The sequence below is a fragment of the Klebsiella sp. 28 genome (assembly GCF_018223905.1).
Classification (GTDB): Bacteria; Pseudomonadota; Gammaproteobacteria; order Enterobacterales; family Enterobacteriaceae; genus Klebsiella; species Klebsiella pneumoniae.
Window position 1 is genome coordinate 1 of record NZ_JAGRQY010000091.1, and the last position, 56,010, is coordinate 56,010.

The 56,010-nt window shown below is 59.0% G+C and carries 53 protein-coding genes and 1 pseudogene (1 of these 54 only partly in view); 28 read left to right on the top strand and 26 right to left on the bottom strand.

Features of this window, described 5'->3' with window-relative positions:
- Positions 1–210 precede the first annotated feature (210 nt).
- The 3 genes from cysJ to cysH all read left to right on the top strand — a co-directional run bounded on the left by cysJ (position 211) and on the right by cysH (position 4,555).
- Complete coding sequence (gene cysJ, locus KHQ28_RS16260) at positions 211–2,010, top strand: NADPH-dependent assimilatory sulfite reductase flavoprotein subunit (RefSeq protein WP_023284186.1); 1,800 nt, start codon at positions 211–213, stop codon at positions 2,008–2,010.
- Entirely contained in the window at positions 2,010–3,722 is a 1,713-nt protein-coding gene (gene cysI, locus KHQ28_RS16265; RefSeq protein WP_023280477.1) for an assimilatory sulfite reductase (NADPH) hemoprotein subunit, read from the top strand. The genes cysJ and cysI overlap by 1 nt, the downstream gene beginning before the upstream one ends.
- 98 nt (positions 3,723–3,820) lie before the next feature.
- Positions 3,821–4,555, top strand: a complete 735-nt coding sequence (gene cysH, locus KHQ28_RS16270) for a phosphoadenosine phosphosulfate reductase (RefSeq protein ID WP_002915177.1) — start codon at positions 3,821–3,823, stop codon at positions 4,553–4,555.
- A gap of 72 nt (positions 4,556–4,627) precedes the next feature.
- Here cysH and KHQ28_RS16275 read toward each other — a convergent pair whose 3' ends face one another.
- Positions 4,628–5,674 carry an aminopeptidase gene (locus KHQ28_RS16275; protein ID WP_004174643.1) on the bottom strand — a complete coding sequence of 349 codons (1,047 nt, stop codon included), beginning with the start codon at positions 5,672–5,674 and terminating at the stop codon, positions 4,628–4,630.
- Positions 5,675–5,920: 246 nt separating this feature from the next.
- On the opposite strand from KHQ28_RS16275, the gene cysG reads away from it, so the two are divergent.
- The 13 genes from cysG (at position 5,921) to rpoS (ending at position 17,151) form a co-directional block, all read left to right on the top strand.
- Positions 5,921–7,327, top strand: a complete 1,407-nt coding sequence (gene cysG, locus KHQ28_RS16280; RefSeq protein ID WP_004217556.1) for a siroheme synthase CysG — start codon at positions 5,921–5,923, stop codon at positions 7,325–7,327.
- A gap of 9 nt (positions 7,328–7,336) precedes the next feature.
- Positions 7,337–8,245, top strand: coding sequence for a sulfate adenylyltransferase subunit CysD (gene cysD / locus KHQ28_RS16285; protein WP_002915160.1), 909 nt, complete (start codon positions 7,337–7,339; stop codon positions 8,243–8,245).
- Positions 8,246–8,254: 9 nt separating this feature from the next.
- A complete protein-coding gene (gene cysN, locus KHQ28_RS16290; protein ID WP_004181094.1) occupies positions 8,255–9,682 on the top strand; it encodes a sulfate adenylyltransferase subunit CysN in 1,428 nt (475 codons plus the stop codon).
- Positions 9,682–10,287: an adenylyl-sulfate kinase gene (cysC, locus tag KHQ28_RS16295; RefSeq protein WP_002915158.1), complete on the top strand. Its 606-nt coding sequence runs from the start codon at positions 9,682–9,684 to the stop codon at positions 10,285–10,287. Before cysN ends, cysC begins: the two co-directional genes overlap by 1 nt.
- 50 nt (positions 10,288–10,337) lie before the next feature.
- A complete protein-coding gene (locus KHQ28_RS16300) occupies positions 10,338–10,664 on the top strand; it encodes a DUF3561 family protein (RefSeq protein WP_002915157.1) in 327 nt (108 codons plus the stop codon).
- A 140-nt stretch (positions 10,665–10,804) separates the two neighbouring features.
- Complete coding sequence (gene ftsB, locus KHQ28_RS16305) at positions 10,805–11,122, top strand: cell division protein FtsB (protein WP_002915156.1); 318 nt, start codon at positions 10,805–10,807, stop codon at positions 11,120–11,122.
- 19 nt (positions 11,123–11,141) lie between these two features.
- Positions 11,142–11,852, top strand: coding sequence for a 2-C-methyl-D-erythritol 4-phosphate cytidylyltransferase (gene ispD, locus KHQ28_RS16310; protein ID WP_032418400.1), 711 nt, complete (start codon positions 11,142–11,144; stop codon positions 11,850–11,852).
- A complete protein-coding gene (ispF, locus tag KHQ28_RS16315; protein ID WP_004181093.1) occupies positions 11,852–12,331 on the top strand; it encodes a 2-C-methyl-D-erythritol 2,4-cyclodiphosphate synthase in 480 nt (159 codons plus the stop codon). Before ispD ends, ispF begins: the two co-directional genes overlap by 1 nt.
- Positions 12,328–13,377: a tRNA pseudouridine(13) synthase TruD gene (gene truD / locus KHQ28_RS16320; protein WP_004174647.1), complete on the top strand. Its 1,050-nt coding sequence runs from the start codon at positions 12,328–12,330 to the stop codon at positions 13,375–13,377. Before ispF ends, truD begins: the two co-directional genes overlap by 4 nt.
- A complete protein-coding gene (surE, locus tag KHQ28_RS16325) occupies positions 13,358–14,119 on the top strand; it encodes a 5'/3'-nucleotidase SurE (RefSeq protein ID WP_004174648.1) in 762 nt (253 codons plus the stop codon). The genes truD and surE overlap by 20 nt, the downstream gene beginning before the upstream one ends.
- Positions 14,113–14,739 (top strand): protein-L-isoaspartate(D-aspartate) O-methyltransferase, encoded by a 627-nt coding sequence (locus tag KHQ28_RS16330; protein ID WP_002915108.1) that lies wholly within the window; start codon positions 14,113–14,115, stop codon positions 14,737–14,739. The genes surE and KHQ28_RS16330 overlap by 7 nt, the downstream gene beginning before the upstream one ends.
- A 125-nt stretch (positions 14,740–14,864) precedes the next feature.
- A complete protein-coding gene (nlpD, locus tag KHQ28_RS16335; protein ID WP_004149542.1) occupies positions 14,865–16,001 on the top strand; it encodes a murein hydrolase activator NlpD in 1,137 nt (378 codons plus the stop codon).
- A gap of 157 nt (positions 16,002–16,158) precedes the next feature.
- Entirely contained in the window at positions 16,159–17,151 is a 993-nt protein-coding gene (gene rpoS / locus KHQ28_RS16340; protein WP_002915106.1) for an RNA polymerase sigma factor RpoS, read from the top strand.
- Between the two features lie 52 nt (positions 17,152–17,203).
- Here the strand turns inward: rpoS and KHQ28_RS16345 are convergent, their stop codons facing one another.
- A complete protein-coding gene (locus tag KHQ28_RS16345; RefSeq protein WP_023284184.1) occupies positions 17,204–17,581 on the bottom strand; it encodes a hypothetical protein in 378 nt (125 codons plus the stop codon).
- Positions 17,578–18,780, bottom strand: a pseudogene (locus KHQ28_RS16350) (MFS transporter). The gene KHQ28_RS16345 and the pseudogene KHQ28_RS16350 overlap by 4 nt, the downstream one beginning before the upstream one ends.
- 108 nt (positions 18,781–18,888) lie before the next feature.
- Between KHQ28_RS16350 and KHQ28_RS16355 the strand changes: the two are divergent.
- Positions 18,889–19,776: a LysR family transcriptional regulator gene (locus tag KHQ28_RS16355; RefSeq protein WP_025367922.1), complete on the top strand. Its 888-nt coding sequence runs from the start codon at positions 18,889–18,891 to the stop codon at positions 19,774–19,776.
- An 8-nt stretch (positions 19,777–19,784) separates the two neighbouring features.
- Here the strand turns inward: KHQ28_RS16355 and KHQ28_RS16360 are convergent, their stop codons facing one another.
- A complete protein-coding gene (locus KHQ28_RS16360) occupies positions 19,785–20,192 on the bottom strand; it encodes a MarR family winged helix-turn-helix transcriptional regulator (protein WP_002915102.1) in 408 nt (135 codons plus the stop codon).
- A 172-nt stretch (positions 20,193–20,364) separates the two neighbouring features.
- On the opposite strand from KHQ28_RS16360, the gene KHQ28_RS16365 reads away from it, so the two are divergent.
- The 4 genes from KHQ28_RS16365 to KHQ28_RS16380 all read left to right on the top strand — a co-directional run bounded on the left by KHQ28_RS16365 (position 20,365) and on the right by KHQ28_RS16380 (position 23,123).
- Positions 20,365–20,958: a non-oxidative hydroxyarylic acid decarboxylases subunit B gene (locus KHQ28_RS16365; protein WP_032418401.1), complete on the top strand. Its 594-nt coding sequence runs from the start codon at positions 20,365–20,367 to the stop codon at positions 20,956–20,958.
- Positions 20,958–22,385, top strand: coding sequence for a non-oxidative hydroxyarylic acid decarboxylases subunit C (locus KHQ28_RS16370; RefSeq protein ID WP_004151060.1), 1,428 nt, complete (start codon positions 20,958–20,960; stop codon positions 22,383–22,385). Before KHQ28_RS16365 ends, KHQ28_RS16370 begins: the two co-directional genes overlap by 1 nt.
- Positions 22,386–22,395: 10 nt before the next feature.
- Positions 22,396–22,632, top strand: coding sequence for a non-oxidative hydroxyarylic acid decarboxylases subunit D (locus tag KHQ28_RS16375; protein WP_002915098.1), 237 nt, complete (start codon positions 22,396–22,398; stop codon positions 22,630–22,632).
- Between the two features lie 338 nt (positions 22,633–22,970).
- Complete coding sequence (locus tag KHQ28_RS16380) at positions 22,971–23,123, top strand: Hok/Gef family protein (RefSeq protein ID WP_002915097.1); 153 nt, start codon at positions 22,971–22,973, stop codon at positions 23,121–23,123.
- Positions 23,124–23,242: 119 nt separating this feature from the next.
- Here KHQ28_RS16380 and mutS read toward each other — a convergent pair whose 3' ends face one another.
- The 9 genes from mutS to KHQ28_RS16425 form a co-directional block, all read right to left on the bottom strand.
- Positions 23,243–25,804, bottom strand: a complete 2,562-nt coding sequence (gene mutS, locus KHQ28_RS16385; protein WP_023158729.1) for a DNA mismatch repair protein MutS — start codon at positions 25,802–25,804, stop codon at positions 23,243–23,245.
- Between the two features lie 268 nt (positions 25,805–26,072).
- Positions 26,073–26,420, bottom strand: coding sequence for a DUF1493 family protein (locus KHQ28_RS16390; protein ID WP_008806210.1), 348 nt, complete (start codon positions 26,418–26,420; stop codon positions 26,073–26,075).
- Positions 26,405–26,854, bottom strand: a complete 450-nt coding sequence (locus KHQ28_RS16395; RefSeq protein ID WP_004188736.1) for an STM2901 family protein — start codon at positions 26,852–26,854, stop codon at positions 26,405–26,407. Before KHQ28_RS16395 ends, KHQ28_RS16390 begins: the two co-directional genes overlap by 16 nt.
- An 11-nt stretch (positions 26,855–26,865) precedes the next feature.
- Positions 26,866–27,348 (bottom strand): Hcp family type VI secretion system effector, encoded by a 483-nt coding sequence (locus KHQ28_RS16400; protein ID WP_002915094.1) that lies wholly within the window; start codon positions 27,346–27,348, stop codon positions 26,866–26,868.
- A gap of 278 nt (positions 27,349–27,626) precedes the next feature.
- The gene (locus tag KHQ28_RS16405) at positions 27,627–28,406 is read right to left on the bottom strand and encodes a heme ABC transporter ATP-binding protein (RefSeq protein WP_004149516.1); all 780 of its coding nucleotides are present in this window, start codon (positions 28,404–28,406) and stop codon (positions 27,627–27,629) included.
- On the bottom strand, positions 28,399–29,394 hold the full coding sequence (locus tag KHQ28_RS16410; RefSeq protein ID WP_004174663.1) for an iron ABC transporter permease: 996 nt from the start codon (positions 29,392–29,394) through the stop codon (positions 28,399–28,401). Before KHQ28_RS16410 ends, KHQ28_RS16405 begins: the two co-directional genes overlap by 8 nt.
- Positions 29,394–30,212, bottom strand: a complete 819-nt coding sequence (locus KHQ28_RS16415; RefSeq protein WP_004181072.1) for a hemin ABC transporter substrate-binding protein — start codon at positions 30,210–30,212, stop codon at positions 29,394–29,396. The genes KHQ28_RS16410 and KHQ28_RS16415 overlap by 1 nt, the downstream gene beginning before the upstream one ends.
- Positions 30,209–31,240, bottom strand: coding sequence for a hemin-degrading factor (locus tag KHQ28_RS16420; protein WP_032418402.1), 1,032 nt, complete (start codon positions 31,238–31,240; stop codon positions 30,209–30,211). Before KHQ28_RS16420 ends, KHQ28_RS16415 begins: the two co-directional genes overlap by 4 nt.
- 71 nt (positions 31,241–31,311) lie before the next feature.
- Positions 31,312–33,675 carry a TonB-dependent receptor gene (locus KHQ28_RS16425; protein WP_032418403.1) on the bottom strand — a complete coding sequence of 788 codons (2,364 nt, stop codon included), beginning with the start codon at positions 33,673–33,675 and terminating at the stop codon, positions 31,312–31,314.
- 215 nt (positions 33,676–33,890) lie between these two features.
- On the opposite strand from KHQ28_RS16425, the gene KHQ28_RS16430 reads away from it, so the two are divergent.
- A complete protein-coding gene (locus KHQ28_RS16430; RefSeq protein ID WP_032418404.1) occupies positions 33,891–34,184 on the top strand; it encodes a SelT/SelW/SelH family protein in 294 nt (97 codons plus the stop codon).
- A gap of 39 nt (positions 34,185–34,223) precedes the next feature.
- Here the strand turns inward: KHQ28_RS16430 and KHQ28_RS16435 are convergent, their stop codons facing one another.
- On the bottom strand, positions 34,224–35,933 hold the full coding sequence (locus tag KHQ28_RS16435; protein ID WP_032418405.1) for a thiamine pyrophosphate-requiring protein: 1,710 nt from the start codon (positions 35,931–35,933) through the stop codon (positions 34,224–34,226).
- A gap of 35 nt (positions 35,934–35,968) precedes the next feature.
- Entirely contained in the window at positions 35,969–36,910 is a 942-nt protein-coding gene (locus KHQ28_RS16440) for an AEC family transporter (RefSeq protein ID WP_002915041.1), read from the bottom strand.
- A gap of 184 nt (positions 36,911–37,094) precedes the next feature.
- On the opposite strand from KHQ28_RS16440, the gene KHQ28_RS16445 reads away from it, so the two are divergent.
- Entirely contained in the window at positions 37,095–37,982 is an 888-nt protein-coding gene (locus KHQ28_RS16445) for a LysR family transcriptional regulator (RefSeq protein WP_004151056.1), read from the top strand.
- A gap of 67 nt (positions 37,983–38,049) precedes the next feature.
- Complete coding sequence (locus tag KHQ28_RS16450; RefSeq protein ID WP_032412958.1) at positions 38,050–38,391, top strand: nitrous oxide-stimulated promoter family protein; 342 nt, start codon at positions 38,050–38,052, stop codon at positions 38,389–38,391.
- A gap of 66 nt (positions 38,392–38,457) precedes the next feature.
- Here the strand turns inward: KHQ28_RS16450 and KHQ28_RS16455 are convergent, their stop codons facing one another.
- From KHQ28_RS16455 to KHQ28_RS16495, 9 genes are all read right to left on the bottom strand, one after another.
- The gene (locus KHQ28_RS16455) at positions 38,458–39,312 is read right to left on the bottom strand and encodes a metal ABC transporter permease (protein WP_004181059.1); all 855 of its coding nucleotides are present in this window, start codon (positions 39,310–39,312) and stop codon (positions 38,458–38,460) included.
- Positions 39,306–40,154, bottom strand: a complete 849-nt coding sequence (gene sitC, locus KHQ28_RS16460) for an iron/manganese ABC transporter permease subunit SitC (RefSeq protein ID WP_004145794.1) — start codon at positions 40,152–40,154, stop codon at positions 39,306–39,308. The genes KHQ28_RS16455 and sitC overlap by 7 nt, the downstream gene beginning before the upstream one ends.
- Positions 40,151–40,972, bottom strand: a complete 822-nt coding sequence (locus tag KHQ28_RS16465; RefSeq protein ID WP_016532613.1) for a manganese/iron ABC transporter ATP-binding protein — start codon at positions 40,970–40,972, stop codon at positions 40,151–40,153. Before KHQ28_RS16465 ends, sitC begins: the two co-directional genes overlap by 4 nt.
- Positions 40,969–41,886, bottom strand: coding sequence for a metal ABC transporter substrate-binding protein (locus tag KHQ28_RS16470; protein ID WP_032418406.1), 918 nt, complete (start codon positions 41,884–41,886; stop codon positions 40,969–40,971). The genes KHQ28_RS16465 and KHQ28_RS16470 overlap by 4 nt, the downstream gene beginning before the upstream one ends.
- A 178-nt stretch (positions 41,887–42,064) precedes the next feature.
- Positions 42,065–43,027 (bottom strand): LacI family DNA-binding transcriptional regulator, encoded by a 963-nt coding sequence (locus tag KHQ28_RS16475; RefSeq protein WP_004181055.1) that lies wholly within the window; start codon positions 43,025–43,027, stop codon positions 42,065–42,067.
- Positions 43,028–43,083: 56 nt separating this feature from the next.
- Positions 43,084–43,998, bottom strand: a complete 915-nt coding sequence (locus tag KHQ28_RS16480; protein ID WP_004149504.1) for an ROK family protein — start codon at positions 43,996–43,998, stop codon at positions 43,084–43,086.
- A gap of 50 nt (positions 43,999–44,048) precedes the next feature.
- Positions 44,049–44,363: a PTS lactose/cellobiose transporter subunit IIA gene (locus KHQ28_RS16485; RefSeq protein WP_002914983.1), complete on the bottom strand. Its 315-nt coding sequence runs from the start codon at positions 44,361–44,363 to the stop codon at positions 44,049–44,051.
- Positions 44,364–44,386: 23 nt separating this feature from the next.
- Positions 44,387–45,709, bottom strand: a complete 1,323-nt coding sequence (locus KHQ28_RS16490; RefSeq protein WP_002914981.1) for a PTS cellobiose transporter subunit IIC — start codon at positions 45,707–45,709, stop codon at positions 44,387–44,389.
- 9 nt (positions 45,710–45,718) lie between these two features.
- Positions 45,719–46,033 carry a PTS sugar transporter subunit IIB gene (locus tag KHQ28_RS16495; RefSeq protein WP_002914979.1) on the bottom strand — a complete coding sequence of 105 codons (315 nt, stop codon included), beginning with the start codon at positions 46,031–46,033 and terminating at the stop codon, positions 45,719–45,721.
- Between the two features lie 177 nt (positions 46,034–46,210).
- Between KHQ28_RS16495 and KHQ28_RS16500 the strand changes: the two genes are divergently transcribed.
- From KHQ28_RS16500 to KHQ28_RS16515, 4 genes are all read left to right on the top strand, one after another.
- Positions 46,211–47,482, top strand: a complete 1,272-nt coding sequence (locus KHQ28_RS16500) for a PTS sugar transporter subunit IIC (protein ID WP_004151052.1) — start codon at positions 46,211–46,213, stop codon at positions 47,480–47,482.
- Between the two features lie 261 nt (positions 47,483–47,743).
- Complete coding sequence (locus KHQ28_RS16505) at positions 47,744–49,081, top strand: carbohydrate porin (protein WP_002914972.1); 1,338 nt, start codon at positions 47,744–47,746, stop codon at positions 49,079–49,081.
- Positions 49,082–49,093: 12 nt separating this feature from the next.
- On the top strand, positions 49,094–51,286 hold the full coding sequence (locus KHQ28_RS16510) for a CBM35 domain-containing protein (RefSeq protein WP_032418407.1): 2,193 nt from the start codon (positions 49,094–49,096) through the stop codon (positions 51,284–51,286).
- A 50-nt stretch (positions 51,287–51,336) separates the two neighbouring features.
- Entirely contained in the window at positions 51,337–52,737 is a 1,401-nt protein-coding gene (locus KHQ28_RS16515) for a glycoside hydrolase family 1 protein (RefSeq protein WP_004181046.1), read from the top strand.
- A 53-nt stretch (positions 52,738–52,790) separates the two neighbouring features.
- On the opposite strand, the gene flhA is transcribed toward KHQ28_RS16515, so the two are convergent.
- Both flhA and hypE read right to left on the bottom strand, forming a co-directional pair.
- Positions 52,791–54,863 carry a formate hydrogenlyase transcriptional activator FlhA gene (gene flhA / locus KHQ28_RS16520; protein ID WP_032418408.1) on the bottom strand — a complete coding sequence of 691 codons (2,073 nt, stop codon included), beginning with the start codon at positions 54,861–54,863 and terminating at the stop codon, positions 52,791–52,793.
- A gap of 236 nt (positions 54,864–55,099) precedes the next feature.
- Positions 55,100–56,010: the 3' portion of a hydrogenase expression/formation protein HypE gene (hypE, locus tag KHQ28_RS16525; protein ID WP_032418409.1), read on the bottom strand. 100 nt of this gene lie beyond the right edge of the window; only the last 911 of its 1,011 coding nucleotides appear in the window; its start codon lies beyond the right edge, outside the window; it ends in the stop codon at positions 55,100–55,102.

The following is a 56,010-nucleotide window of genomic DNA, read 5'->3' on the forward strand; positions in this document are numbered from 1 at the left end:
ATTTGAGTTAATCTCTTATATTTCAATTGCTTATTTAATCGATTTTGTTGTTAATAACTACAACTAAAACAGGTTAGTCCATTTGGTTATTTATTATTTCCATCCCTTCTTTAATTGTTACTATGCCCGCCGTTAACCTTCTATTCTCTTCTGTTTTTGTCGCGCTGACAGGGTGCGAATAACAGCTTTGCTTACTGGAACAAACGACGCATGACGACACAGGCCCCACCTTCCAACTTGCTACCGCTCAACCCGGAGCAACTGGCGCGCCTTCAGGCGGCCACCACTGACTTCACGCCCACTCAGCTCGCCTGGGTATCTGGCTATTTCTGGGGCGTGCTGAATCAGCAGTCCGGCGCGGCGGTAGCCGAACCCGCCCCGGCCGCCGAGGTACCGACGATCACGCTGATTTCCGCCTCGCAAACCGGCAACGCCCGCCGCGTCGCCGAAGCGCTGCGTGACGATCTGCTGGCGGCGAAGCTGAACGTGAAGCTGGTGAATGCAGGCGATTATAAATTCAAACAAATTGCTGCGGAAAAACTGCTGGTGGTAGTGACGTCCACCCAGGGGGAAGGAGAGCCGCCGGAAGAAGCGGTCGCATTGCATAAGTTCCTGTTCTCTAAGAAAGCGCCGAAGCTGGACGGGACCGCGTTCGCCGTCTTTGGTCTCGGCGATACCTCTTATGAATTTTTCTGTCAGTCCGGCAAAGATTTCGACAACAAGCTGGCCGAGCTCGGCGCGGAACGTCTGCTCGATCGCGTTGATGCCGACGTTGAATATCAGGCCGCGGCCGCTGAATGGCGCGCGCGCGTGGTTGAGGCGCTGAAGGCCCGTGCGCCGGTCGCTGCGCCCGCTCAGCTGGCCACCAGCGGCGCGGTGAACGATATTCACACCAGCCCATATACCAAAGAAGCGCCCCTGACGGCGACCCTGTCGGTCAATCAGAAAATCACCGGCCGCAATTCAGAAAAAGATGTGCGCCATATCGAAATAGACCTCGGTGATTCCGGTCTGCGCTATCAGCCGGGCGACGCCCTGGGCGTCTGGTACCAGAACGATCCTCAGCTGGTGAAAGAGCTGGTGGAGCTGCTGTGGCTGAAAGGCGACGAGCCGGTGACCGTTGAGGGCAAAACTCTGCCGCTGTCGGAAGCCCTGCAGTGGCATTTTGAGCTGACGGTTAACACCGCGACTATCGTTGAAAACTACGCCACCCTGACGCGCAGCGAATCGCTGCTGCCGCTGGTGGGCGATAAAGCTCAGTTGCAGCAGTATGCCGCCGCGACGCCGATCGTCGATATGGTCCGTTTCTCTCCGGCGCAGCTGGACGCTGAGGCGTTAATCGGTCTGCTGCGTCCGCTGACGCCGCGCCTGTACTCCATTGCTTCCTCACAGGCGGAAGTGGAGAGCGAGGTGCATGTCACCGTGGGCGTGGTGCGCTATGAAATTGAAGGCCGCGCCCGGGCTGGCGGCGCCTCCAGTTTCCTCGCCGACCGCGTGGAAGAGGATGGCGAAGTCCGTGTCTTTATCGAACACAACGACAACTTCCGTCTGCCAGCCAACCCGGAGACCCCGGTGATCATGATTGGCCCGGGCACCGGTATTGCGCCGTTCCGCGCCTTTATGCAGCAGCGCGCTGCGGACGGAGCGCAAGGCAAGAACTGGTTGTTCTTCGGCAACCCGCACTTCACCGAAGATTTCCTCTATCAGGTGGAGTGGCAGAGCTATGTGAAGGAAGGTCTGCTGACCCGTATCGATCTGGCCTGGTCCCGCGATCAACAACAAAAAATCTATGTTCAGGACAAACTGCGCGAGCAGGGGGCCGAGCTGTGGCGCTGGATCAATGACGGCGCCCACATTTATGTCTGCGGCGACGCCAATCGCATGGCGAAGGACGTGGAAAACACCTTACTGGAAGTGATTGCCGAATACGGCGCGATGGACGCCGAAGCGGCGGACGAATTTTTAAGTGAGCTGCGCGTTGAGCGCCGTTATCAGCGAGATGTCTACTAATGAGCGAAAAACATCCGGGGCCTTTAGTGGTCGAAGGTAAACTGAGCGATGCCGAGCGCATGAAGCTTGAGAGCAACTACCTGCGCGGCACCATTGCGGAAGATTTAAACGACGGTCTGACCGGCGGTTTTAAAGGCGATAACTTCCTGCTGATCCGTTTCCACGGCATGTACCAGCAGGACGATCGCGATATCCGCGCGGAGCGCGCCGCCCAGAAGCTGGAGCCGCGTCATGCGATGCTGCTCCGCTGCCGTCTGCCGGGCGGGGTGATCACCACCACCCAGTGGAAGGCGATCGATAAGTTTGCCGCTGAGAACACCATTTACGGCAGTATTCGCCTGACCAACCGGCAGACCTTTCAGTTCCACGGCATTCTGAAAAAGAACGTCAAGCCGGTGCATCAGATGCTGCACTCGGTGGGGCTGGACGCGCTGGCCACCGCCAACGATATGAACCGTAACGTGCTGTGCACCTCCAACCCCTACGAGTCGCAGCTGCACGCTGAGGCCTACGAGTGGGCGAAAAAGATCTCCGAGCATCTGCTGCCGCGTACCCGCGCTTATGCCGAGATCTGGCTGGATCAGAAAAAGGTCGCCACTACCGACGAAGAGCCGATCCTCGGCCAGACCTATCTGCCGCGTAAGTTTAAAACCACGGTGGTGATCCCGCCGCAGAACGATATCGATCTGCACGCCAACGACATGAACTTCGTGGCGATCGCCGAAAACGGCAAGCTGGTGGGCTTTAACCTGCTGGTGGGCGGCGGTCTCTCTATCGAACATGGTAACAAAAAAACCTACGCCCGCACGGCGAGCGAATTCGGTTATCTGCCGCTGGAGCATACGCTGGCGGTGGCGGAAGCGGTTGTGACCACCCAGCGCGACTGGGGCAACCGTACCGACCGTAAGAATGCGAAAACCAAGTACACCCTTGAGCGCGTCGGTGTCGAAACCTTCAAAGCGGAAGTGGAGCGCCGGGCAGGCATTAAGTTTGAGCCGATCCGCCCGTACGAATTTACCGGCCGCGGCGATCGCATCGGCTGGGTGAAGGGGATTGATGATAAGTGGCACCTGACGCTGTTTATTGAAAACGGCCGCATTCTCGATTATCCGGGTCGTCCGCTGAAGACTGGCCTGCTGGAGATTGCTAAGGTCCATCAAGGCGAATTCCGCATCACCGCTAACCAAAACCTGATTGTCGCCAGCGTACCGGAAGATCAGAAGGCGCGGATCGAGAAGCTGGCGCGGGATCATGGCCTGATGAATGCCGTCACCCCGCAGCGCGAAAACTCGATGGCCTGCGTCTCCTTCCCGACCTGCCCGCTGGCGATGGCGGAAGCCGAGCGTTTCCTGCCGTCGTTTATCGACAAGGTGGAAGGGCTGATGAGCAAGCACGGCGTGAGCGATGAGCATATCGTCACCCGCGTCACCGGCTGCCCGAACGGCTGCGGCCGCGCGATGCTGGCGGAAGTGGGACTGGTGGGCAAAGCGCCGGGCCGCTATAACCTGCACATCGGCGGTAACCGCAACGGCACCCGCATCCCGCGGATGTACCGTGAGAATATTACCGAGTCGGAAATTCTCGACTCGCTAGACGAACTGGTAGGGCGCTGGGCGAAAGAGCGCGAAGCGGGTGAAGGCTTCGGCGATTTTACGGTGCGTGCGGGCATCATTCGCCCGGTGCTCGACCCAGCCCGCGATTTCTGGGAATAACATCCTGGTGCCCGGTGGCGCGTAGCGATCCGGGCCAGCGAAACCCGTAGGCCGGACGAACGCAGTGTCGTCCGGCAAAACAGGCAAACGAGGTTCATATGTCCGTACTCGATCTAAACGCGCTTAATGCATTGCCGAAAGTGGAACGCATTCTGGCACTCGCGGAAACCAACGCCCAACTGGAAAAGCTTGACGCCGAAGGGCGTGTGGCGTGGGCGCTGGAAAATCTGCCGGGAAACTATGTGCTGTCGTCGAGCTTTGGCATTCAGGCGGCGGTCAGTTTGCATCTGGTGAATCAGATCCGCCCGGATATTCCGGTGATCCTCACCGATACCGGCTACCTGTTCCCGGAAACCTATCAGTTTATTGACGAGCTGACGGACAAGCTCAAGCTGAACCTGAAGGTCTACCGCGCGGCTGAAAGCGCGGCCTGGCAGGAGGCGCGCTACGGCAAGCTGTGGGAGCAGGGCGTTGAGGGCATTGAGAAATACAATGAGATCAACAAGGTTGAGCCGATGAACCGGGCGCTGAAAGAGCTCAACGCGCAGACGTGGTTTGCCGGTCTGCGCCGCGAGCAGTCGGGCAGCCGGGCTACGCTTCCGGTGCTGGCGGTCCAGCGCGGGGTGTTCAAGGTGCTACCGATTATCGACTGGGATAACCGCACGGTGTATCAGTACCTGCAAAAGCACGGGCTGAAGTACCACCCGCTGTGGGATCAGGGCTATCTCTCGGTAGGCGATACCCACACCACCCGCAAATGGGAGCCGGGCATGGCAGAAGAAGAGACCCGGTTCTTCGGGCTTAAACGCGAGTGCGGATTGCACGAGGGTTAAGCTGTTAGCTCTTCCTCTGAGTGATAATTCAAAAAGAACACGCGGGCGATAACGCGCGTTCTTTTGTGCGTATTAGCTTTTCTTCTCCACCTTCGCCAGCTCTTTCACCAGCGGCAGCATGACTTTCACTACCTCGCGTCCGCGGTGTTCGATGCGCCCCGGCAGCGCGTGGTCGATATACTGCTGATTATCCAGCTGGACGTCATGCCAACTGGTTCCCTGCGGGAAACTGGCCGATTTGCTCCGCTGCTGATAGCCATCTTTTTTGCCGAGTGACCAGTTAGTCGCCTCGACCGACAGCACCGGGATCCCGGCGTTGTCGAAGACGCTGGCGTCATTGCAGCAGCTGGTGCCTTTCGGATAAGCCGGATTAAGTCCCGGGTTGGTGTAGGCGGCGATGCCCTTGCTGCGAGCGATAGCCAGCGCGCGGTCGCGGGTCAGCTTGCGCACCGAGGCCGGCGTGCTGCGGCCGCTGTTGAAGTAAAGCTTATCGCCCACCACCAGATTATCGAGATTGATCACCAGCAGGGTATTTTTCTTTTCCGCTTCGCTCATCCGCTGCAGCAGGTTTTGCGCGCCGAGACGGCCTTCCTCTTCACCGCTGGTGGCGATAAAGCGGATGCCATAGCGGGTAGGGACGTTCTTTAAATGCTCCGCCAGCTCCAGCAATACGCCAAGTCCCATCGCGTTGTCGTCGATGCCCTGCAGCGTCAGGCCGCCGAGGTTGTTCTCCACGTCTTTATCGCTCTGCGGCGCATAGGTGTCGAGGTGTGCCATGATAATAATCTGCTGGCGCACTTTACCTTCATGGGCGGCGATCACCGTACTGCCGGTGGCGTTATGCCAGTTCTTGCGCTGATTGCTGTCGGTATAGATATAGCGGGTATTGAAGCTTCGCACGTCGCTCTGATACCCCATCAGGGCGAACTGCTGGCGCAGATAGTCAGCTGAGAGCATTTCCGGCGGCGTTCCGGTCATTCGTCCCGGGAAGACGGTGGCGATATGGCGGGCCTGGCTACTGGCGGTGTCGCCCAGCGCGCTGAATGCGGGGGCGGCGGCAAAAACAAAACCGGTGCCGAGCGCCAGCGGAAGCAGACGGCGGCACAACGCGGAAAACATAAGGGGTCCTTACACGAACAAGACAATTTGACGCGTACAGTATGAAACTGTGACCGCGGTTAAACAATTTCAATTGCTCTTAAATAGCGGAAAAATAGCGCGTTAAGCACTTTTTGATATTTGTATTTCCGCCGCGTTATTCCTTTGTGTCACAACTCATTCCATTTCGTAATTTCATTTGCTCTAAGGCGCACCCTATAGTCGCAGTATCGCTGAATGTAAGAGAGTTGTTGCACCGTGGATTACTTGCCCCTTTTTGCCGAACTGAAACAAAGGCCCGTGCTGGTGATCGGCGGCGGCGAGATTGCTGAACGTAAGATCAAGTTCCTGCTGCGCGCCCAGGCGCAGGTGCAGGTGGTCGCTGAAACGCTGTCACCGGCGTTGGCCGATCTGGCTGCGCGCCAGGCACTCAGCTGGCGGGCGACGGAATTCAGCGACTCGCTGGTGGATGATGTCTTTCTGGTGATTGCGGCCACCGAGGATGAGGCGCTTAACCAGCGGGTATTTGCGGCAGCTAACGCGCGCTACCGGTTGGTCAACGTGGTGGATAACCAGGCGCTGTGCTCGTTTGTTTTCCCTTCTATCGTCGACCGTTCGCCGCTGCTGGTGGCGATCTCCTCCAGCGGTAAAGCGCCGGTGCTGTCGCGCATTCTGCGTGAAAAAATCGAAGCGCTGCTGCCGACGAATCTCGGTCGGCTGGCGGAATCAGCAAGTTACTGGCGCAACCATCTGAAAACCCGCCTGACGACTACCGAAGCGCGTCGCCGCTTCTGGGAGCGCGTCTTTACCGGCCGCTTCGCCAGCCTGATGGTGGCGGGCAACTCTGCGGAGGCGGAAAAAGCGCTGCAGGATGAGCTGGATAAGCCCGAACGCGAGACGGGAGAAATTATTCTGGTCGGAGCCGGACCGGGCGATGCCGGGCTGCTGACCCTTCGCGGTCTGCAGGCGATCCAGCAGGCGGACGTGGTTTTCCACGACCATCTGGTGACTCAGCCGGTTCTCGAGCTGGTGCGCCGCGATGCCGAACTTATTTGCGTCGGCAAACGCGCCGGCGAGCACTCGGTGCCGCAGCATGAAACCAATCAGCTGCTGGTGGAGGCGGCGAAGGCGGGGAAAACCGTCGTGCGCCTGAAGGGCGGCGATCCGTTTATTTTTGGCCGCGGCGCAGAAGAGCTGCAGGCTGCCGCCGAGGCGGGGATCCCGTTCCAGGTGGTGCCGGGCGTCACCGCTGCCGCCGGGGCGACAGCCTACGCCGGTATTCCGCTGACCCATCGCGATTATGCGCAAAGCGCCGTCTTTGTTACCGGCCACTATAAGCCGGACAGCGCCCCCTTCGACTGGTCGCTGCTGGCGAAGAGCCAACAAACGCTGGCGATCTACATGGGCACCATGAAGGCAGCGGAAATCAGCGCCCAGCTGATCGCCCACGGTCGCGACAGCGACACGCCGGTGGCGGTGATTTCCCGCGGCACCCGTGACGATCAGCAGACGATAACCGGCACATTGCAACAACTCGAACACCTGGCGAAAGACGCCCCGATGCCCGCCCTGCTGGTGGTAGGCGAAGTGGTGCAGCTGCATCAGCAGCTCGCCTGGTTTCAACATACATCATCCGCCGAGGGGTTTAACGCTTCGGTGGTCAATCTGGCTTAAGGAACGGTTATGGACCAAAAACGACTCACTCACCTGCGGCAACTGGAGGCGGAAAGCATCCATATTATTCGTGAGGTGGCCGCCGAATTTTCTAACCCGGTAATGATGTACTCCATCGGGAAAGATTCCAGCGTAATGCTGCATCTGGCGCGCAAAGCGTTTTATCCGGGAACCCTGCCGTTCCCGCTGCTGCACGTCGATACCGGCTGGAAATTCCGTGAGATGTATGAGTTCCGCGACCGGACCGCTAAAGCCTACGGCTGTGAACTGCTGGTGCATAAAAACCCGGAAGGGGTGGCGATGGGCATCAACCCGTTTGTCCACGGCAGCGCCAAGCATACCGATATCATGAAAACCGAAGGGCTGAAGCAGGCGCTGAACAAATACGGCTTTGACGCCGCGTTCGGCGGCGCGCGTCGCGACGAAGAGAAATCCCGCGCGAAAGAGCGCATCTACTCCTTCCGCGACCGCTTCCACCGCTGGGACCCGAAAAATCAGCGTCCGGAGCTGTGGCACAACTACAACGGCCAGATTAACAAAGGCGAAAGCATCCGCGTCTTCCCGCTCTCCAACTGGACCGAGCTGGATATCTGGCAGTACATCTATCTGGAAAATATTGAAATCGTGCCGCTGTATCTGGCCGCTGAGCGTCCGGTGCTGGAGCGCGACGGTATGCTGATGATGATCGATGACGACCGTATCGATCTGCAGCCGGGCGAGGTGATTGAAAAACGGATGGTGCGTTTCCGTACCCTCGGCTGCTGGCCGCTGACCGGCGCGGTGGAGTCTGAAGCGCAGACGCTACCCGAAATTATTGAAGAGATGCTGGTATCGACCACCAGCGAACGTCAGGGGCGCGTCATTGACCGCGACCAGGCCGGCTCGATGGAGCTGAAGAAACGTCAGGGGTATTTCTAAGGAGCCGCCATGAACACGACCATTGCCCAACAAATTGCCAACGAAGGCGGCGTAGAAGCTTACCTGCACGCGCAACAGCACAAGAGCCTGCTGCGTTTTTTGACCTGCGGCAGCGTCGATGACGGCAAAAGCACCTTAATTGGCCGCCTGCTGCACGATACGCGCCAGATCTATGAAGACCAGCTCTCTTCGCTGCACAACGACAGCAAGCGTCACGGCACCCAGGGCGAAAAACTGGACCTGGCGCTGCTGGTGGACGGCCTGCAGGCTGAGCGCGAGCAGGGCATCACCATCGACGTGGCCTATCGCTACTTCTCGACCGAAAAGCGCAAATTTATCATCGCCGACACCCCGGGGCACGAGCAGTACACGCGCAATATGGCCACCGGGGCGTCCACCTGCGACCTGGCGATCCTGCTGATCGATGCGCGCAAGGGGGTGCTCGACCAGACCCGCCGTCACAGCTTCATCTCGACGCTGCTGGGCATTAAACACCTGGTAGTGGCGGTCAACAAAATGGATCTCGTCGAGTTTAGCGAAGCGCGCTTCAACGAGATCCGGGAAGATTATCTGACCTTTGCCGAGCAGCTGCCGGGCAACCTTGATATCCGCTTTGTGCCGTTGTCGGCGCTGGAAGGCGATAATGTCGCCAGCCAGAGCGCGAATATGCCGTGGTACAGTGGCCCGACGCTGCTGGAAGTCCTCGAAACCGTAGAGATCCAGCGGGTGGTCGAGAGCCAGCCGCTGCGCTTCCCGGTGCAGTATGTTAACCGTCCGAACCTCGATTTCCGCGGCTTCTCCGGCACGGTCGCCTCCGGTACCGTGCAGGTTGGCCAGCGTCTGAAGGTGCTGCCGTCGGGCGTCGAATCGAGCGTGGCGCGTATCGTCACCTTCGACGGCGACCTGCAGGAAGCCGCCGCCGGCGAAGCCATTACCCTTGTGCTGAAAGATGAAATCGACATCAGTCGCGGCGACCTGCTGGTTGACGCGCAAGCCTCGCTGCCGGCGGTACAAAGCGCCAGCATCGACGTGGTGTGGATGGCCGAACAGCCGCTGACCCCGGGCCAGAGCTACGACATCAAAATCGCCGGCAAGAAGACCCGCGCTCGCGTCGACGCTATCCGCTACCAGGTCGATATTAACAACCTGACCCAGCGTGAAGTCGAGTCTCTGCCGCTGAACGGCATCGGCCTGGTGGAGCTGACCTTTGACGAACCTTTAGTGCTGGATCCGTATCAGCAAAACCCGGTGACCGGCGGGCTTATCTTTATCGATCGCCTGACCAACGTCACCGTCGGCGCCGGGATGGTCAACGAGCCGCACCTGCAGGCATCGACTTCGGCATCACAGTACAGCGCCTTCGAGCTGGAGCTGAACCAGCTGATCCGTAAACATTTCCCGCACTGGGACGCCCGCGACCTGCTGGGAGGCAAATAATGGCCCAGCATGACGAAAACGTCGTCTGGCATGCCCACCCTGTGACCCAACAGCAGCGGGAACAGCATCACGGCCATCGCGGCGTGGTGCTGTGGTTTACCGGCCTTTCGGGGTCGGGTAAATCCACCGTCGCCGGGGCGCTGGAGGAGGCCCTGCATGAGCGCGGCGTCAGCACCTATCTGCTGGACGGCGATAACGTGCGCCATGGCCTGTGCAGCGACCTGGGATTCAGCGATGAGGATCGCAAAGAGAACATTCGCCGCGTCGGCGAAGTGGCCAGGCTGATGGTCGATGCCGGGCTGGTGGTATTGACGGCATTTATATCTCCGCACCGTGCGGAACGGCAGATGGTGCGCGAGCGCCTCGGGGAAGGACGCTTTATCGAAGTGTTCGTCGATACCCCGCTGGCCATCTGCGAGGCGCGGGATCCGAAAGGATTGTATAAGAAAGCGCGGGCAGGGGAATTACGCAATTTCACCGGTATAGACTCGGTCTATGAGGCACCGGAAAAGGCGGAAATTCATCTGGATGGTGAACAATTGGTAACAAATTTGGTGCACCAACTATTAGACCTGCTGCAACAGAGCGATATTATCAGATCCTGAAACGGCAGCGGCATCGAGGGGTGCCGGTTGCCCGGTCTACAGGATTCGATATGCGCAATACCCAGAACCTCAGTATTATTCGTTCAGAACCGCCTCCGGCGATCGGCGACGAGACCACCTGGTCTTTGTCGGGCGCTGCCGTGGGCTTTATTTCGTGGCTGCTGGCGCTGGGTATTCCCTTCCTTCTCTATGGCAGTAATACACTCTTCTTTCTCCTCTACACCTGGCCATTCTTCCTTGCGTTGATGCCGGTGGCGGTGGTGGTCGGTATTGCGCTGCACTCTCTGCTCAATGGCAAACTGCTCTATAGCGTCAGCGCGACCATCCTGACCGTTGGGCTGATGTTTGCGCTACTCTTCCTCTGGCTGTTGGGATAACCCGTTGCTGGTATGAATCAAGCATGGGTATCGACAGCAAAAATATGGTACAGTCCCCGCGTTACGCGGCATCGTCCGCGCGCCCCGGTAGCGTACCCGGGCGAGTTTTGGGATGATGATGCCGTTTTTCAGGGGGCAGGATGGGTAAACTAACGCTGCTATTATTAGCTTTGCTGGTCTGGCTACAGTATTCGCTGTGGTTCGGTAAAAACGGCCTGCATGACTACACGCGGGTTAACGACGACGTCACCGCCCAGCAGGCGACTAACGCCAAATTAAAAGCACGCAACGATCAGCTCTTTGCCGAAATTGACGACCTCAACGGCGGGCAGGAAGCGATTGAGGAGCGTGCGCGCAATGAACTCAGCATGACCCGCCCGGGCGAAACCTTCTATCGTCTGGTACCGGATGCGTCTAAACGCAATCAGGCATCGGGGCAACAGCAGAACAATCGATAACCAGGCCCAGGATTACAACATGGCAGCCACTTTTCCGGGCGTTTGCGCCGTGGTGCCGGCAGCCGGTTTCGGCCGCCGCATGCAAACGGAATGCCCGAAACAATATCTCTCAATCGGTAACAAAACGATTCTCGAACACGCGGTCGCCGCGCTGCTGGCGGATGCGCGCGTCCAGCGGGTGGTGATTGCCGTCAGCCCCGGCGATCGCCGCTTCAGCCAGCTGCCGCTGGCGCAGCATCCGCAGATTACCGTGGTGGATGGCGGCGCTGAGCGCGCCGATTCGGTACTCGCCGGCCTGCAGGCGTTGCCGGAGGCGCAGTGGGTGCTGGTGCATGACGCCGCGCGCCCCTGCCTGCATCAGGACGACCTCAGCCGCCTGCTGTCGCTGTGCGAAACCAGCCGCGTCGGCGGGCTCCTTGCGGCGCCAGTGCGCGACACCATGAAGCGCGCCGAGCCGGGCAAAACCGCTATCGCCCATACCGTCGACCGCAATGACCTGTGGCATGCGCTCACCCCGCAATTTTTCCCTCGCGAGCTGCTGGTGGATTGCCTCACTCGCGCGCTAAACGAGGGAGCCACTATCACCGATGAAGCCTCGGCGCTGGAGTACTGCGGCTTCCATCCGCAGCTGGTCGCCGGACGCGCGGATAATATTAAAGTGACGCGCCCGGAAGACCTGGCGCTGGCTGAATTTTACCTCACCCGTTCCCGACACCAGGAGAAAGCTTAATGCGAATTGGACATGGTTTTGACGTACACGCTTTTGGCGGTGAAGGCCCAATCATCATTGGCGGGGTACGCATTCCTTATGAAAAAGGGCTGCTGGCCCACTCCGACGGCGACGTCGCGCTGCATGCGCTGACCGACGCGCTGCTTGGCGCCGCGGCGCTGGGCGATATCGGCAAGCTGTTCCCCGATACCGATCCGGCGTTTAAAGGCGCCGATAGCCGCGAACTGCTGCGCGAAGCATGGCGCCGCATTCAGGCCAAGGGCTATACGCTCGGCAACGTCGACGTCACGATTATTGCCCAGGCGCCGAAAATGCTGCCGCATATTCCGCAGATGCGCGTCTTTATCGCTGAGGATCTCGGCTGCCATATGGACGACGTCAACGTGAAAGCGACCACCACCGAGAAGCTCGGCTTCACCGGCCGCGGGGAAGGGATCGCCTGCGAAGCGGTTGCGCTGCTGCGTAAGGCCGACAAATGATCGCCTTTGACCAACTGACCTGGCTGCACGGTAAGCCGCAGAGCAGTGGGCTACTGAAAGCCAATCCGGAAGATTTTCTGGTGGTGGAAGATCTGGGATTTGCCCCGGACGGCGAAGGCGAACACGTGCTGGTGCGGATCCTGAAAAACGGCTGCAATACGCGCTTTGTCGCCGACGCGCTGGCAAAATTCCTTAAGATCCACGCCCGTGAAGTGAGCTTCGCCGGGCAAAAGGATAAGCACGCGGTCACCGAGCAGTGGCTGTGCGCCCGGGTGCCCGGCAAAGAGATGCCGGACCTGAGCAAATTTCAGCTCGAGGGCTGCCAGGTACTGGAATATGCTCGCCATAAGCGTAAGCTGCGTTTAGGCGCGCTGAAAGGCAACCAGTTTACCGTGATCCTGCGCGAGATTAGCGATCGCCAGGACGTGGAGACGCGTCTGCAGGCCATCGCTGAACGGGGAGTGCCGAACTATTTCGGCGCGCAGCGCTTTGGCATTGGCGGCAGTAACCTGCAGGGCGCCCTGCGCTGGGCGGAGAGCGGCGCGCCAGTGCGCGATCGCAATAAGCGCAGTTTTTGGTTGTCGGCAGCCCGCAGCGCGTTGTTTAATCAGCAAGTGAGTATTAGATTAAAAAAAACGGAATTTAATCAGGTCGTTGATGGCGATGCGCTACAATTAGCGGGGCGCGGGAGCTGGTTTGTCGTTACACCGGAAGAACTCGAGGTTTCGCAGGCGCGGGTGCATAACCGCGAACTGATGATTACGGCCACGCTGCCGGGCAGCGGCGACTGGGGAAGCCAGCGCGACGCCCTGGCTTTCGAGCAGGCCGCGATCGCCGAGGAAACCGCGTTGCAGGCGCTGCTGGTACGGGAGAAAGTCGAGGCGGCGCGCCGGGCGATGCTTCTCTATCCACAGCGGCTCAGCTGGAACTGGTGGGATGACGTAACCGTTGAACTGCGTTTCTGGCTGCCGGCGGGCAGCTTCGCCACCAGCGTGGTCAGGGAGCTTATCAATACAACGGGTGACTATGCGAATATTGCTGAGTAACGATGACGGGATCCATGCGCCGGGGATACAGACCCTGGCGAAGGCCTTAAGGGAGTTTGCCGAGGTCCAGGTGGTTGCACCCGATCGTAACCGCAGCGGGGCCTCAAATTCGCTGACGCTGGAATCGTCCCTGCGTACGTTTACCTTTGAAAATGGCGACATCGCCGTCCAGATGGGCACCCCGACCGACTGTGTCTATCTCGGCGTGAACGCGCTGATGCGCCCGCGTCCGGACATCGTGGTTTCCGGTATTAATGCCGGCCCCAACCTGGGCGACGACGTCATCTATTCCGGCACTGTGGCCGCGGCGATGGAAGGCCGTCATCTGGGGTTCCCCGCGCTGGCCGTGTCGCTGAACGGCTATCAGCATTACGATACCGCCGCGGCGGTAACCTGCACCATTCTGCGCGCCCTAAGCCGCGAGCCGCTGCGTACCGGGCGGATCCTTAACATCAACGTGCCGGATCTCCCGCTTGATCAAATCAAGGGCATTCGCGTGACCCGCTGCGGCAACCGCCATCCGGCCGACCAGGTGATCCCGCAACAAGATCCGCGCGGCAACACCCTGTACTGGATTGGCCCGCCGGGCGATAAGCGCGATGCCGGGCCGGGCACCGATTTTGCGGCAGTGGATGAAGGCTATGTTTCCGTGACGCCATTGCACGTCGATTTAACCGCCCATCAGGCGCATGAGGTGGTCACCGATTGGCTGGAACGTGTCGGGGTTGACAGGCAATGGTAAGTAAACGTGTTGAAAGTTTGTTGAATCAACTGCGCACGCAGGGCATCGTCGATGAACGTGTCCTCGAGGCGATCGCGCTGGTCCCGCGCGAAAAGTTTGTTGATGAAGCCTTTGAACATAAAGCGTGGGAAAACACCGCGCTGCCGATTGGCCAGGGGCAGACCATCTCCCAGCCGTATATGGTGGCGCGGATGACCGAGCTGCTGACGCTGACGCCGGAGTCGCGGGTGCTGGAGATCGGCACCGGTTCCGGCTACCAGACGGCCATCCTGGCGCATCTGGTGCATCACGTATGCTCGGTAGAGCGAATTAAGAGTTTACAGTGGCAGGCGCGTCGTCGCCTGAAACAACTTGATTTACATAATGTTTCAACCCGTCATGGCGATGGGTGGCAAGGTTGGCAGGCGCGGGCGCCGTTTGATGCCATTATTGTGACGGCGGCACCGCCGGAAATACCGACCGCGCTGCTGGCGCAGCTGGATGATGACGGCGTGCTGGTGCTGCCGGTCGGCGAAGAGCATCAGTTTCTCAAACGGATCCGTCGTCGGGGCAACGAATTTATCATTGATACCGTCGAGGCCGTTCGCTTTGTTCCCCTGGTGAAGGGGGAGCTGGCCTGAGACCCGGATTATTCCAGGTTTTTTTTGCCTGACTTTAGGCGTAGGGTGGACACATTTTTCAGTGTCCTGGCCGGGCGCCGCCCGGTAAGCAAGATATTGGCAGTTAACATATTCCTGGGGGATAAATGAGCGCGGGAAGCACCAAATTTACCGTCAGCCGTATTGCGGCTCTTTCACTGGTTTCACTCTGGCTGGCCGGGTGTACCAACACCAATAATCCGCCTGCGCCGGTTAGCTCTGCCGGCGGCGCCGCCTCTTCCAGCACCAACTCCGGCATGCTGATTACGCCGCCACCCTCCGGCGTCAAGTCCGCTCCTCAGGCGCAGCCGATTCAGCCGATGCAGACCCAGACCATTCAGCCGCAGCCGGCGCCGGTGGCGCAGGAGCCGGTACAGACGGTAAATGGCCGGATCGTTTACAACCGCAAATATGGCGATATTCCGAAAGGTAGCTATACCGGCGGCAGTACCTATACGGTAAAACGCGGCGACACGCTATTCTATATCGCCTGGGTCACCGGCAACGATTTCCGCGACCTGGCGCAACGCAACAATATCCCGGCCCCGTACGCGCTGAACGTGGGGCAGGTACTGCAGGTCGGTAACGCCTCAGGCCAGCCGATCACCGGCGAAAACGCCGTTTCTCAGGCCAGCGCAAGAGCGAGCGGCGGTGCGACGACCAGCACAACTTCTGCACAAAAATCGACCGCGGTGGTTGCTTCACAACCGACTATTACGTATTCTGAATCTTCAGGTGAACAGAGTGCTACCAAGATGTTGCCTAATAATAAACCAGCGACCACAACCACAACGGTTGTCGCGCCGGTGACGGCACCAACAACGGTGAGCACAACCCAGCCGACTGCAAGCAGTACGTCAACCAGTTCGCCGATCTCAGCATGGCGCTGGCCGACTGATGGCAAGGTTATCGAGAACTTTAGCGGCGCGGAAGGCGGCAATAAAGGTATCGATATTGCAGGCAGTAAGGGACAGGCTATTGTCGCGACCGCCGATGGGCGCGTCGTCTATGCCGGTAACGCACTGCGCGGCTACGGTAATCTTATTATCATCAAACACAACGATGATTACCTGAGTGCCTACGCTCATAACGATACCATGCTGGTTCGGGAGCAACAGGAAGTCAAAGCGGGGCAGAAAATCGCTACCATGGGTAGCACCGGAACCAGCTCAACAAGATTACATTTTGAAATTCGTTACAAGGGGAAATCCGTCAACCCGCTGCAGTACTTACCGCAGCGATAATTTGGCAAAGTACGGATAAGCGAAGCATCAGCTAACAGGCGCCAGGGCGGTGTCTACGTTCCTCTCGCAGAGAGGGCAGGGGAAATCGTCCAGGCGTCGTTTGTTGATGTGCCGTGGAAGGTGCTTTGCTCAGGGATCACGGGTAGGAGCCACCTTTATGAGTCAGAATACGCTGAAAGTTCATGATTTAAATGAAGACGCGGAATTTGATGAGAACGGAATTGAGGTTTTCGACGAGAAAGCCTTAGTAGAAGAGGAACCCAGTGATAGCGATCTGGCTGAGGAAGAGCTGCTGTCGCAAGGCGCAACCCAGCGCGTACTTGACGCCACTCAGCTTTATCTTGGAGAGATTGGTTATTCCCCACTGCTGACCGCGGAAGAGGAAGTCTATTTCGCGCGTCGCGCACTGCGTGGTGATGTCGCTTCACGCCGTCGCATGATTGAAAGTAACTTGCGTCTGGTGGTGAAGATTGCCCGTCGTTACAGCAATCGTGGTCTGGCGCTGCTGGATCTGATTGAAGAAGGTAACCTCGGCCTGATCCGCGCCGTTGAGAAGTTTGACCCGGAACGTGGGTTCCGTTTTTCGACCTACGCGACCTGGTGGATCCGCCAGACTATTGAACGGGCGATCATGAACCAAACCCGTACGATCCGTTTGCCGATCCATATTGTTAAAGAGCTGAACGTCTATCTGCGTACCGCGCGCGAGTTGTCCCATAAGCTGGACCACGAGCCTAGCGCGGAAGAGATCGCCGAACAGCTGGACAAACCGGTCGATGACGTCAGCCGTATGCTGCGTCTGAACGAGCGCATCACCTCCGTGGATACTCCGCTGGGTGGCGATTCAGAAAAAGCGCTGCTGGATATTCTGGCCGATGAGAAAGAGAACGGCCCGGAAGACACCACGCAGGACGATGATATGAAGCAAAGTATCGTCAAATGGCTGTTCGAACTGAACGCCAAGCAGCGTGAAGTTCTGGCACGTCGTTTTGGTCTGCTGGGTTATGAAGCTGCCACGCTGGAGGATGTGGGCCGTGAAATTGGCCTGACCCGCGAACGCGTGCGGCAGATCCAGGTGGAAGGTCTGCGTCGCCTGCGGGAAATTCTGCAGGGACAGGGGCTGAATATCGAAGCGCTCTTCCGCGAATAAGACGTTTTCTGTCAAAAAGGCCCCCTCGAAAGTCGGGGCCTTTTTCTTTGGGCTAGCCGAGGCGGGTTTCCTGCAGATGGCGCCAGACAATTTTCCCTTCCGCGTGCTGAAAAATCGCCGTCGACCAGCGAACGTTCTGGCTGCTATCCGCCAGCGTTTGGCTTTCACGATATAGCACTGCGGCACCGTCGTGCCACTCGCTGATGATTTCCATCTGATCCACTACGATATCTAACCCCGGACGGCTGCCGCCGGCGTTGTGGAAAAAACGGCTCACCGTTGGGTAGTCCATCTTCTCACCGCTCAAGGGGATCATGGTAAAATCGGCGGCAAAACGCTTCATCAGCGCCTCAGCGCTTCCTTCGCCATGGCTTAACCAGCGTTCGATAAGGACATGGGCATCGAGGACTTCCTGCAGATAAGGATTCATGACTTCTCCAGAGTGGTGTGCAGGCGATGGATAATCGCCCGATTATTCAGCCGCAGGCAAAACAGCAGCGGCAACAGGGTAATGACGGCGGCGCTAATAAATACCCCCTGCCAGGCGTAGGCCGGCGGGAATACCCTCAGCAGCAGGGCGAGCAGGGCGCTGCCGGCAAAGAAGCTGAGCTGGCGGTTAAGATTCCATAGCGCGCTGGCGTCAGGCATCTCTTCGGCAGGCGTATGCAGGAAAGCGCTGCTTTGCGCGGTGCTGCTGCATAAGCTGCCTCCGCCGCCCATCAGCGTAAAGGCCAGAATCAACAGCGCCAGCGGGCTGTCCGCATCGATCTTCAGCAGCAGCATGATCCCCATCGCCTGAAGCAGGCAGCCGATGACGACCAGCGGCCGGGGCCCGAAGCGGTTGAAATATCTGCCGGTAAAGGTGATGGCGGCAAACGAGGCCAGCGACCAGGGCACCATCAGGGCACCGATTGCCCCCGGCGCCATCCCGGTGACGCGTTGCAGGTAGTACATCCCCACCACGTTGACGCCAATAAACATCCCCGGCACGCAGAGGTAGATCAGCATCGCGAAGCGCAGCAGGGGATCGGCCAGCAGCGACAGTGGAAGAAAGCGAGTCGGGCGAACCGGACCGGGGGTGTCGTTCAGCCATCGCACCGCCAGCACAAAGGTTAGCAGAGCGACAGGCAGGCTGGCGAAAAAGACCCAGCGCCAACTGAACGCCTCGACTAACAGGCCGCCGCTCGCCGGCGAGCAGGCGGGGGCCAGCAGGCCGACCAGCATCACCGCCGCCGACAGCTTCGCCCGCTCATGCGGCTGAAACAGCGGCCACGTCAGCGCCTAGCCGAGGGGGATTAACAGCCCGCCGCCCATCCCCTGCAGCGTCCGCCATAAAATCAGTTCGCTCAGGCTGTTGGCAAGCCCTGCCGCCAGCGCGCCGAGGCTGAACAGCCCCAGCGAGAGTAAAAACAGCCGTTTCGCCCCCCAGCGCTCGCTGAGCCAGGCGCTGAACGGCACAACGACCGTCAGACCGAGAATATAGGCATTACTGGCCCACGCCAGTTGCGAGACGGAAACCGCCAGCGCGCGGCTGATTGCCGGAAAGGCGATGCTGGCGATAAACATATTGATCAAATCGAGAAAAAAACCGAACAGAAAAACGGTGGCAACGCGGTGGCGGTAGGTCATGGTTCACTCCCTCAGACAGGCGGCTACTGTAAACCTGCCGCAGCGAGGGATAAACGGGACTAATCGGGATATACTGTCTGAATATTTTTGACAATCATCCGGACGACGATGCTTAATCTTCAGCGCGTGACCATGTTTATCGCCGTGGTAGATGCCGGCAGTTTCACCCTGGCCGCAGCGGCGCTGGGGCAGACCAAGGCGGTGGTCAGCTTTAACGTACGGCAGCTGGAAAATGAGCTGGGGGTGACGCTGCTGCTGCGTTCGACGCGGCGTTTGCGGCTCACTGACGCCGGGGTGCTGTTCTATCAGCGCGGGGTAGCGCTCCTGAACGCGGCGGAAAATCTCCAGGATGAGGTGCGGGCCAGCCATAGCGGCTTAAGCGGGGAGCTACGGATCACCACCACGCCGGAGTATGGCGCGCAGGTTATCATTCCAGCGCTGGCCGCGTTCGCCCGTCGTCATCCGGCGCTGCGGGTGCGCCACGTCTCCTCCTCCCATCATGCCGACCTCATTTCAGAACGATTTGACGTGGCGATACGCCTCGGTACGCTGGCCGATTCCCGCTATCGGGCGACGCGGATAGCCAGTTTCGCGATCCTGCCCGTCGCCTCTCCGACCTGGCTGGCAAGCCATCCGGTGCAGACGCTGTCCGATCTGGCGCAAGCTGAGTGGATTATTCACGAGCGCCTGCCGACGCCGCTGCGCTGGCAGCTGCGCACGGATCACCAGACAGAGGTGGATTTCGCGATAGCCAGCGCGCCGCGGTTTTCTGCTGATAGCGCTACGGCGCTGATGAGCTTTGCTCTGGCGGGATGCGGCGTCGCCTTGCTGCCCGCATGGCTGGTAGCCAAAAAGGTGGCGCAGCGGGAGCTGGTGCCGCTCCTGCCGGAATACCATTTCCCACAGCAGGGCGTGTATGCCCTTTATCCCGACTCGCAGCATTTGCCGACCCGGGTGCGGGCATTTATTGACTTCCTGCGCGAGAAGGTCGGTTAAGCGCCCGTTCAGGGCGCCATCATTTTGTGCACCAGCCGGGAGAACTGCTCGCGCTCGTCATCGCTCAGGCGGCCGAGAAACTCGTCATCGACCTCATTGCCCTGCGGAATGGAACGGTTAAGCAACGCCTCGCCTTCGTCGGTCAGATAGACAAAACGGCGGCGTTTATCGGCCGGATCGTGCTCCCGGCGCACCAGGCCGCGCGCTTCCATTCGGCTGAGCATCTCCGCCAGCGTAGCCTTGGTGCTGACCGCCGCTTCAATCAGCGCCACCTGTTCGATCCCGGGGTGCTCCGCTACCGAGCGCATCACCGCATACTGAGGTTTAGTCAGGTCCGGCAACGCCTGCTGCCAGCGGGCGGTATGCTGTTGAAAAAGCTGGCGCAGCAGGTGGAATGCTTCGTTTCGTAACTCCATGAATACTCCGTAACAAAACTGTCACCTCTATGATAGCCGTTCGTACGCCTTTTTATATCCTTTCTGCGTTTTGATTAAAAATGCGCACGTATACGAACGATCTTGCCAATAAGAGCTGGAGGGGTAGTTTAAATATAAAGTTCGTACACGAACAAAAGTAATGAGGTCTGGAATGAAACTGATTATTGGTATGACGGGGGCCACCGGGGCACCGCTTGGGGTGGCATTGCTGCAGGCGCTGCGCGATATGCCGGAGGTGGAAACCCATCTGGTGATGTCGAAATGGGCCAAAACCACCATCGAGCTGGAAACGCCCTGGACGGCGCGCGAAGTGGCCGCGCTGGCGGACTTTTCCCACAGCCCGGCAGACCAGGCCGCCACCATCTCATCCGGTTCATTTCGTACCGACGGCATGATCGTTATTCCCTGCAGTATGAAAACGCTTGCAGGCATTCGCGCGGGTTATGCCGAAGGGCTGGTGGGCCGCGCGGCGGACGTGGTGCTCAAAGAGGGGCGCAAGCTGGTGTTGGTCCCGCGGGAAATGCCGCTCAGCATGATCCATCTGGAGAACATGCTGGCGCTGTCCCGCATGGGCGTGGCGATGGTCCCGCCGATGCCAGCTTACTACAACCACCCGGAGACGGTTGACGATATCACCAATCATATCGTCACCCGGGTGCTGGATCAGTTTGGTCTCGACTATCACAAAGCGCGCCGCTGGAACGGCTTGCGCACGGCAGAACAATTTGCACAGGAGATCGAATAATGGCTTTTGATGATTTGCGCAGCTTTTTGCAGGCGCTGGATGACCAGGGACAACTGCTGAAAATCAGCGAAGAGGTGAACGCTGAGCCCGATCTGGCGGCGGCCGCCAATGCGACCGGACGCATCGGCGACGGTGCCCCGGCGCTGTGGTTCGATAATATTCGCGGCTTTAACGACGCTCGCGTGACGATGAACACCATCGGCTCGTGGCAGAACCATGCCATCTCGCTGGGCCTGCCGCCTAACACGCCGGTGAAAAAGCAGATTGATGAGTTCATTCGCCGCTGGGATAACTTCCCGGTGACGCCAGAGCGCCGCGCCAACCCGGCGTGGGCAGAAAATACTGTTGATGGCGATGATATCAACCTGTTCGATATTCTGCCGCTGTTCCGCCTCAACGATGGTGACGGCGGTTTCTACCTCGATAAAGCCTGTGTCGTTTCACGCGATCCGCTGGATAAAGATAACTTCGGTAAGCAAAACGTCGGTATCTACCGCATGGAAGTGAAAGGCAAGCGCAAGCTCGGCCTGCAGCCGGTACCGATGCACGATATCGCGCTGCATCTGCACAAAGCGGAAGAGCGTGGGGAAGATCTGCCGATCGCCATTACCCTCGGTAACGACCCGATTATTACCCTGATGGGTGCCACGCCGCTGAAATACGATCAGTCTGAATATGAGATGGCTGGCGCGCTGCGCGAGAGCCCGTATCCCATCGCTACCGCGCCGCTGACCGGCTTTGACGTGCCCTGGGGTTCGGAAGTGATCCTCGAAGGGGTCATTGAAGGGCGTAAGCGTGAGATCGAGGGGCCGTTCGGTGAATTTACCGGTCACTACTCCGGCGGTCGTAACATGACGGTAGTGCGTATCGACAAAGTCTCTTATCGCAGCAAACCGATTTTTGAATCGCTCTACCTCGGTATGCCGTGGACCGAGATTGACTATCTGATGGGCCCGGCGACCTGCGTACCGCTGTATCAGCAGCTGAAGGCCGAATTTCCGGAAGTGCAGGCGGTCAACGCCATGTACACCCATGGTCTGCTGGCGATCATCTCCACCAAAAAACGCTACGGCGGTTTTGCCCGCGCGGTGGGCCTGCGGGCGATGACCACTCCCCACGGCCTCGGCTATGTGAAGATGGTGATCATGGTTGATGAAGACGTCGACCCGTTCAACCTGCCGCAGGTGATGTGGGCGCTCTCCTCGAAGGTTAACCCGGCGGGAGACCTGGTGCAGTTGCCGAACATGTCGGTCCTTGAACTTGACCCAGGCTCCAGCCCGGCAGGCATTACCGACAAACTGATTATCGACGCCACCACCCCGGTTGCGCCGGACCTTCGCGGCCACTACAGCCAGCCGGTGCAGGATCTGCCGGAAACCAAAGCCTGGGCTGAAAAACTGACCGCTATGCTGGCCAACCGTAAATAAGGAGAAGAAGATGATTTGTCCACGTTGCGCCGATGAAAAGATTGAAGTCATGGCGACCTCGCCGGTGAAAGGGGTCTGGACCGTGTATCAGTGCCAGCACTGTCTTTACACCTGGCGAGATACCGAGCCGCTGCGCCGCACCAGCCGCGAACACTATCCGGAAGCGTTCCGCATGACGCAGAAAGATATCGATGAGGCGCCGCAGGTGCCGCACGTACCGCCGCTATTGCCGGAAGATAAGCGTTAATGAAAGGGGCCCGCTAAGTCGGGCCTTTTTTATATTTAGTACAATTATGGAAATTATTTTTTCATTAAATTAAAAAATTACGTGAAGGGTTAATATACCGGGATGACTTTGCGAGCCTGCATCCAGATTATTATAAAATTCGTCTGATTAATTCCTTGCAGATAAATTTCACGCCCTGACGAGTGTAGAATTGCGGCGGGTGCTTGAGGCTGTCTGGCCTTGAGCATTACCAGGACCCCAGACAGACGAAAGCCCCAGGAGATATTTCTATCAACTGAGGCTAGCGAATGAACATAGACAATTCAGATGTTAGTCTCTTCTTTGCAGGGAGGCAAGATATGCTGACAAAATATGCCCTTGTGGCAATCATCGTACTCTGTATTACGGTACTGGGATTTACGCTGTTGGTGCACAGCTCACTATGCGAGCTGAGTATTAAAGAGCGTAATATTGAGTTTAAAGCTGTTCTCGCTTACGAATCGAAGAAGTAGCATCCGCGCGGGGGCAACCCCGCGTATGGGTTGTCAGGACGCATCCTCTAGCACCCATTTTTTTGTTTACTAAAACGGCAGCGCTTCACAGCGCTGCCGTTTTTCACCTTAATGGGTGGCTAGACCAGGCTTTTCAGACGGTAGATCCACTCCAGCGCCTGACGCGGGGTCAGGGAGTCCGGATCAAGATTCTCCAGCGCCTCAACCGCAGGCGAGGTCTCTTCCGGGGCGGCGAGTAGCGACATCTGCGTGCCGTCGACCTGGGTCGCCGCCGCGTTGGGCGAGATACTCTCCAGCTCGCGCAGTTTCTGCCGCGCGCGCTTGATCACCTCTTTCGGCACCCCCGCCAGCGCGGCGACCGCCAGGCCATAGCTCTTGCTGGCCGCGCCGTCCTGCACGCTGTGCATAAAGGCGATGGTATCGCCGTGCTCCAGCGCGTCGAGGTGGACGTTGGCGACGCCTTCCATTTTCTCCGGCAGCTGGGTGAGCTCGAAGTAGTGGGTGGCGAACAGGGTCAGCGCCTTGATTTTGTTGGCCAGATTTTCCGCACAGGCCCACGCCAGCGATAGCCCATCGTAGGTGGACGTGCCGCGGCCAATCTCATCCATCAGCACCAGGCTATGCTCGGTGGCATTGTGCAGGATATTGGCGGTTTCAGTCATCTCCACCATAAAGGTCGAGCGGCCGCTGGCCAGGTCATCCGCCGCGCCGACGCGGGTGAAGATGCGATCGATCGGGCCAATTTCTACTTTCTGCGCCGGGACGTAGCTGCCGATATAGGCCAGTAGCGCAATCAGCGCGGTCTGGCGCATATAGGTACTTTTACCGCCCATGTTCGGCCCGGTAATGATCAGCATCCGCCGCTGCGGCGCCAGCTGCAGCGGGTTAGCGATAAACGGCTCTTTCAGCACCTGCTCGACCACCGGGTGACGGCCTTCGCTAATGCGAATGCCTGGCTTATCGCTAAAGGTCGGGCAGCAATAGTTCAGGGTTTCCGCACGTTCCGCCAGGTTGACCAGCACGTCCAGCTCGGCCAGCGCGCTGGCGCTGGTTTGCAGATCGGCGAGATGCGGCAGCAGCAGGTCGAACAGTTCGTCATAAAGCTGTTTTTCCAGCGCCAGCGCTTTGCCCTTGGAGGTCAGCACCTTATCTTCGTATTCCTTCAGCTCAGGAATAATGTAGCGTTCGGCGTTTTTCAGCGTCTGGCGGCGCACGTAGTGGATCGGCGCGAGGTGGCTCTGGCCGCGGCTGATCTGGATGTAGTAGCCGTGGACGGCGTTGTAGCCGACTTTCAGGGTATCGAGGCCCAGCCGCTCGCGCTCGCGGATCTCCAGTTTATCGAGATAATCGGTGGCGCCATCGGCCAGCGCCCGCCACTCGTCCAACTCTTCGCTATAGCCCGGGGCGATGACCCCGCCGTCGCGGACCAGCACCGGCGGGGCGTCGATCACCGCGCGCTCCAGCAGTTCGCGCAGTTCGGTGAACTCGCCCATTTTCTCGCGCAATTTTTGCACCGGCTGACTGTCAACGTCGGCCAGCAGCTCACGCAGCAGAGGCAGTTGCTGCAGGGCATGACGCATGCGGGCAAGATCGCGCGGCCGGGCGGTACGCAGCGCCAGACGCGCCAGAATACGCTCCAGATCGCCGACCTGGCGCAGCACCGGCTGCAGCTCGGTATAGCGATCCTGCAGCGCGCCGATGGTCTGCTGGCGCTCCACCAGCACGGCGGTATCGCGGACCGGCATATGCAGCCAGCGCTTGAGCATCCGGCTACCCATCGGCGTCACCGTACAGTCGAGTACCGAGGCCAGGGTGTTGTCGGTGCCGCCGGCCAGATTCTGGGTGATCTCGAGGTTACGGCGGGTGGCGGCATCCATAATGATGCTATCCTGCTGGCGTTCCATGGTGATGGAGCGGATGTGCGGCAGCGAGGTACGCTGGGTGTCTTTGACATACTGCAGCAGGCAGCCGGCGGCGCACAGGCCGCGCGGGGCGTTTTCGACGCCGAAGCCGACCAGATCGCGGGTGCCGAACTGCAGGTTTAGCTGCTGGCGCGCGGTGTCGATTTCAAATTCCCACAGCGGGCGACGGCGCAGACCGCGGCGGCCCTCGATCAGCGACGATTCGGCAAAATCTTCCGCATACAGCAGTTCCGCCGGGTTGGTGCGCTGCAGCTCTGCCGCCATGGTTTCGCGGTCGGCCGGTTCGCTCAGACGAAAGCGCCCGGAGCTGATATCCAGCGTCGCGTAGCCGAAGCCTTTGCTGTCCTGCCAGATGGCGGCCAGCAGGTTGTCCTGGCGCTCCTGCAGCAGCGCTTCATCGCTAATGGTGCCCGGGGTGACGATACGCACCACTTTACGCTCGACCGGTCCCTTGGTGGTGGCCGGGTCGCCAATCTGCTCGCAAATGGCCACCGACTCGCCCTGATTGACCAGTTTGGCGAGGTAGTTCTCCACCGCGTGGTGGGGGATGCCGGCCATCGGAATGGGTTCGCCCGCGGACGCGCCGCGCTTGGTCAGCGAGATATCGAGCAGCTGCGAGGCGCGTTTCGCATCGTCATAAAATAGCTCGTAAAAATCCCCCATCCGGTAAAACAGCAGAATGTCAGGATGTTGCGCCTTTAGCTTGAGATACTGCTGCATCATCGGCGTGTGGGCGTCGAGATTGTCAATTGTGCTCATGGGGTGTTATCCAGATCCCTGATTTTAAATGGCTGCGATTTTGTAGTTGTCGTCGTTATCACATGGATGAGACATAATAACGGAGATGGGCAGGTGAGGGAAACCGACGAAAGCACGCGGCGCGATCCGGATTCCAGTTGCAGAGGGGGCGGGGTACCGTCACAGTAATTGAACCGCCGCCACGCGATCGTCTTCATACATTACGTTCGCCGTCGATGTTGTTCTGCCTTCTGGCCGTAGACCTCGTTACGACAACGGCTTGTGGTTGCTAGTCGTAAAGCCATTTACCTGCTTTTGCTGATTCGGCAAACATTTTGATAGTTAAAGGTTTACGCGTTTTTTCTACATCTTCTCGTTTTACTTTAAACCACCGAGTTAGCATTGGAGTATTCTCCCAAGGGAAATAACACGACCATTTAACACTGGAAAGATCAACATTAAATTTTTGTTCAAATTTATTTAAAGCGTCATGCAGATCGTCGCCGGGAGCATCAAATAAGTCATAATCAAGTTCCAATGGGATTTCTTTCCAATTTTTATCTAAACGGGTTGAGATCTCATCTTTAAACAAGTCTAAAACCTGATCTTGAATGCTTTTCATTAAAAGGATGTCCATTGTATACGGTCTTTGGGGCGAGCTATTAGGTTGTATTTTTCCTGAGTTTTTCTTGAAACTTGATAAATTGAGTTTACAAGTCCTATCCAACCTAACCACGGAACATAACGGGCGATAACAGCAGCAAGACTATTCGTTTTTCTCATTCTTACACCAACGGGTGTAGGAACCCTAATACCAAATGGAGTTTTTGCATTTCTCAGAAGCATCCTTCCATATTTAGAAACAACACTTGTTCCTTTTATTGCCTCTCCTGGCTTTGTTCTGGTTTTTAGCCAAGGTTGCCCGGCGAGGATAGCGGCACCAGATTCAATACCAATGCCAAGTTCGTCACAAAATTGTTCAAGAAAAATGACATCAAAAAGTTCACCAGCCGAAAGATTGGATTGTCCGTGATAGAAATAGGTTCCATTTAGTTCTTCTGTCGTATCCATTTGCTCATCTATTATGCTGTTTGTCTTTCATTCCAGGCATCGGTGAAAATTATATTTCCGTCACAATGTTTCCAGGTGATCTTCTCATATCTAAGTTCGACAGATTCAAGATGATTGTTGTTCTTGTCTTCTGGGGAAGCCATTGTAGGAGATATTGATACGATTCGGACGCCTTCAAGTAGCATATTGAAGTATTCCACTTCTTGACCAGCATCGCTGATTTTATACCATTTGATTTCAGCAGATTTCAGGTTCTGACCAGTAGCTACTGCTTTGTAGAGGTATGGACTGGAATAGTCGAATTCTTTAACGATGATCATTGGTGAGTGCTGACGAGTGCCGGTAGGCTTGCCAGTGGCATTATCAGTGGGAATGGAGAGATTGTGATGAAACCCTTTAAATTCGATGCTGAACTCCCTGTCTGCAACATCACAACCACCTTTGATTAGTGCCCCACCGTCGTCGTATATCCACATATTACCTGGAATAGCCATGCTTCTTCTTCCCTCTATTATCATTAGTAAGAAAACAGTGTATCGAGTTGATTAAGCGCAGTAAATAATCAATGTGTCGTTTTTGGATTAATACGGGAAATATCTTCTCTGTAATGATGGTTTATATTTAAAAATAGCTGTCGTAAATATTTCATTGGGTTATTACGCCATTGGTATAGATTTTAAATATAAATGACCCTCAATAATATAATGCAGGCAATTATTGCCAGAAAGCGTAAGCGCGGCGCGATCCGGATTCCAGTTGCGCCGCGCGGGGATTATGGCGCCAGATAAACCTGGGGGACCGCGTTGTCCGGGTGCTGGACGAGGCGGACATCCGCTCCGTACCAGCGATGGATAACCGGCTGCTGGATCACCTCCTGCGGCGTGCCCTGGGCGACCAGATGGCCCTGGTGGAGCAGCAGGATGCGGTCGGCCCACAGGGCGGCGAGGTTAAGGTCATGCAGCACCACGCAGACGTGCAGTTGCCCGCCGGCGGTGAGCCGTTTGAGCAAACGCAGCAGGTGCTGCTGATAGTAAAGGTCCAGCGCCGAGGTGGGCTCATCGAGAAACAGCCAGCCCTGCGGCGCGCCGTCGCGCCATAGCTGCGCCAGACAGCGGGCCAGCTGCACCCGCTGCTGCTCGCCGCCGGAGAGGCCGGGATAGCGGCGACCGGCAAGGCCATCGCAGCCGGTGACGGCCATCACCGCCGCCAGCACCGCCGGATCCGCCGTCGCGCCCCACGGTGAGCGTCCCATGGCAATGACCGTTTCCACCGTCCAGTCGGCCTGCAGGGCCGTTCGCTGCAGCATGACCGCCCGCCGGCGCGATAGCGCCTCGGGGGACCAGGCCTCCAGCGGCTTGCCTGCAAGATGGCGGGTGCCGCTGTCCGGAGTCAGATAGCCGGTCAACAGGCGCAGCAGAGTGGATTTCCCGGCGCCGTTCGGCCCGATAAGCGCCGTCATCTCGCCGCCGCGCAGCGCGACGGAGACGTTGTCGATAATCTGTCGTTTACCAAGGTGAAGTGACAACCCCTGGGCGCAGTATTCATTAACCATGTCTGGAGTTCTCCCGACGAAAGACCAGCCACAGAAACCAGGGGGCGCCCAGCAGGCTGGTGAGCAGACCGACCGGTATCTCCGCCGGCGCCGCCACGGTGCGGGCCAGGGTGTCGGCCAGCAGAAGCAGGATCGCGCCGGCCAGCAGCGAGCCGGGGATCAGTCCGCGATGGTCCGGTCCCAGCCACAGGCGCATCAGGTGCGGCACCACCAGGCCGATAAAGCCGATGACTCCGCTGATGGCCACCGCGACGGCCACCAGCACCGCGCTGCACAGCAGCAGCCAGCGCTGCAGCGCCTGCACGTTGACCCCAAGATAGTGCGCCTCTTCATCGCCAAGCTGCAGCAGATTGAGGCGGGACGCCATCCACCACACCGCCAGCGCCGCCGGGATAATCAAGGTCGCGGCCACCAGCAGCGTCGGCCATTCGGCCTGGCCCAGACTGCCCATTCCCCACAGCGACAGCTGGCGCAGCTGGGCGTCATTGCTCAGCCAGGACAGGACGCCGACCAGCGCGCCGCACAGCGCGTTGATGGCGATCCCCACCAGCAGCAGGCGCGACAGCGAACCCTCCTCCGCCCGACTGAGGATGAAAATCACCACCATCACTGCCAGGCTGCCAATAAACGCCGCCAGCATCGGCATATACAGAGCGATCAGCCCCGCAGCGGAGAACGGGAGCACCAGCCAGCTGGCCACCGCCAGCGCGGCGCCGCTGCTGATTCCCAGCAGGCCCGGGTCGGCAAGCGGGTTGCGAAACAGCCCCTGCATCACGCAGCCGGAGAGGGCCAGCGCCGCGCCCACCAGCAGGGCCAGCAGCACCCGCGGCAGACGGATGGTCAGCCAGATATGGCGCAGCATGTCATCCCCGGAAGGCAGCAGGTTGACCAGCGGCAAGCGCATGGCGCCGAGGGTGGTGGCAAACAACGTCAGGGAGACCAGCAGCAGCGTCATCAGCAGCAAACGGCGAGCGAGGGCAGGGCGCATCAGGGCAACTGCTCCGCTTTGTTTCTCAGCGCGATTATCGCCTGCGGTGTGCGCGGCCCGAAGCCCAGCAGGGCCATATCGTCGATCGTCAGCAGCTGTTTATGACGCCCCGCCGGGGTCTGCGCCAGGCCGGGCAGTTTCCACAGCCCGGCTTCGCCGCCCATCCCTTTGAGACCATCGGCGGAGATCACCACCAGATCCGCCTGGCTGGCGGCGACCCCTTCCTGCGACATGGCGCGATAGTGGTCGAAGCCCTGCATCGCGTTCTGCAATCCGGCGGCGCGAATGGCGCCATCGGCCGCGGTATGCTGTCCGGCCACCAGGGTATTCATTCCGCCGTGGCTGAGAATAAACAGCACCCGCTTAGCAACCGGCTGCGTGGGAATGGCGGCGATCTGCTGCTGAAGCTGCTGGCGCAGCGCGTCGCCTGCCGCCGTTTTGCCTAACGCTTCGGCAATGACAGCAACTTTGTTATCGATCGCGGACAGACTTTCGCCGCCCGGCACGTTCACCACCTTCACCCCGCTCGCCTGCACTTTGTGTAAGACCAGCGAGGGCTGCGCCTGGGCGCTCGCTAACACCAGCTGCGGGCGTAACGCGAGGATCCCCTCGGCGTTCAGCTGTCGCAGGTAGCCGACGTCCGGCAGCTTTTGCGCCGCCGGGGGCCAGCTGCTGGTGCTGTCCCGCGCCACCAGGCTCTCCTCCGCGTGAAGGGCATAAACGATCTCAGTGACATCTCCGCCGAGTGTGACGAGCCGCTCAACGGCGGCGTGACTCAGCAGCGGGAAAGCGATCAAGAGCAGTAACCAGCGCATCATGCGGGCTGCCCTTCACGGGTCAGGCGGTCTACCTGCTGGCGCCATTGCGTCTGCTCGGGGTGCCCCTCGCTGCGCTGGCCGTAGAGCTGGGCAATCTGGGTGCCGTCTTTAGCGAACAGTTCGACGCTGGTGACGTGTCCGTCCGAAGTCGGCTTGCGGGTCACCCACACTTCATCGACGCTCTCTTCGCGCAGATGCAGGGTAAAAGTAGTATTGAAGATATTCAGCCAGCCGCGCATGGGGGCCAGCTTTTCCAGGGCGCCGGTAAAGATCTGCACGCAGCCGCGATTGCCGACGAAAATCATGATTTCATTGCCCTCCTGGCGCACCGTCTCCAGCAGCGACGGCAGCGCATGGCGATCCACGCGGCAGGCGAGGTCGTCGCTCACCAGACGGAAGGCCTGCTGGCGGGAAAGCTGATATTTACGCAGCAGACCGAAGAACTGGTGAACGTCGGTCATCGCGCGCCAGTCGTTCTCCAGGGCGGCGCCATCGGCGGTATCGGCATATTTCACCGGCTCCAGCGGGCGCAGGGTCAGCGGTGCCGGCGCCGCCACCCGATATTCCGCGATCAGGGTCTCCCAGGCCGCCATGTCGGTCTGCGTGGTCGCATAGACTTTCAGCAGGGCGTCGCCGTGGTGGTCGAAAAACTGGATGCTCTGACGGCCATTATCGTTCAGATGGAAGGCGCTGGCCCACTGGCTGAGGAACAGACGCAGGTCGAGCGCGCGCGGGTTCAGCACCAGCCCGGCGTGGCCGCTGAGGTGCTGGTGCGTGAACTGGCCCACCTGCTCATGCACGGAATACTCGTTGCGGCAGATGCATTTGGTTTCGCCGACGCGCTCCAGGGCGGCAATCAGCGCCCGGGCGTCATCGCTCAGGCGCACGGCATCATGGCCGAGGCGGGCGGCGGTCAGCTCGGCTTCGCTGATCCCCATTTCCGCGGCGATATCGCGGGCATATTTCGCGGTACTGGCCGCTTTGGTGGCCTGGTAGCGCTGCCACAGGTCAGGGTGTGCATTTGGCATAATCATATCCTTCTCGACGATGAATATCCCCGGCCGGCGGGCCGGGGGCAGGTGCGTTATTATTCGGGCAATCAGAAGTCGACGTTGACGCCCAGCTGCCAGGTGCGGCCCGGCATCACCGCCAGCGCTTTATCGTTGGCGTCCTGGTTGGTGCCGGTCTCGATATTGCGGCTGCTCAGGTAATCCCAGTATTTACGATCGGTGAGGTTGTAGACCCCGCCATTGAGGCGCACGTTTTTCGCCACCTGCCAGTACGCGGTCCAGTCCAGCATGCCGTAGCCCGGCACGCGCATATAGTCGCTGCTGGCATCGGTGATGGCGGATCCGCTGTTGCTGTAGCTTTCGCGGTTGGTGGCGGTCGCCTGTTTCCCTTTGACAAAGGTCGCCGTCAGGGCGGTGCCGTAGCGTTTCGCCGGATCGTCCCACGCCACGCCGACGATGGCTTTCATTGGCGCCACGCTGTCGAGGTCGACGTATTTATCGCCGCTGTAGCTGGATTTCGATTTCCCTTCGCTATAGCCGAGGGCGAGGGTGGCGCTCAGGCCGTCCACCTGCTCAAACCAGGTGCCAAAGTTAAATTTAGTGCTAATCTCACCGCCGTAGATATAGGCTTTATCGCGGTTTTCCGCCTGATAAATGGTGTAGATGTTCGACGGCACATTCGTGAACTGGCCCGGATTGTTGGCGCGGGTATAGCGGGTATAGGCGATAAAGTTCTTATAGCTGTTGTAGAACAGCGCCGTGCGCAGGGTGATGCCTTCGGTAACTTCCCCTTTCAGCCCCCACTCGAGATTATCGCTGGTTTCCGTCTTCAGATCGGTATTGCCGATCAGGGCATACTGCTGGCTGCCGGCGTAGCTGGAGCCGAGGTTCCAGGAGCCATACAGCTGGCTGGCGTTGGGGAACTGCGCCCCGCGCTGGTACTGCAGGTAGGTCATCAGGCGCGGGGTGAGGTCGTACTGGAAGGTCAACGACGGCAGAACCTGGGTATCGCTGTTTTTGCCGTACAGATTCGCCACCGACGATTCGCTCAGCACGCTGCTGTTGGCGGCGAGATCGGACAGATTTTCCGGCTTAGTCGATTGATGCACCACGCGCACGCCGGGAATAACGGCGAAGTTGTGGCTGTCGAGATCGAAGTTGATCTTATCCTGGACAAAGCCACCGAGGGTGTAGCTGCGGCTGTCTGCCTCCGGCTGCATGATCTCGCTGTAAACGCTGGGGATCGGCGACTGGCTGAACGGCCGCTGGGTTTTGCTGGTGCTGGCGTTGAAACCGGCGCTCAGATCGTGGCGGCCCAGGGTTTTCGCCAGCGCGGTCTGCAGGCCCCAGGTGTCGGTATCGTAGTTAGAGTTCACCGTCTGCATTTTGCGGGTGACGCTGTCCGGCATATAAGTCCAGTCATGGGCTTCGGTATGCTGGTAGTAGATTTTTGTGGAGACGCTGTCGAGGTAGTCGTTCATCGGCGTCCAGTCATCCTTCAGGCTCAGGCCCCAGCGCCGGGTCTGGCTGGTCTGGTTGGCGGTGCCGATGGTGCTGTTGCCGCTGGAGTCCCAGGTATCGTAGTGGGTGTGGTTGGTTTTATGGTAATAGTCGAAGGTGCTGGTCAGCTTGTGCTCATCGTTAGGCTGCCAGATCCCGGAGGCCAGAAAAGCATCGGAGTGCCAGTTCGCCGGGTTGGCGTCGACGGTGCCGCTGTTGTTTTCGGTTTCCTGGCCGTCACGGCGGCTATAGACCAAAATCCCGCGCAGGAACTCATCGCCGCCGGCGACTGTCACCCCGTTGTGCCAGCTGCGATCCGCAGAGTCGTAACCGCTGCGGTAGCCGAAGGCGCTGGTCTTGCCCGGGCGCAGGTAATCATCCGCTGATTTCGGGCGGAAGGAGACATTCCCCCCGATAGCGCTGTTGGCCGTTTCCGTCGAGGTGGCCCCGGACTGGATATCCACGCTGCCGTACATATACGGGTCGATATAATCGCGGCCGATGCCGAAGGTGTTGAGCCCGGCGCGGCCGACGTAGCCGCGGCCGGTGGCGTTGGGTTGCGCGATACCGTCCACGTCGATACCGACGCGGTTGCTCTCCATACCGCGAATGTTGTAGCCGGTGTAACCTCCGCGGTCGAAGCCGCTTTTGCCGTTGCCGGAGCCGCCGCTGGCCCCGGTGGCGCTGATGAGCGGCTCATAGCGCATGATTGAGCCGAAATCGTTAGCGCCTTTATTCTCCAGCTCCCGGGCGCTGATGCTGTGTTCGCTACCGGCTTTCTGCACCGGCGCGGGGGCGGTGACGGTCATTTGTTCCGAGGTGTCATCCACCGCCTCGCCGCTAACGGCGGAAGTGTCTGCTGCGATGGCAGAAGTCTGATAAATTGCTGCAAACAAAGAGGTCACCAGCAGGCGTTTTTTACACCATGCTGCTGACGGAGTCGATTTGTACATAGTCGCCACGCCTTGATCGTTATTAGTATCGGCTCACGCGTTACTTCCAGAGATGCAGGTTGCTCCGTCTTTTCCGTTGCGGATGGGGTCTTACTCCATTTGTTGATTGCGAATGGTAATGATAGGTATTATCGTTTGCAACAAAATAATCATGTGTTCTTCATTTAAACTGCACTTTGTTTACAATTTGCCCTTTCAGACTTAGCGAGACGACGATGAACTCAAAAGCGGCCATCACCATCACCTACTGTTCCCAGTGCAACTGGATGCTGCGCGCCAGCTGGATGGCGCAGGAGCTGTTACATACCTTCAGCACCGACATCGCCTCGGTGACGTTGGTGCCGGGGACCGGCGGGATCTTCACGATCAATGTCGACGGTCAGCAGATCTGGGAGCGCAAGCAGGATGGCGGTTTTCCGGATGCGGCCGAGCTGAAACGCCGGGTGCGCGATGTCTGTTTCCCGGAGAGGCCGCTGGGCCATGTGGATAAAGGTGACCAGAAGGGGTGACAACTCCCTCCGGACGACAAGCGCCCGGAGGATAAACCGTTAGCGGGCTAACTGCACGTCAACCAGCACGCTCTGTCGGCGGGTGCGTATGAGGGATACCGCTTCTTCCAGCACGCCGGGGAGATCTTCGGCCCGGGAAACCGACAGGGCCGCCGCGCGGCTGGAGGCGGCGATCGCGGCGAAATCCGGCGAGGTGGTAAAGGCGGTGGCTGGAATGGTTTCCGCGCGGGCCGCGTAGCCGTCCGGGTAGAGCGCTTTGGTGCCGCCCGCGACGGCGCCCCACCCGCCGTTATTTCCGACCACGACGAGGACAGGAAGCTTCATTACCTCTGCAATATGGTGGCAGACCGCAGGGTTGGCGAACAGGTACGACCCGTCGCCGACGGCGGCAATAATCAGCTCTTCCCGGCGCGCAAGCTGCAGCCCCAGCGCGATGGGCAGGGCTTCGCCCAGGCCGCCGGCCAGCGCTTCCTGGTAATAGCTCTCGGCATGGGTCAGTCCGGCAAACTGCGGCAGCGTGGTCAGTTCAGAAACGATCCGGCCGCGGTGTTGATTAGCCAGATGGCCGAGGCAGTAGCTGAGCCAGGGTTTGGTAATGGCCCCGCTCTGGCTGGCATGGAGAAGCGCGTCGCGCTGGTTTTTCTGTTGCTGGATGCGGTTCTGCGTATATGCCGCCCGCTCCGCCACATGCTGCTGGCGGGCGGCCTGCAGCGGGCGCAGCGCCTCTTCCAGCAGGCTGAAGACTTCATCGGTCTCGCCCGCCAGGTTGATGTCCGCGCGATAGCCGCGCACCGGGTAGCGGGAGAAGAGCGGATCGGGGCCCATCTGGATCACGGTGCAGTCCTGGCGACAGTCGCCCTCGGCGATCATCCATGGCGCCTGCGAGTCGACCACCAGAATCACATCGGCGTCAGCGAGCCAGACTCTGGGATCAGCCCCGGCGAGCAGGGGATTATCGGCGCTTAGGGTAACCTCGGTGCCCCAGTATTCCACCAGAGGGATCGCCCATTCGCGCACCAGACTATCGAGGCGCGCAAAGCCTTCCGCCGTTCGGGCGCCGCGCTGGGCGAAGATGACCGGGTGTCTGGCGCAGGCGATTGCCTCGGCTGCACGGGCGATATCTTCCCGGACTGGCGCATAGCGGACCGGCTGCTGCGAAGGGCCAGCCTGCAGCGCGGCCTCATCGACGGCAAAGGTTTCGCACAGTGGCTCACGCGGTAAGCTCAGGTAGACCGGCCCTTTCGGCAGGGAGCTAGCGATCGCCCAGGCCCGGTCAACATGCTCGCCGATCTGATCGGCCAGCCGCAGTTCAAAATCCCACTTCACGGATTCACGGATCAGCGCCGCCTGGTCGCGCATCTCCTGGCCGTAGCCAATCGGCGTATTACGGCAGCCGAAGTGGGAATGTTCGCTTATCGGCGTGCGGCCGCCAAAAATCAGCACCGGAATATTGCTGTTCGCCAGATTGATGACGCCGCAGGCGGCGTTGGCTAGCCCGACGTTGGTGTGAACCATCACCGCCTGCACCTTGCCGGTGCCGAGGTAATAGCCATGGGCCATGCCGATGGCGGCGTTTTCATGCGGGCAGATCACTAACTCCGGTACCTTTTGCCCGGTCGCCCGGGCCTTTGCCCAGGCTTCAATGACTGGAGGATAATCGGTGCCCGAGTTGATAAAAATATACGCCACGTCCAGCGCCTGTAGCCGATGCAGTAACAGTTCAGCAGCCGATAATGTGATAGAGGCCATATTCTCTCCGTATTCACGCGGTGTAATCGCGGTAATTAAAAGGTTAAGAAAATAAATCCGCCCATCGTAATGATGGAGGCAATAATACTCAGCGCCATCGTCGAGGCCATTTCCTGCTCGCCGGTTTTATACTGCATAGCAATAATTATCGCGATGGAGCCTACCGGGATAGCCATCGTCAATACGACTTCCTTTATTTGCTCCATGCTGAAGCCCATTTTTAATAAAATGAGATAGCAGGCGCCGGGGACCAGAATATTGCGGGCGATAACGGTGATAATGGTAGCGGTGGTGATAACAATGCTGCGCGTATAGAGCACGATCCCGGCGGCAAACAGCGCCAGCCCGCCAGAGGCTTTGCCCAGCAGACCCAGCGACATCGAGATAGTCTGCGGAATATGGATATCCGCCAGCACGATGATCAGGGCGATCACCGGCGACCAGACCACGGGTTGTTTAATGGCGTTCACCACCCGTGCGCCAAAGGAAATATGCTGGCTCTTATCGCCGGTGGCGACCGACATCAGTATCATCACCAGCGGCAGCTGGAAGACGTTTTGCGTGATGCTGGACACGGTGATCAGCGACGCGCTGACGGTGCCAAATAAAAAGGCCAGCACTGAGGTGCCGATAAACGGGACTGCCGGCGAGCCGATGGCCAGCGCCTGCAGCGTACTGAGGGCGAGGTCGCGTCGAAACAGATAGCGGGCGACCAGTAAGGGAATGACGAAGCTGAGAATCAGCGCCAGGATGATAGCCACGGCGACCGGGCCCATGGTCATGACGATGTGTCGCGGCGTCATCACCATATTGCTGAAAATACTTAGCGGCAATGCGTAGAGCATCACAATTTTATTGATGTCTCCTGCCTGCTGCCAGTTAAAGTCTTTTCGTTTACCGCTAATATAGCCGATGATGACGGTAATGATGACCGGTAATATAGCGCCTGAAATTAATAGAATATTGTTCTGTGTCATGGTGATATATTCTCATTATAAATTATCTTCGGATCAGAAATGTGTTTTGCCGTGGGTGGTGAGATAAATAAATCCTTTTGAAGTATGCGTTCCGGTGATTTTTGAGCGTATTGATAGCGATATTTATTCGCTAAAAAAGGGCGCAGGGGAAATGCAAAAACCGTTTATTCAATGAGTAAATATCATGCCAATGAAATTTAAGCAGATTCAGGCATTTATTACCGTCGCCCGCGAAGGCAATATGACCCTGGCCGCAGAGAAAATGGGGATCACCCAGTCGGGACTGAGCCGACTGCTATTGAGCCTGGAAGCGGACCTGAGCGCATCCTTATTCGAACGACATAAGCACGGCATGGCGTTGAGCGAATATGGCAGCGCCTTTTTACCCTACGCGCTGACGATGCTGAATACCGAACAAAAGGCGCGCGAGGAAATTGAGCTCATCCGCGGCGCCGGGAAAGGCATTCTGCGGATTGGCTGCGTTTCCAGTCTGCTGACCAGCCATTTCATCGATAAGCTGGCGGCTTTCCATCAGCGCCACCCCCAGATCCATCTGCGGATCGTCGACCGCATTGACTCCGAGCTATATAAGCTGTTGCTGATGCACGACATCGATATCGCCCTCTGCGGCCCCTTACCGCATGATGAGAAAATCGTGGTGCGGGGCAAAATTAACTGGCAGGACCGGATCTGCATCGTCGCCAGGCAGCACCACCCACTGCATCAGGCGGCGGACGTCACCCTGGAGGCGATGCTGGACTATCCGTGGATCATGCCGCCGCCGTCTAGTACGCCAATGAACATCCTGGCGGATATCTTTCGCGCCCGGCAGTTGCCCTGTCCGCAACCGGTTATTGAGTGCGCCTCATCCTCGGCCATTAAGGCCTTTCTGTGCGAGAGCGATCTGTTAACGTCGATGCCGGCCCCGGTTTACCGACACGAAGAAGCGCTTGGCCTGCTGCGCCCGTTTGAGCTCGAGGGCAGCGTTTTTATCCGGGATTTCTATGCCTACAGCCATTTCGGGGTTCTGTCCGGGGCAGCCCTGCAGTTGATTCAGCATCTAAAGCAGTGAGTCTGGTCGGGTATGGATATTAAGGTGTATGATAAATACACCTTAAGAGCAGACGAAAGGCGGGGAGATGGGGAAGCGTATCGAACGGGAAAAAATGACGATTCAGCGGATGATTGCCCTCTACCAGCGGCGCTGTCCCGAGGCGCAGGCCGATAATGCGCACTATCAGGCGCTGAACGCCTACGCTGACAAGCGCCTTGATAAGTGCGTGTTTGGCGAGAACAAACCGGCCTGCAAGCAGTGTCCGGTGCATTGCTACCAGCCGGCGAAGCGCGAGGAGATGAAGCAGATTATGCGCTGGGCCGGGCCGCGGATGCTCTGGCGCCACCCGATCCTCACTGTTCGCCATCTGCTGGACGACAGGCGCCCGGTGCCGCCGCTGCCGGAAAAATATCGACCGAAAAAGTAGCGGCTTTCCCTGGTCAGCGCTGCGCAGCCGGGCGACAAGTCGTGCTCTTGTAGCCCCGGCAAGGCGTTAGCCGCCACCGGGGATAATTGCTGAAGTTTTCTGTTTCTGACTATCGCGGATCGTGCTTGCGACAAAGGCGACCACAAACAGCGCGGTAAACAGCACCACGATAGTCGGCGCTGGCGCGCTGTCGAGATAAAACGCCAGCCACACCCCTCCCGCCGAGCAGCCGATGGCCACCGCTACCGCCAGCAGCAGGGCGTGGATAAAGCGTCTCACCAGCAGAAGCGCGATCGCCCCGGGGGCAATCAGCAGCGAAATCGACAGAATAATCCCCACCGACTGCAGCGTCGCGACGATGGTCAGGGCGATCATGCACAGCAGGCCGTAGTGCAGCAGTCCGCCGCGCAGGCCGCTGGCTTTAGCCTGCGTTGGATCGAAGGCGTGCAGCAAAAAATCCCGCCATTTGAGACCGATAATCAACGCAATCACCAGTGCGATCGCCGTCGTTTGCCCAATATCGCTGAGGGAGATCCCCAGCATATCGCCGAACAGGATATGGTCGAGATGAACATCGGACTGGATCGCTACGTACAGCACCAGTCCGGCGCCAAACATGCCGGAGAAGACAATCCCCATGATGGTATCGCGCTTGAGTCGGCTGTTATCGTCGAGAAAACCGGTCGTCACGGCGCACAGCAGACCGGCGATAAACGCGCCGATGGCGAAGGGGATGCCGATAATGTAGGCCAGCACCACGCCCGGAAAGACCGCGTGGCTCATGGCGTCGCCCATCAGCGCCCAGCCTTTGAGCACCAGAAACACCGACAGCAGCGCGCAGGGAATGGCGACGACGATCGATATCGCTATCGCATTGACCATAAAAGGAAACTGGAACGGGGCCAGGAACAGGTTCAGCATGCGGCCTCCCTGGCGCGGCGGCGGCTGGCCAGCAGGCCGTGCTTCGGCGCGAAGATAAAGGTGATGAGGAACAGCAGCGTTTGCGCGACCACGATAATGCCGCCGGTGGCGCCGTCGAGATAGTAGCTGAGCCAGGCGCCGAAGAAACTGGTCAGGCTGCCGATAGCCACGGCGATAGCCAGCAGGCGCGGGAAGCGATCGGTTAACAGCCACGCGGTGGCCCCGGGAGTGACCACCAGGCAGATGACCAGAAAGGCGCCGACGGTCTGCAGCGCCGCCACGGTGCAGGCGGCCAGCAGGGTAAAGAACAGCAGCTTCAGGCCGCGGGTGTTCAGGCCAATCGAGCGGGCGTGGTGTTCATCAAAGAAGGTCACCATCAGGTCTTTCCATTTCAGCAGCAGAATCGCCATTGAGATAAAGCCGATCGCCGCCAGCTGGATAATATCCTCCGGGGCGATGGCCAGAATATTGCCGAGGATGATGGTCTGAATATTCACCGACGTCGGATTCAGCGACACCATAAACAGCCCGATCCCGAAGAAGGAGGAGAAGATCAGCCCGATAATAGCATCCTCTTTTAGCCGCGAGCGCTGCTGCAAAAACAGCATGCTGCCCGCCGCCAGACCGCCGGAGAGAAACGCGCCGAGCGCGAAAGGCAGGCCGAGCATATAGGCCCCGGCGACGCCGGGCACAATCGAGTGGGAGAGGGCGTCGCCAATCAGCGACCAGCCTTTGAGCATCAGGTAGCAGGAGAGAAACGCGCAGACGCCGCCCACCAGCGCCGACACCCACATCGCATTGAGCATATAGTGATAGCCAAACGGCTCCAGCAGCCAGCTCATCGTGGGCCTCCCGCCGCGCGCCGGCTGATAAACGGCCGCTCGTCATCGGTGATAACCTGCGCTTCCGCGCCGGTCAGCGCGACGTGGCGCAGCACGCCGCTGAAAGCCCGCTCCAGATTCTCGGCAGTGAAGGTGGTTTCTGTCGGGCCGCTGGCCAGCACGGTGCCTTTCACCATCACCGTATAATCACAAAATTCACTCACTGACCCGAGGTTATGGGTGGAGACCAGCATGGTACAGCCCTCATCGCGGAGCTCGCGCAGCAGGCTGATGATCCGCGCTTCGGTCTGCACATCGACGCCGGTGAAAGGCTCATCCAGCAGGATCACCTGACCCTGCTGAGCGATGGCGCGGGCAAGAAAGACGCGCTTTTTCTGCCCGCCGGAGAGCTCGCCAATCTGCCGATGGCGGTACTCGCTCATGCCCACGCGGGCCAGCGCGGCATCGACAATTTCGCGATCGCGCGGCTTTGCCCGCCGCAGCCAGCCCATATGGCCGTAGCGGCCCATCATCACCACATCCTCCACCAGCACCGGGAAGGACCAGTCCACCTCTTCCGACTGCGGGACATAGGCGACCAGGTTCTGGCGCAGCGCGCGGTTGACCGGCTGGCCGAGTATGGCGATCTCGCCGTGACCAACGCGCACAAAGCCCATCAGCGCTTTAAACAGCGTGGATTTACCCGAGCCGTTAACCCCCACCAGCGCGGCAATGGAGCCGCGCGGCACGCTGAACGAGGCGTCGCGCAGGGCAGTGTGGCCGTTGCGCCAGGTGACGGTGAGCTGGTCGACATACAGTCCCGCTTGCGCTGCATTCATGGCTGCTTCCTCATCCCGTCCTGGATACCGTTGACGATGGTTTCGGTGGTGACGCGCAGCAGGTCGAGCCAGGTCGGCACCGGGCCGTCGGCGGCGCTCAGCGAATCGACATACAGCACGCCGCCGTAGTGGGCCCCGGCTTCCCGCGCCACCTGACGCGCCGGTTTATCGGAGATGGTGCTTTCGCTGAAGATGGTCGGGATGCGTTCTTTCTTCATGGTGTCGATAACCTTGCGCACCTGTTGCGGGGTGCCCTGCTGGTCGGCATTGATCGGCCACAGATACAGTTCGCGCAGGCCATAGTCGCGGGCCAGATAGGAGAAGGCTCCCTCGCTGGTGACCAGCCAGCGCTTATCCGCCGGCAGCTGCGCCAGTCTGGCCTGCAGCGGCGCCATCGTCTGACGGATCTTCTCTTTGTAGGCCTCGGCGTTACGGCGATAGGTGTCGGCGTGAGGCGGATCGTACTTCACCAGCGCATCGCGAATGTTATCGACATAGATCAGGGCGTTATCTGCCGACATCCAGGCATGGGGATTGGGCTTCCCGCTATAGGGGCCCGCGCTGATGCCCATCGGCTGGATCCCCTCGCTGACCACCACCTCCGGAACGCCCTGTAAGTGCTGATAAAAACGGGCAAACCACCGTTCGAGATTAAGCCCATTGCTGAGGATCAGCTGCGCCCCCTGCGCGCGTTTGATATCGCCGGGCGTGGGCTGGTAATCATGGATCTCCGCGCCCGGTTTAGTAATGCAGCTCACGTCGGCGGCGTCGCCGGCCACGTTCTGCGCCATATCGGCGATAACCGTGAAGGTGGTGATAACCCTGAATTTCTCCTGCGCCGAGGCCGGCGTCGCGGCCAGCAGAGCCAGCGCGCTGGCCAGCAGCAATGATTTCAGCGGTGTCAGGTGTAGCATAGGATCCCTCGCAATGGTGTGGTTAATTTCCCAGCGTTTATAGCCATTGCTATGTTATATAGCACAAGCTATTTATAAATGAAAATAATTCTTATTTGCATGCGTGGGTAATAATGAGCCGGGAAACGAAAGCGCGAAAAGGGGAGGTAAGTCTGGCCCGGCGCCAACCGGGCGAAGATCAAGAGATATCGGCGACCGACTGGCGCGGGATCAGGCGGCCAGCCAGCGAGCGGCCCTCGGTGGCGAAGGTTGGCCGGTCGTCAATCAGGCTGCGAATACGCTGAATACAGTTATCCAACAGCGCCTCCAGTGGCCAGGAGATGCAGGTCAGCGGCGGGTAGAGCAGCGAGGCGAGCGGGGAATCCTCAAGGCTCAGCAGGGAGACCTCCTGCGGGACGGCGATGGTGAATTCGCGCAGCAGACGCATCGCCTCAGCCGCGTAGCGGTCGCGTTTAACGATAATGACTGAGTATTTACTGAAGCTGTTAATTAAGGTCAGCAGCGCCTGCTCGACGTCATCGTTGGCCGTCAGCACCAGCTGACGGTTAAAAGGAATGGAGTAGTTCTGCAGGACGTTGCGGTAGCCTTCCAGCATCTGACGGCTGGCATCGTCGCTATCGCTGTCCACCAGCAGGGCGATGTTGCGGTGTCCCTTGCCAATCACATAGCGGCAGGCGCTTTCGGTGGCAAAGGCGAAGTCATAGCCCTGGCTGTTGCTCCCGGCGACGCCGAAGCGGTCAAAGGCGATAACGTTGCGCGGCGCGTCGGCGGCAACGGCGCCCAGCACCACCACCGCCACGCACTGGCGCTGCAGATCGTCGATTACCGCCGCCTGCTCTACCGGGTCGCTGACGTACTGGACCAGCAGGCTTTTATTCAGCCCTTTCAGCGCCTGAGAGAGCAGCGGCAGCAGACGTGCGCCGTGGCTTTCGTCCTGCGCGGAAATCACCAGACCAACGTGGCTGGATGTCTGACTGGCGAGGTTTTGCGCGGCAAAGCTCGGGCGATAGTTGAGTTCTTCAACGGCCCGCAGCACAGCTTCCCGGCTCTCTTCGCGCACGCCCCGGGTGCCGGTCAGCACGCGGGATACCGTCGCTCTTGAGACATTCGCTAATCTTGAAACATCATCAATCGTTGGCATGGCTTTTTCTGTCTGAACATTTTCGCCTAGCTTAACATACCTGCTGAAAAAAGTGTCTACCGCTGCCCTTGCGCGGCGCCGGGAAGCCGGGGCAGCCAGGCCGCGCCGCGCACGCCGCTGGCGTCGCCGAAACGGGCCGGTTTGATCTGCGTGCGGCAGGTGTCGGAGAAGATCCACGGCACGATGGCGGCAGGCAGATCGCGATAGATCTGGCTGACGTTGGACAGACCGCCGCCCAGCACAATCACCTGCGGGTCGAGAATATTGATCACCGACGCCAGGCTGCGGGCAAAGGCATCGATAAAGTGTCGCCAGTGGGCCAGCGCGCGCGGATCGCCGTTTTGCGCCGCGGCGACAATGGCTTCCGCACGGGCTTGTTCCCCATAGCGGCGGGCGAAGCCGGTGCCGGAGAGAAAGCTTTCGATGCAGTTCGTTTTGCCGCAGTAGCAGGGCTGCGGCGGGCCATCGCGCTCAGGAGTATAGCCCGGCAGCGGATTATGCCCCCACTCCCCGGCGATAGCGTTGGGGCCGCTGAGCAGCTGTTGATGAACGGCGATCCCGCCGCCGCAGCCGGTACCGATAATCACCCCGAAGACGGTGGTAGCTCCGGCGCCGGCGCCATCCACCGCCTCCGAAAGGGTGAAGCAGTCGGCATCGTTTGCCATCCACACCGGCTGGCCAAGCTGCTGCATGATATCCCGGCGCAGATCGTGACCGTTGAGCACCAGGCAGTTGCAGTTTTTAATGCGTCCGCTTTGCGGATCGATAGCCCCGGGCAGGCCGATCCCCAGGGTGAACGGCTGCGGGCTGACCGCGCGAATATCGGCAATCAGGGTCAGCAGCTGACGCATAAAGGCGTCATAGCTCTCTTTGTGGGTCGGCCGGCGCAGGCGCTGGACGCATTCGCCCGCCGGGTCCAGCAGTACGGCTTCCATTTTGGTGCCGCCAATATCTATTCCAAGATGTAACATAGTGACCTCGGGGAATCAGGCCCGGCCAGCGCGTCTGGCCGGGCAAGGCGCTAGGCGTGAAGCGGCTGCGCGCGGTAAATCGCAATCAGTTCGGCAATCAGCTCTTTCGCCAGAATGGATGTCATCAGGTGATCCTGAGCATGGACCATTACCAGCGTCATTTTGGTTTTTCCCTCGCCTTCGTCAGCTTCGATAAGCTGGGTCTGTACAAGGTGAGCTTCGCGGGAATAGTGCGCCGCTTCCTGCATTTTGGCGTCGGCGGTGGCGAAATCACCCGCTTTAGCGGCGTGCAGCGCTTCGTAGCACAGGCTACGTGACTGGCCGGCATTGATGATGATCCCCATCACCTGTTCTTCTAATTCCATGATTATCCTCTGAATCGTTAGCGTTAAGCGGTTTGCGCCGCGTTGTCAGCCTGGCCGACGGCGTTTTCACGCTCCTGGGCCAGCAGCTGTTTTTCGTAAGCTTTGAGAAATGGCAGGTACATAACCATGGCGGTGGCCATACAAATGAGGCACAGGATCACCGGGCTAAAGCTCCAGTTCGCCGCCCACGAGGCGCCGATAGGCGCCGGCGTTGTCCACGGCGTCATCGACACTACGCGGCTGACCAGGTCCAGCTTCAGCGCGAAGTACGCCAGGGTCGCGTTGACCATCGGCACCAGCACGAACGGCAGGAAAAACAGCGGGTTCATGATGATCGGCGCGCCGAACAGAATCGGTTCGTTGATGTTAAATACGCCCGGCACGACCCCCATCCGGCCGATCGTCCGCAGATGTACGGCCTTGCTGCGCAGCAGCATCAGCGCCAGCGGCAGGGTGGAGCCGACGCCGCCGATCAGCAGATAGTGATCCCAGAAGCCCTGGACATAGATGTGCGGGATAGCGGTGCCAGCGGCCATGGCCGCCTGATTGACCGACAGGTTGGCCATCCAGAACGGGTTCATGATCCCGGTGACGATCAGCGCGCCGTGGATCCCGGCGAACCACAGCACCTGACAGACCAGCACCGACAGCAGGATCGCCGGCAGCGTATCGGAAGCCGCGACCAGCGGCTTCACCAGCGACATGATCGCTTCCGGAATGATCATCCCCAGCTGGGCTTCGATAAACAGGTTCAGCGGATGCAGCGTCAGAATGATCGCCAGCACCGGGATCAGGATTTCAAACGAGCGCGCCACCCCGGCAGGCACTTCCGGCGGCAGGCGAATGGTGATGTTATGCCGTTTGAGGAAGGCGTACAGCTCGGTGGAATAGATGGCCACCAGAATGGCGGTAAAGATCCCCTGACCGGAGAAGTAGGCAGTAGAGATCTGGCCATCTTTCAGCGGCGCGGCTACCAGCAGAAACGACATCAGCGACAGCATCCCGGCGGTCAGCGAGTCCAGATGATGGTGTTTGGCGAGGCTGGCGGCGATCCCGACGGCGATAAACAGGGTCATCACCCCCATGCTGAAGTTGAACGGCAGCATCAGCGCATCGCGATGATCGAGCGAAAATTGCAGCCAGGCGCGGGCAAACCCCCACGTCGTATCCGGAGAAAACGGCGGGAAGATAAACACCAACAGGAACGAGCCGACGATCATAAAGGGCAGGGCAGTGATAAAGCCATCGCGGATCGAGGTGACATATTTTTGCTGGCCGATCGCGCCGGCCATAGGCGTGATCTGCCGTTCGATCACGTCGATCAGTTTAGCGTACAGAGAGCTCATGATCTTTCCTTAGTTCTTGTTTTCGATAAGGGAAAGGGCGAAATCAAGGACCGCGGCGCCTTTTTGCATGCCGTAGTCCATCATATTGATGGGTTCGACGCGGATACCGTATTTATCCGCCTGTTTTTGCAGGTCCTGCTGCATGTATTTCACCTGCGGCCCCAGCAGCACCACCTGATAATGGCCAACCTGTTCGGCAAACTCCGCTACGCCATAGGCGTTGATCTCTACCGGCAGGCCCCGCTGTTCGGCTTCCGCAATCATTTTTTTCATCAGCAGGCTGGTGGACATGCCTGCCGAACAACACAACATAATTTTTTTCATAATTACCGCTCCTGATGAGGTTGGATGAGCGGACTATAGTCAAAATGGATGCATTACGGAAAGCGCTTTCCGTTTGTGGATTTATTAATTGTGACCATGATCACCTATGGCAGGCTTTCACTTTCCGGTATTGTGGGCGATCATCCCGGCGAGACAACCATTCGCAAAGGTAGGAGTATGAACATTCAGTTAATGAATGTGGCCGTGGACATCATCGAGCAGCGGCTGGCGCCGCTGGCGAATGTTCTGACGCGCAACAACCACATTACGGCGATGCGCGATAGCTTTGCGCTGGCTATGCCCTTTGTGATCGTTGGCAGCCTGTTAGTTCCCATTTTGTTTCCGCCCGTTTCCATCGACGGCGCCTCGCGTTTCGGCCAGGTCTATTTGCTGCTGCGGCCTATCCTGCTGCCGACCTTTCAGCTAACTATTGGCCTGGTGGCGCTGATTGTCGCCTTCGGCGCCAGCGCCAGTCTCGCCAAGCAGTACCGTCTGCCGGAACGGCTCTGCGGTTTAACCGGGTGTCTGGCTTTTCTGCTGTTTATCGGCTTTCGCGAGACTGCGGTGAGCAATGTTTATCTCGGCGGTATGGGGATATTTACCGCCCTGATATCCAGCACCTATTCCATTGAGATAATTCGCTTTTTCTACAAAAAAGGCTGGTGCATTCGCTTGCCTGATGAAGTGCCGCTGATGACCCGCAATGGCTTTCAACTGCTGATCCCGCTGCTGGTGGTGATGCTGTCGATAAGCGTGATGAATGCCATACTGCTGCAGACCACCGGACGCATCGTACCGGAGTTGATCAGCGAAGCGGTGCGGCCGCTGGTGCTGGCGTCCGACACGCTGATGGCGGTACTTATTTCTTTATTTATCTGTAACTTACTCTGGTTTATCGGTATCCACGGCGCGCTGATCATCACCGGGATCATGAACCCCTTCTGGATGACCTATCTGTTTGAAAATCAGCAGGCGCTGGCGGCGGGTTCGCCAACGCTGCCGCATATTTATCTGCAGGGGTTCTGGGATTTTTACCTGCTGATCGGCGGTATTGGCTCCACTTTGCCGCTGGTGCTGATGGCGATGCGCAGCCGCTCGCGGCAGCTGAAAAGCGTGGCCAAGATTGGCCTGCTGCCGTCGCTGTTTAATATCAACGAGCCAATACTGTTTGGTTTTCCGGTGATCATGAACCCGGTTTTTTTACTGCCGTTTCTCTTTGTTCCCCTGATAAACGCCTGTATCGCATGGTATTTAACTCAGCTGGGTATTCTCGATCGCGCGGTGGCGATGCTGCCATGGTCGATGCCTTCCCCGCTGGGGGCGGCATGGTCGGCGAACGGTAGCTGGAAAAATTTGTGCATGAGCCTGTTCGCGATGTTTAACGCCTGGATGCTCTATCGCCCCTTCTTCAAAGTGTACGAACGTCAGCTCGCGGAAACCGAACGCTGATCCTCTCGCCGTCGGCGGCTTATCCCCCGGCGGCACCTGCTCATCTCCTCCTCCTTCCGCTCCACTGCCGGCTCCCGGCGTCATTCTTGTCATTTTATGTGATCAGTCTCACGAATATATTCGCCGCAGAGCTAATTTTGTGAACCAGATAGGCAATTATGGAAAGCGCTTTCCGTAAGTGGATGTACATTTCCGTTTTTGATCCGTAAATTTCCCCTCCGTTATCGGTTCGTGTTAACAAACATAACGTGGGAAAAAATAATGATAAAGCTGAAACACTCAATACCTCTGGCTCTCCTCTCGCTGGCAGGGGCCAGCAGCCCGGCCTGCGCCGATCCGAAGTATGATTTTGCGCTGCATGGCTATATCCGCTCCGGGATCCTGGCGAACTCCGATGGCAACCGCGCGGACTCCGTCGGCCTGATGCCAGACGGTAAGTGGCGACTGGGCAACGAAGAAGACACCAAGATCGAACTGATCCCCACCGTGACGCTGACGGCGGACAGCGGCGTGGTGGCGAAAGTGCAGGCCAACCTCACTCACCAGTCGAAATGCACCTCCGACTGGAACTGTCAGGATGACGATGGCCATGACGTACAGTTTCGTGAAGGGTTCGCCGAGTTGAGCAATCTGGATTTTGCGCCGGAGATGACCTTCTGGGCCGGTAAGCGCTATAGCAGCTCCAACACCTCCAGCCATCAGTTCGACTGGGAGTACATTCAGTACAACGGCACCGGCGGCGGCTTCGACAACATGGATCTCGGCTTCGCCCGCTTCGACGCCGGGGTGTACGCCTTTTCACCCACCGATGAAACCAAAGCCTACCCGGTGGATAAGGGAGATCAGGGCTACCCGGATGACTATTCCCTCAACCTGTGGCTGAAAAAGATCGCGGGGACAGGCTTCGATCTGGAGCTGATCGGCCACCACATGAACCGTAACGAAAACCATCCGACTTCCGCCGAGAAGGGCTATGGCGTGACCGGTATTTATAACTTTGACGGCTTCTATGGTCTGACCGGAGGATACTCCCGCCTCGCATTGCAGTACGGGAAAGGGCTGGCGGCGGGTGACTCGCTGGGTAAAAACGGCTGGGGCTGGGCCAACCTGGAAAACACCCAGTCCTGGCGAGTGGTGCTGGATAGCGTGGCCTCGATGGGCGACCTGGAGATCTCGACCTTCGCTTTCTGGCAGAAAGATAAAAACTACCGCTGGTGGACAGAAGATGAAAATGGCTGGGGACGCTCGATGTGGGTCGCTGGTATCCGCCCTTATCATCAGATCACCCGCAACTTTGCCATGCAGTACGAGCTGGGCTACGAATACCTGGATGACAAAAACTACAAAGGAGTAAACGGCAAAGGCAAAGGCGGCCTGACCAAAGTCACCGTTGCGCCAACGCTGACCTTTGACTCCGGTTTCTGGGCGCGTCCGCAGCTGCGCTTCTTCGTCACCTACGCGAAGTGGGATAAAGGTGTCTCCGATGCATTAGACGGTAACTACAACTGGGATACCAATACCATCACCGCCGGCGGGTATTCCCGCAGTGGCTCTACCGATACCGTTAACTTCGGCGTACAGGCCGAGGTCTGGTTCTAAGGAGAGAGAACGATGAAGCCGATGAAAAACCTGCTGCTGATGGGGCTGCTGTCCGCGCTGGGGGCCGGCGGGGCGCTGGCCGCCGAGCGCTCGCACTTTACGCACTTTATCACTCGCGACGGCGCCACCCTCAAGGACGGCGACAAGGTGTTTCGTTTCGCCGGGATCCACGCGCCGGAGCTGCACCGCATTGAAGACGACGCCCGCGGCCCCTGCAGGGCAGACCCGCGCGGCTGGGGACAATACTTTAAATGGCCAACGGCCCAGGAGCAACAAAACTGGATCCAGGCGATGGTGCAAACCGGGGCGAAAGCCCAGCGCGTCTACGTGCTGTCGGTGCAGCAGGAATTTGATAAGGCCTGCGGGCGCGAGACCCATATTCTGGCGCCGGAAACGGCGGACGGCATGCCGCGGCTGAATGAGAAAGCCATGCGGGTGTATGACAACATGATTGCCGAAGCGGATAAACAGGGATTGCGTCTGATCCTGCCGTTTATCGACCACTGGTGGTGGTGGGGCGGGCGCGAGCAGCTGGCGGCGTTCTATCATGAAAAAGCGGAAGACTTTTATCGGACCGATAGCAAGACCTTCAAAGCCTATCTGGATGTGATCCGCCAGGTTATCACCCGGACAAATACCGTCACCGGCCGCGCCTATTATGATGAAAAGGCGATCATGGCCTGGGAAACCGGTAACGAGCTGGAGGATACCAACGCCGATTTCCTGCATCAGACCGCGGCGTGGATTAAAAAATGGGCCCCTCATCAGCTGGTGGTGGATGGCACCTATAAGAAAATCAATTCCTTTGCGCTGACCGACCCCAATGTGGATATCGTCAGCAATCACTATTACACCAATGCCGATAATAACCATCCCGGGCAGGTGACGCAGGATCTGCGCGCCGTCGGCGGACAAAAAGTCTATCTCGTCGGCGAATTTGGCCTGCTGCCGGCGGATCAACTGAACGCCATTATGCAGTCGATTGTTCACAGCGACGTCAACGGGGCGCAAGCCGCCGGCGGGCTTATCTGGGGCTTCCGCGGCCATCGTCACGACGGCGGCTTCTACTGGCATAAGGAGTCGACCGGGCACTATAGCTACCACCTGCCGGGGTTTGCCAAAGAAGGCGAAGCGAACCAGGAGCAGGCGGTGGTCGATCTGGTGCGCACCGCCGCGGCGCAGATGGCCGGGCAGCAGACGATGGCGCCGCTGCCGAAGCCGGACGCGCCTTTGCTGCGCGAAACCACCTCGCCCTTCGCGATCAACTGGATGGGCGCTGCGGTAGGACGCAGCTACGATGTCGAACGCGCCGCCTCACCGACCGGGCCGTGGACGGTGGTGGGCCGGGATATCTCCGATGGCGTTAACGAATGGAATCCGGAAACCATGGTTCTGTTCCGCGACGATTATCGTCAGCTTCAGCTCGGGCACACGTATTACTACCGGGTGACGGCGAAAAACGAGAGCGGTCGTTCGGCCCCTTCCAATGTGATTAGCGTGCAGCATAGCGAGGAGAATCAGCCGCCGGTTGTCACGCTGGAACCGGCCCTAACCACCACGCAGGACCAGGGCGTCGAGCTTACGGCCAGCTGGCAGGACGATGGCCTGCCGTCGCGAGAGGTTAAGGTGGGCTGGCAGCACGCCGGCGATGGCCAGGTGCATTTCTGCCATGCCGATTGGGCTCAAACCCGGGCCTGGTTTACGGCGCCAGGCACCTATGCGCTGACGTTCACGGCGGACGATGGGCTGCTGAAAAGCAGCAAAACCGTGACCGTGACGGTAGGCGAGGCGACGGGGAAAGCGCCAGCGGATTTTTGTCGTTATCACGGCGAAGTTTATGGCGTGGCTGAGGGGCGGCTGACGGTGATGAAGAGTGATAAAGACGCGCTGACAGTTGGTGAGGACGGCTTCCTCGGCCCATTTGCCAACGAGGGGGATAAGGTCAGCTGGCAGGTGCAGGCGCCGTGGAGCGGTCAGTTCCTGCTCAATGTAACCTTCAACGGCAAATGGGGCGGTAAGCAGAATTCATTTGTCGTCAACGGGGGCGCTCCGCAGACCGTGGCCTTCCCGCAGACGGATGAGCAGGGCCAGCAGCTGCGGATACCGGTGACGCTTAAAGTCGGGAGCAATCAGATTGACTTCGGCCGCTTCGCCGGCGACTGGGGCTATATGTTCATTAAATCGATCGAAGTGGTCGCTGAGTAGTACGTTCAGGCTGCGCCAGACGGGCGCAGCCTTTTTTCGAAGGAGAGGTTATGCAGCAGTATCAGTTTCCGCAAGGGTTCCTGTGGGGGGCGGCGGCGTCCGGCCCGCAAACGGAAGGAGTCACCAATAAGCGCCATCGTTCCATCTGGGACAGTTGGTTTGCCGAACAGCCGGAGCGATTTTATCAGCAGGTAGGGCCGCAAACCGTGTGTGATACTTATCATCAGTATCCGCAGGACGTGGCGCTGATGAAACAGACCGGCTTCAACTCATTTCGTACCTCGATACAGTGGTCACGACTGATCGCTGATTTGGAAACCGGCGCGCCGGACCCGGACGCGGTGCGTTTTTATCACGCCTATCTGGATGAGATGATCGCTAACGGCATTGAGCCGATGATCAATCTCTACCACTTTGATATGCCGGAAGCACTGCAGAAACAGTACGGCGGCTTTGAATCGGCGCACGTAGCCGAGCTGTTTGCCCGCTTTGCCCGCACCGCCTTTAGCCTGTTTGGCCATAAGGTTAAATACTGGATAACCTTCAACGAGCCGATTGTGCCGGTTGAGGGAGGCTACCTGTACGACTTCCACTATCCATGTAAGAAAGATGGTCGGCTGGCGGCGCAGGTGGCGTTTAACATTATGCTGGCGCACGCCAAAGCGGTAACGGCTTATCGTGAACTGGCGCTGGCGGGCGAGATCGGCGTGGTGCTCAACCTGACCCCGAGCTATACCCTCACCGACAGCGACGCGGATAAAAAAGCCGCCGGGTATGCCGACCTGTTTTTTAACCGCAGCTTCCTTGACCCGCTGGTAAAACATGAATTCCCCAAAGCGCTGTGCGAGATCCTTGCCGCCCACGACTGCCTGCCGACGACCAGCAAAGACGACGCGGCGTTGATCCTCAGCGCGGATATCGATTTTCTTGGGGTAAACTATTACGTGCCGCGGCGGGTAAAAGCGCGTGAGAGCGAATATGACCTCGATTATTTCACCCCGGAATACTATTTCGAAAACGCGGTGAACCCGCAGGGCCGCTTTAACCCTTATCGTGATAACAACGAGATCCTGCCGCAGGCGATCTATGACATTGCCGCCAATATTCGCGATAACTACGGCAATATTAAGTGGTATCTCGCGGAAATCGGCATCGCGATGGATCGACAATCAGAGGGCGAGCCCGGGGCGGACGGGGTGATAGACGATACTTTCCGCATCCAGCTGATGGAGGAGCATCTGGTGCAGCTGCATCGGGCGATAGCCGACGGCGCGAACTGCTTTGGCGTGCACCAGTGGACGTTTATCGACAACTGGTCGTGGATCAATGCCTTCAAACGGCGCTACGGCTTCTGGCGACTGGATCTGGAGACCGGCGAGCGACAGATAAAACGCAATGCGCTGTGGTTTGCCGAACTGGCGTCCAGCAACGGTTTTACCAGCGATAAATAGCGCGCTGCGCCAGCGCTCCCTCTCTCCGGCGCGGAAAGGGGGAGCGCGCGAGGTTACACCAGTTCGTCTTTATTAATACCCAGCCGCTTCATGCGTGACAGGAGCGTGGTGCGCTTGAGCCCCAGCCGCTGGGCGGCGCCTTTCGGCCCGGCCACCACGCCGTTGCTCTCCTTCAGCACCCGGACGATCAGCTGATATTCATCCTCACCTTCCTCAGGCAGGACCGCCGGCGTCCGCGGGGCTTCCACGATATCCCGCTCCGGCAGGGAGAGCTGCAGTACGTTGCCGCGGGTGAGCAATACCGCCCGTTCGATAACGTTTTCCAGCTCGCGCACGTTGCCCGGCCACTCCATACGCGTCAGAGTGCGCAGGGTTTCCGCCGGAATGCTGTCGATATTGCGCCCCATGCGGCGGGCGATTTTAAAGGTAAACGCCTTCACCAGCAGCGGGATATCGTCGGGACGTTCGCGCAGCGGCGGCAGGTGGATCGGGAACACGTTGAGCCGGTAGTAGAGATCGCTGCGGAATTCCCTGTCGATAACCATCTGCTTGAGATCGCGGTTGGTGGCGGCGATCAATCGAACGTCGGTCTGAATCAGCTTGTTGCTCCCCAGACGTTCGAACTCCTGCTCCTGGAGGACGCGCAGCAGTTTGGGCTGCAGTTCCAGCGGCATATCGCCCACTTCATCGAGGAACAGGGAGCTTTTGTCCGCCAGTTCGAAGCGGCCGATACGCTGGGCGCTGGCCCCGGTGAACGCGCCGCGTTCGTGGCCGAACAGATCGCTCTCCAGCAGCCCGGCGGGCATCGCCGCGCAGTTCATCTTCACCATCCGCCGACCGTTGCGTCCGCTGAGGTTGTGGATAGCGCGGGCGATAAGCTCTTTGCCGGTGCCGGTTTCGCCGAGGATCAGCACGGTGCTGTCGCTGTGCGCCACCATCTCGACCTGCTTGAGCACATTGTTCATCGCCTCGCTGCGGCCGATAATCTCCCCGAATTCGCTCTCGACATTATTAAGCTGCTCGGTGAGGGCGAGGTTCTCATCCACCAGCCGCTCTTTCAGGCGCTGAATTTCGCGGTAGGCGAGGGCGTTATCGATAGCGATCGACACCCGCTCGGCGATCTGCCGCAGCAGCTTGAGATTGGTGGTGGTGAAAACCTGTTCGTCGCACTGCGCCAGCTTAAGCACCCCGAGCAGGGTATTGCCGGACATCAGCGGCAGCAGGCACAGGGTCTTGATCTTATTGCCCCACATCTCGAAGAGCATTTTCTCATACGGCGCGAGAGTGTCATGCTCGTGCAGATTAAGCAGCAGCATCTCTTTGCTTTTGAACACGCGCTCGGTGAGGGTGCCGGCTTCATCCACCTCGCTCTGGTCGTGAACCGGGTGGCTGGCGTCAAGATAATGCGTGGAATAGATGTTGAGCTTCCCCTTGCGGTCGCTGCGCAGCACCACGCTGATGGCGTCGATCCGGAAGTAGCGATGGATCTCTTTCGCCACCTCGCTGACCAGCTCGTCGATATCCAGTCGCGAGAGCACCGCGTTGGTGATCGCCACCAGGATGCGAAAGTTGTCGCGCTCGTGGCACAGCAGATCGTAATCGACGTTATTGCTGACCCGGTTCTGAATCTGTTCGGTGACGACGGCGACGATCTGCGCGAAGGTATGCAGCCGCTGGAACTCTTTCTCGCTCCACGGCCGGTTGTCACGGCGGAGGAATTCGCAGCCGCCGAAGATCCGCCCGTCCGCCGCCAGCGGCAGCAGCGAGTAGTATCCGAACGGACGATACAGTCCGCTGCGGATAAGCTGCGGCCAGGTGTCGGCAAAGGTTTCATGATCGCAATGCAGGGCATCCGGCCGGGAGAGTAAGCGACGCACCGGACCGTGGGCCAGGACGGTTTCATCCTCGTAGCTTACCGGATGGCCGGCCTCATCGCAGGCGTACCTGGCCGCGCGGTGATTACCCGCGTTCCACAGGATGATGGCCGCCTCATCGGCCAGCGCGGACTGTTGCACCAGACGGGTCAGGGTTTCGCTTAGCGCGGCCAGATCGGGCTGCTGTAATAAAAGCCGGGTGATATCGAACAGCCCCTGCTGGCCGAGATCGCTCATCGGTGTATACGACATTGCTTACGTCCAAAACGCGCCGACAACGCGGCGCATAAGAAAATGATGGTACAAATAATAGTATGTTAATAAAGCGGTTATTGCCGCTTTAACCCATCCATGGGCGCCCGCTGGTTTGGGCAAAATAATTACGCTGGCTTTTTCCCGGCTCGCGCTGCGCTTAGCCGGGCTACATGTGCGCGCAGTTTTGTAGCCCGGAAAAGGCGCCAGCCGCTATCCGGGACCCGACGCCGTCGTTAACAAATTCTCGGCAGCGGTTCGGCGTGGGGAAGATCGAGCGTCCGCTTCACGCCGTACAGCCCAACGGAACGTACGCCCGGGTGGACGACCACTTCGCCGATTATCGCCGCATCGCGTCCTAACGCGTGAGACCGCAAATGCGCCAGCACGTTTTCCGCCTCGTCGCGGGCGACGGCGAGCACCAGCTTGCCTTCATTGGCGAAGTTCAGGGCGTCCAGACCAAGCAGCTCGCAGACGCCGCGCACCGTGTCGTTGACCGGCAGCGATGCCTCCTGCAGTTCGATGCCGCAGCCGCTGGCGGCGGCGAACTCATGGGCGACCGCGTTAACCCCGCCGCGGGTGGCGTCGCGCAGGGCTTTCACTCCGCTCAGCGGGCGCAGGGTCTGGATAAGCGGCGTCAGCACCGCGCAGTCGCTGGACAGCGCGCCGTCCAGCCCCATCTGCTCGCGCAGGTTAAGGATGGTGGCGCCATGATCCCCCAGCGTGCCGCTGACCAGCAGCACATCACCGGCGCTAATCTGCTGCGTTCCCCAGCGAATGTCCGCCGGGATGGCGCCGATGCCGGCGGTGTTAATAAACAGCTTATCCGCCGCGCCGCGCGGCACCACTTTAGTGTCGCCGGTGACGATGGCGATCCCTGCCGCCCGGGCGGTGTCGGCCATGCTGGCGACCACCGCTTCCAGGGTGGCCATCTCCAGCCCCTCTTCGAGAATAAAGCCGCAGGAAAGATAGCGCGGGATGGCGCCGCTGACCGCCACATCGTTGGCGGTACCGCAGACGGCAAGCTTGCCGATATTGCCGCCGGGAAAGAACAGCGGGTCAATCACGTAGCTGTCGGTGGAGAAGGCGAGGCGGTCCCCCTGGGCGGCGAGCGCCGCCAGATCGAGGCGCGCCTGATCCTCCTGCT

Excerpts from the sequence above, each read along its gene's own strand:
- KHQ28_RS16480 (WP_004149504.1), bottom strand. The coding sequence starts at position 43,998 with ATGTTACATCTTGGAATAGATATTGGCGGCACCAAAATGGAAGCCGTA.
- KHQ28_RS16400 (WP_002915094.1), bottom strand. The coding sequence starts at position 27,348 with ATGGCTATTCCAGGTAATATGTGGATATACGACGACGGTGGGGCACTA.
- ftsB (WP_002915156.1), top strand. The coding sequence starts at position 10,805 with ATGGGTAAACTAACGCTGCTATTATTAGCTTTGCTGGTCTGGCTACAG.
- nlpD (WP_004149542.1), top strand. The coding sequence starts at position 14,865 with ATGAGCGCGGGAAGCACCAAATTTACCGTCAGCCGTATTGCGGCTCTT.
- KHQ28_RS16420 (WP_032418402.1), bottom strand. The coding sequence starts at position 31,240 with ATGCCAAATGCACACCCTGACCTGTGGCAGCGCTACCAGGCCACCAAA.
- KHQ28_RS16410 (WP_004174663.1), bottom strand. The coding sequence starts at position 29,394 with ATGCGCCCTGCCCTCGCTCGCCGTTTGCTGCTGATGACGCTGCTGCTG.
- KHQ28_RS16465 (WP_016532613.1), bottom strand. The coding sequence starts at position 40,972 with ATGAATGCAGCGCAAGCGGGACTGTATGTCGACCAGCTCACCGTCACC.
- KHQ28_RS16505 (WP_002914972.1), top strand. The coding sequence starts at position 47,744 with ATGATAAAGCTGAAACACTCAATACCTCTGGCTCTCCTCTCGCTGGCA.
- ispD (WP_032418400.1), top strand. The coding sequence starts at position 11,142 with ATGGCAGCCACTTTTCCGGGCGTTTGCGCCGTGGTGCCGGCAGCCGGT.
- KHQ28_RS16445 (WP_004151056.1), top strand. The coding sequence starts at position 37,095 with ATGCCAATGAAATTTAAGCAGATTCAGGCATTTATTACCGTCGCCCGC.
- KHQ28_RS16275 (WP_004174643.1), bottom strand. The coding sequence starts at position 5,674 with ATGTTTTCCGCGTTGTGCCGCCGTCTGCTTCCGCTGGCGCTCGGCACC.
- KHQ28_RS16345 (WP_023284184.1), bottom strand. The coding sequence starts at position 17,581 with ATGAATCCTTATCTGCAGGAAGTCCTCGATGCCCATGTCCTTATCGAA.
- KHQ28_RS16395 (WP_004188736.1), bottom strand. The coding sequence starts at position 26,854 with ATGGATACGACAGAAGAACTAAATGGAACCTATTTCTATCACGGACAA.
- cysN (WP_004181094.1), top strand. The coding sequence starts at position 8,255 with ATGAACACGACCATTGCCCAACAAATTGCCAACGAAGGCGGCGTAGAA.
- surE (WP_004174648.1), top strand. The coding sequence starts at position 13,358 with ATGCGAATATTGCTGAGTAACGATGACGGGATCCATGCGCCGGGGATA.
- cysC (WP_002915158.1), top strand. The coding sequence starts at position 9,682 with ATGGCCCAGCATGACGAAAACGTCGTCTGGCATGCCCACCCTGTGACC.
- KHQ28_RS16370 (WP_004151060.1), top strand. The coding sequence starts at position 20,958 with ATGGCTTTTGATGATTTGCGCAGCTTTTTGCAGGCGCTGGATGACCAG.
- KHQ28_RS16515 (WP_004181046.1), top strand. The coding sequence starts at position 51,337 with ATGCAGCAGTATCAGTTTCCGCAAGGGTTCCTGTGGGGGGCGGCGGCG.
- truD (WP_004174647.1), top strand. The coding sequence starts at position 12,328 with ATGATCGCCTTTGACCAACTGACCTGGCTGCACGGTAAGCCGCAGAGC.
- KHQ28_RS16510 (WP_032418407.1), top strand. The coding sequence starts at position 49,094 with ATGAAGCCGATGAAAAACCTGCTGCTGATGGGGCTGCTGTCCGCGCTG.
- sitC (WP_004145794.1), bottom strand. The coding sequence starts at position 40,154 with ATGAGCTGGCTGCTGGAGCCGTTTGGCTATCACTATATGCTCAATGCG.
- KHQ28_RS16430 (WP_032418404.1), top strand. The coding sequence starts at position 33,891 with ATGAACTCAAAAGCGGCCATCACCATCACCTACTGTTCCCAGTGCAAC.
- flhA (WP_032418408.1), bottom strand. The coding sequence starts at position 54,863 with ATGTCGTATACACCGATGAGCGATCTCGGCCAGCAGGGGCTGTTCGAT.
- cysH (WP_002915177.1), top strand. The coding sequence starts at position 3,821 with ATGTCCGTACTCGATCTAAACGCGCTTAATGCATTGCCGAAAGTGGAA.
- KHQ28_RS16490 (WP_002914981.1), bottom strand. The coding sequence starts at position 45,709 with ATGAGCTCTCTGTACGCTAAACTGATCGACGTGATCGAACGGCAGATC.
- KHQ28_RS16450 (WP_032412958.1), top strand. The coding sequence starts at position 38,050 with ATGGGGAAGCGTATCGAACGGGAAAAAATGACGATTCAGCGGATGATT.
- rpoS (WP_002915106.1), top strand. The coding sequence starts at position 16,159 with ATGAGTCAGAATACGCTGAAAGTTCATGATTTAAATGAAGACGCGGAA.
- KHQ28_RS16390 (WP_008806210.1), bottom strand. The coding sequence starts at position 26,420 with ATGGACATCCTTTTAATGAAAAGCATTCAAGATCAGGTTTTAGACTTG.
- ispF (WP_004181093.1), top strand. The coding sequence starts at position 11,852 with ATGCGAATTGGACATGGTTTTGACGTACACGCTTTTGGCGGTGAAGGC.
- KHQ28_RS16470 (WP_032418406.1), bottom strand. The coding sequence starts at position 41,886 with ATGCTACACCTGACACCGCTGAAATCATTGCTGCTGGCCAGCGCGCTG.
- KHQ28_RS16405 (WP_004149516.1), bottom strand. The coding sequence starts at position 28,406 with ATGGTTAATGAATACTGCGCCCAGGGGTTGTCACTTCACCTTGGTAAA.
- KHQ28_RS16330 (WP_002915108.1), top strand. The coding sequence starts at position 14,113 with ATGGTAAGTAAACGTGTTGAAAGTTTGTTGAATCAACTGCGCACGCAG.
- cysJ (WP_023284186.1), top strand. The coding sequence starts at position 211 with ATGACGACACAGGCCCCACCTTCCAACTTGCTACCGCTCAACCCGGAG.
- cysD (WP_002915160.1), top strand. The coding sequence starts at position 7,337 with ATGGACCAAAAACGACTCACTCACCTGCGGCAACTGGAGGCGGAAAGC.
- KHQ28_RS16500 (WP_004151052.1), top strand. The coding sequence starts at position 46,211 with ATGAACATTCAGTTAATGAATGTGGCCGTGGACATCATCGAGCAGCGG.
- KHQ28_RS16475 (WP_004181055.1), bottom strand. The coding sequence starts at position 43,027 with ATGCCAACGATTGATGATGTTTCAAGATTAGCGAATGTCTCAAGAGCG.
- KHQ28_RS16415 (WP_004181072.1), bottom strand. The coding sequence starts at position 30,212 with ATGATGCGCTGGTTACTGCTCTTGATCGCTTTCCCGCTGCTGAGTCAC.
- KHQ28_RS16485 (WP_002914983.1), bottom strand. The coding sequence starts at position 44,363 with ATGGAATTAGAAGAACAGGTGATGGGGATCATCATCAATGCCGGCCAG.
- KHQ28_RS16435 (WP_032418405.1), bottom strand. The coding sequence starts at position 35,933 with ATGGCCTCTATCACATTATCGGCTGCTGAACTGTTACTGCATCGGCTA.
- cysI (WP_023280477.1), top strand. The coding sequence starts at position 2,010 with ATGAGCGAAAAACATCCGGGGCCTTTAGTGGTCGAAGGTAAACTGAGC.
- KHQ28_RS16355 (WP_025367922.1), top strand. The coding sequence starts at position 18,889 with ATGCTTAATCTTCAGCGCGTGACCATGTTTATCGCCGTGGTAGATGCC.
- mutS (WP_023158729.1), bottom strand. The coding sequence starts at position 25,804 with ATGAGCACAATTGACAATCTCGACGCCCACACGCCGATGATGCAGCAG.
- KHQ28_RS16365 (WP_032418401.1), top strand. The coding sequence starts at position 20,365 with ATGAAACTGATTATTGGTATGACGGGGGCCACCGGGGCACCGCTTGGG.
- KHQ28_RS16300 (WP_002915157.1), top strand. The coding sequence starts at position 10,338 with ATGCGCAATACCCAGAACCTCAGTATTATTCGTTCAGAACCGCCTCCG.
- KHQ28_RS16425 (WP_032418403.1), bottom strand. The coding sequence starts at position 33,675 with ATGTACAAATCGACTCCGTCAGCAGCATGGTGTAAAAAACGCCTGCTG.
- KHQ28_RS16360 (WP_002915102.1), bottom strand. The coding sequence starts at position 20,192 with ATGGAGTTACGAAACGAAGCATTCCACCTGCTGCGCCAGCTTTTTCAA.
- KHQ28_RS16380 (WP_002915097.1), top strand. The coding sequence starts at position 22,971 with ATGCTGACAAAATATGCCCTTGTGGCAATCATCGTACTCTGTATTACG.
- KHQ28_RS16495 (WP_002914979.1), bottom strand. The coding sequence starts at position 46,033 with ATGAAAAAAATTATGTTGTGTTGTTCGGCAGGCATGTCCACCAGCCTG.
- KHQ28_RS16440 (WP_002915041.1), bottom strand. The coding sequence starts at position 36,910 with ATGACACAGAACAATATTCTATTAATTTCAGGCGCTATATTACCGGTC.
- KHQ28_RS16455 (WP_004181059.1), bottom strand. The coding sequence starts at position 39,312 with ATGCTGAACCTGTTCCTGGCCCCGTTCCAGTTTCCTTTTATGGTCAAT.
- KHQ28_RS16375 (WP_002915098.1), top strand. The coding sequence starts at position 22,396 with ATGATTTGTCCACGTTGCGCCGATGAAAAGATTGAAGTCATGGCGACC.